Below are 55358 nucleotides of genomic sequence, written 5' to 3'. Positions count from 1 at the left end.
GGATGCCGTTGTCCGGGCCTTCGCCGAGCATACGAAGCGGTTGAACTGGGCCAAGCTGCATCTTGAGAACATATTTGCATCGCCGCCGCGGCTGAATACGTTCCTCGAGCAATTTTCCGCGCCGGAATTCGTGACCGGCAAGGTGAGGCGTCCCGACGACGGCGATGGCATCGACCACGACATCTATGTCTATGTGAACCTGCCGGGCGACTGGGAGGACTTTCTCAATGACCGGCTTGGCGCGGCGACCCGCAAGACCGCGCGGCGCACGCTAAGGGCAATCGACGACGCATCCGAGTATCGCGTCACCAACGTGACCGCCGCAACGCTGGAGCGCGATCTGCAGACGCTACTCCGGTTCTGGGAAAGTCAGTGGGGCGCGAAACTGGCGGCGCGATATCACCCAGGCCTGCCGCAGGCGATGATCAACAACTTCCGTAACATGCTGCGCTGTGCCTTCGAGGACGACGCCCTCTATCTCCCGGTCCTGTGGCGGGACGACAACCCGATCGGCGTGCAGGCCACCTTGATCGACCGGAAGAACCGGGCACTAATCGGGATGCTCAACGGGCGCGATCTCGCGGTCAAGAAGCCCGCGCCCGGCTTCGCGCTTCATCTCTACAGCATACGCTGGGCCATTCAGAACGGCTTTGCCGTCTATGATCTGCAGACCGGGGATTTCTCTTACAAATATGATTTCGGCGGGCTCGAGCGCCGGGTCGAATGCCTTCTCGTCAGCACGGCCAGCCGCCGCAATCTGCGCGACCGCCTGGAGAGCCGGAGCCTGCCGGTCGTGCTCGCGCGCGCCAAAGCGCTTCATCAGGCTGGCGATCTTGAGGCGGCTCTGCGTGGTTGCCGGCAGATCCTGGCTGCCGATCCGGCCCATGCCGAGGCGCTATCGCTGCTTCGACAACTGGATGCCGCGCGACAGTCCCTTCTGCCGCAAAAGCTCAGCGTTGCCGTCCGTTTGCACCAGGCCGGAAACCTGGCCGAGGCGGAAAAGATCTACCGCGAGATCCTGGACGTCGAACCCGGGCGCTTTGACGTGCGCTACCTTCTCGGCGTGATTTGCCTGCAGCAGCACCGTTATGGCGACGCGGAGCGGCAGGTGAGCCAGGCGATCGAGATCAATCCGAACATCGCAGCCGCGCACTACAATCGCGGCCTGGCGCTGATGAAGCTCGACCGAACAAAGGACGCGCTCACAAGCCTTGACGAATGCATCGCGCTGGAGCCGGGCCACAGCCAGGCCCTGGCGCTTCGCACCGAGGCGCTGAAAGCCATCGGACGGATCCCTGCCCCGGTTGCTTGAAGCGCGCAGCGCTGAAACGGAATTCTGGCGACCTGCTTCAAAGTCTTCGTTTTGATGCATGACCGTCCTCGAACTGCGCACATTTCCGGGCGACATGCATTAGCAGGGAGCAACCAATCCGGACGAGATCCGCGGCCTATCTCGGGAACGAATTGTCGATAACGATCGACCAGATATCCTTGTTTATTTCTCTGATGTCCTCGATGGAACCGTGGATTCTTCTCATCTCCTCGTCATCGAGCGCTTCGATCTTTCCGTATTTGACCTCGTCCTTGCCGTCCACGATTCGCATCAGCTGCGTGCTTCCGTGGGTTCCGGCCTCGTCGAACGAATAGATGCAGTGGCTGTATTTGTTTCGCAGCTTCGCCTGGCGCGTGAGCTTGCCGGTGACTGTCAGCACCGCCCGACGGCAGGCGGCCGGCGTCTTCGGGATTTTCGCCAGCCGCTCTACCAGCTCGATGCGCGCGCGGGTCGTGTTCAGCGTCAGGAAAATGATGATCGCCGTTTCCTTGTCGACCTTCGCCAGGCCGGCAATCAGATAGATCAGCAGACTCTCGGTGTTGGTCCATGTGTAATTCAGCTGGCCAACGAGGAGCAGTATCTCCTGAAACCGAGGCATCATCGGCTCACGGCGAAGATTGGACGGACTGTAGCGAACCGGATCGTTCCAAGCCGCCGTGAAAGCTATCCTTGCGCGCATGAAACACGGCGGCCGCCTCGGTCCGGTTGTGAGCCCCAAGCTTGGTTATGATGTTGTGCAGATGGATCTTGACCGTGTGCTCCGACAGGCGAAGGGTCGCGGCTATGATCTTGTTCTGCAATCCGCGAGCGACCATTTCCAGGATCTGGAACTCACGGTCGGTCAGTTCGCCCATCTCCTCGAAACCGGACCGGTCCGGCCTTGGTTGTTCGGCAGGCGTCGAATGATCCGACGCCTTTTGCGAGAGGCTGCGTGCGTATGACTGGAACATCGCCAAGGGGAAATATTCGCCGCCGCGAAGCATAAGACGGATGACCGAAAGCCAGACATCAAGCTTCAAATCCATGGGCAGGACGCTGCGCACGATCTTGAGATCGAGAACGTCGTGCATTGAGACGGAAGCTCGGCTGTCGTGCTGCACCAGGACGATCGGCGCTGCCGGATGATGCCGCATCAGTTCGGCGGCATAGCCGTCGATCTTATGCAGGAGCTCGGTGTCGATAAGGACCAGGCAGACGGGATGCTCGAACGGCGCGCAGGCCGCTTCGATGCCTGTAGCCTGCTCGACGACTATCGAGGGAAATTCCCTCTCGATGGCGTATACTAGACATTCTGGAAAGCTGTCAGTAGAGGAAACAGTCAGGATAATTCTACGCGCCGCCCAACTCTCTCCGGCACCGCTACCTACGGTGCTGTGCACGTTAACTCTGGACATGGTTGCCACCCCACCCTAGACGAATACTGTCGGTTTAGTTCTTTCCCTTCTTCAAATTTTCGGGGGCCGCCACCCCCGTAAACAGCTAGCCTTAACGACTTATACACCAAATTAGACCGGACTGATATAGTTCGGATGAGCTATAGCTAATTTTCTCCGTCGTCGCTGCCGACTGGAGACGTTCGACAGAGTCGCCGCCACCTGATCTGGGCAGGAATCTCGGCATTTGCGCGGCCGGAGCACGTCCGGGCAGCGGTCCGGCCGAACGGGCTAGCCCGAACTGTCAGCTTACAATCACCGCCCTCTGGTTCCAGACTTTCCCGGGTTCCATGTGGGATTGGGGCATATCCAGGACTCTCCCGTTTGAACGACCGGATCCTTGGTGATCCGGCGCTCCCCCGGGTTTTGCCTTGGGACGGCCGCCTCTCCCGAAGTCAAAGGGAGGTACTCAAGCAAGTCATGACGAAATTCGGATTGCGGACCTCAGTCCCCTCGGTCCGGCAGTCCATTCACCGCATTAAACGCAACGTCCGCGTACAGCCCATAGCCGCGTAAGAGAAGAATGCGGTTCGGCAGTCGCGGCCTTCAAACAGAGGACACGACCATGTCTCTCGACCTCGACAAGAACAACATCAACGCATTCGGTTTGCAGATCGTCGACAGCGAATTCGATATCGGTGACGGCGGTGGCGAAAACGAAAACAAGAACTACAATACCAACGACGCCAAGAACGAGAACGAAAACGAGAACAAGGCCTCGAACGAGAACGAAAACAAGAGCGACAACGACAACTCGAACGAGAACAAGTCCTCGAACGAGAACGAAAACGAGAACAAGGCCTCGAACGAGAACAAGAACGAAAACTCGAACGAGTCCAAGAACGAAAACTCGAACGAGAACAAGAACGTCAACGAGACCAAGGTCGACGTCGACGTCGACGTTGGCGTCAAGCTCGAAGGTGAACTCGGCAATTCCGACGATGATTTCGCCGATATCTATGCCAACGACGACATGAAGATCGACACCATGATCAACAATAAGGACGGCAACGTCACTTATGATCCTGGCGACGACGTAACCTTCAAGGACATCCTGAACAATTCGATGACCGGCGCCGGCACCAACACCGCGTCGATCATCAACCAGACCCTGAACATGTATGACAACGACAAGCTCGACAACGCGACCGTCAAGAACGACGCCGATTTCAAGCTTGATCTGAACGCCAAGGGCGGCCACTCCGAAGCCGGTGACGGCATCTCGGCAGGTGGTGGGACCGCGGACGGCGGCAGTGACGCCAAGGCCAATGGCGGCGAAGGCGGCAATGGCGGCGACGCCAAGTCCGACGACGTCGAAGCCGGCGACGGCAAGGGCGGCCTGGCTCTCAGCGCGGCTATCGGCGGCGACTCCAAGAGCGACAACAAGGCCGACGCGGGCGACGCCAAGGCCGGCGACGGCGATAGCGGCGACGCCAAGGGCGGCGAAGTCGACACAGGCGACGCCAAGGGCGGCTACGGCGACGGCGGCAACGCCAACGGTGGCGATGGCCTCGGCCTCGGTTTCGGCCTCGGACTGGGCCTCGGTGTCGGCGCTGCGGAAGCCGGCGATGCCAAGTCTGACGACGGCGGCGACGCCAAGTCGGATGCTGGCGACGCCAAGGCGGATGCTGGCGATGCCAAGGCCGATGGCGGCAATGGCGGCAATGGCGGTGATGGCGGCGACGTGACCGGCGGCGATGCCAAGTCGGACGGCGGCGATGGCCTCGATGTCGACGGAAAGCTGTCGCTGCTGAACTACGGTGAAGGCGGCGACGCCAAGAGCCTCGCCGGCGACGCCACCGGTGGTGGTGGCGGCGGCGGTGGCGGCGGTGGCGGCGGCGGCGCCGACGCTGATGGCGGCAATGCCAATTCGGATGGCGGCAACGCCAATTCGAACGGCGGCGACTCCGAATCGTACGGCGGTGACGCCCTCGGCGCAGGCTGGGGCGCTGGTACGGGCTCGGGCTCGGGCTCCGGCACCGGCGGTGCCGGCGGCACGGGCGGTGCTGGCACGGGCGGTGACGGATCCAGCGGTGACGGAACCGGCGGCGCGGCCACCAGTGGCGACGCTTACGGCGGCGACAGCCTCGGCGGCTTCGCAGCGGCCTTTGGTGGTGACGGTGGCCATGCGCTGAGCGGCGCCTGGGCTGACGGTACCGGCGGCGACGCCACCGGTGGATACACGGCTTCCGGCTACGGTGGTGCCGGCGGCGCTGGCGGCCAAGCCTTCAACGGTGACGGCGGCACCGGCGGCGACGCTGGGATGTGGGGCTCGCAAAATGGCGATGACGGCTACGTGACCGGCACGAGCCACTCTTCGGCCGACGGCCTGATCGACGTCAGCGCCTTCAATCAGCAGATCGTGATGGGCGCCAACCTTCAGGAAAACCTGGTCGACCAGACCGTGGTTGGCGGCGACTACCACAACACGCTGACTGGCGAGGACGCCGGCGACCATACCGGTACCTGATCGATGTCACACGACTGATTTCGTCACGAAATCAGACAGCTTGGGACTGCGCGGAGTTTCCGCGCAGTCCTTCCATCCGGGAGACATGCCGCCCCGACCGAGCGCGAATGATCTCAAGATACGGAGGCTACCGTGTACACGATGCAGCTGGACAAGATGACCGAGGTCATCTCGCATTTCATCGGCATGTTCGAGATCTCGGTCGAGGAAGCACGGCAGCTAAAGACCTACGACGAGTTCAAGATTGCTGCGGCCACCAAGGAAGAAACTCCCGACCTTCCAAACACGAATGTCAACGTCAAGGCGCCTTATACCCTCGACGACTTCGATCCACACGTTCCGTATATGGGGGTCAAGCCGGACCTGGTGCTGAACACGGTCAGTTCGAGCTTCTGGTACACGCCGCCCGAAATCGTTCAGCACGGCCATCTGAGCCCCGGCCATCATCACTTCCATCTGCCGCATCTGCCGGCTTTCGGTGGCGGCATGGTCCTGCCAAACATCGAACCTCCAGGCGCGATTGCAGCCTACATCAACCAGGAAATCCGCCTGTCCGACAACGACTATGTCGGCGCCGGCGGACATGGGCTGATCTTCACGCCCGCGGCGGTCGACGACAGCAGCCATCTGGCCTCGCTGATGAACGCGGCGGCGGACGTGTCGCCGATCGACGATGTGACGTTGCTGGGCACTCCCGACGACATGGCGGCCGCGGTGGTGACCATGGGCGAACGCATCGCGGCCTACACCGAGGACCCGAGCGGCGAAGCGAACGTCTTCGTCCTGCACCCAGACGCGACTTCAGGCCCGATCTTGGGAACCTATGTCAACGGCCAGCTGGTCGACGATGCCGACGCGCCGAAGGCGGAGGACCACATCAATCTCCTCAAGGAACAGCACCAGGATGACGAGGTTGCCAGCGCTGGACCCGACAAGGACGACTACAACACGCCGCCGGATTCCTCCGATTTCATGTCGGGCTGGGGCAACGGCCTGCTCAGCCCATGCGTTGAAGTGGACACCGGCACCAACACGCTGATCAATTCGGCCGTGCTGACCAACAACTGGACGACGACATCGGTCGTCGCCACTGTCGGCAACAGCTATGAAATCAATGCCATCATCCAGATCAACGCACGCTGCGACACGGATATCGTAAGCTCCTCCCTGAATGGGTGGAAGCTGGGCAACGCCCCCGACGAGGCCTTCAACATCGCCGCGTTCAAGCACATCGACCCGTCGGCCGGCAGCGTGGCGCCAACCGCAGCTGACGGTTTCCCCGCCGCCTGGGTGGTGACGCAGGTCACCGGCGACCTCATCATCACGAACTGGATCCAGCAGTACTGCTTCATGACCGACAACGACACCACGGTTATGTCCTCGTCGGGTGTCAGGACCAGCGTGAGCACCGGCGACAACACGGCGATCAACGACGTGTCGCTGAACGAGCTCGGTCACTACTACGACCTTATCATCATCGGCGGAAACATCTACGACGCCAACATCATCCAGCAGATGAATTTCCTGATCGACAACGATCTCATCGGCGCGGTCGATGGTTTCCAGACATCCGGAGAAGGCTCCTACTCGACCGCCGGCAACCTGCTCTGGAACGATGCGACGATCATCAATGTCGGCGGCCAGAACCACTATGAGGCCTTGCCGACGTCCTATCTTCAAGCGGCCCAGGACTTCGCGGCCGGCAAGGACGCCGGCCCTGGCGACATACTGAACGACCCAGCCTTCGCCGGTATCGGCGCCTTGCGGGTTCTCTACATCTCCGGCGACCTGCTCAACGTGCAGTATGTGTCGCAAACGAACGTGCTGGGCGACAGCGATCAGGTTGCCTTGGCGATGAACCAGTTCGTCGCCCATCCCGAGGCGGAATGGACCGTCACCACCGGCGGTAATCAGGTGGCGAACTTCGCGGGAATCATCGACGTCGACGGAACCGACAAGACCTATGTCGGCGGCGAGCACTATTCGCAGGAGATCCTGATCCAGGCCGACATCATCTCGAGCGATCCTGAACTCGGCGGACAGAATCCGGACGCGCTGGTCAACGAAGCGATCGCGTTCCTGGCCGACGATGCGGGCGCCGATGACACGCAGATGGACCATTTGATAGTCCCGACGCCGGATCATGTTCAGGCGGACGGCGTGCAAACAATATTGGGCTGATCCGGGAACCGGGGGATACAATGACCGATGATCGCGACCTGCCTTGGGACACGTTCGCCGAAGACCTAGAGGCGGCGATGCAGGAGGACGACCAGGGATCGTCGAGTTCCGCGGTGCCTCGCAAGACGCTTTCGAACGCCCTGCGGCAGCATGAGCAGGCGATCGACCGGACCATCAAGACAATCGACAATGCCGTCGGCCAGTTTTACGATGCAGTCCCCCATCGCGAGGTAAAGGCCGGTCAGGACCGACCTTTGCCGCAGGTCGACGGCCGGAGCGCAGTAACCAGTCAGCCGAAACCAGAGCAGGCCACAGCGCCCCTGCCTGCGCACCAGCCAGCGAGAACCCCTGCATCGACCAGCCCGGCTGGGACCAGCCCGGCTGGGCAGGCGGACGGGGGCGGCGTGGTCAGGCAAATCGTCACGCCTCCCACAACGACGAATCCACAGGTCAGCGAAGCGAAGGCGGCCGCGGCCTGCCCCATCAAAATCGCACCCGCCTTGCAGGAGGGGCGAACCGAGGAAAGAGCAAATCCAGTTCTGCAAGCGACAGGCGGGCCACCGAACCTGCCCAACGAGATGCGCGCCAATACAGGGCATCCTCCGGCTTCTTCCCCAGCGCCCAAACCCGTAGCCGCCGTTGACATACCGAACTTCATGGCGCAGCGCCAACTGTGCAAGCCGGAGCCGGCTCCGCAGCCAAGCCAAAGTTCCATCCCCGGCACCACACGGGCGCGTTCGACTGTCGTACCTGAGCCGCTGCCGCCAACGCCAACATTCCAGACGCGACCGGCCGAGTGGCAGGGGCCAGCTTTGACGGCCAAGAAACCTGCTGCTCCGCCTTCAGCCGCCGCTGCAAAAGGTGAGCCGGTGGCCACCGAGCCTCCCGCGACGACAGCGCCGACGATCGACAAACTGAATGTCCCGGCGGACGCGGCGTCGCCGGGGCCACAGCCTGTGCCCCAACGGCCAGCCGAACCCACGCTCAAGCCAATGCCAGCGGCCGAAAGGCAGAATATCCAGGCCAATGCGGCGCCGCCGAGGCCACAGCCAGCGGCCCAACGGCCGGCCGAACCCACGCTCAAGCCAATGCCAGCGGCCGAAAGGCAGAATATCCAGGCCAATGCGGCGCCGCCGAGGCCACAGCCAGCGGCCCAACGGCCAGCCGAACCGCAGGCCAAGGTCGCGCCCGACGAACCAGCCAAGCCGTCGGTAACCGAGATGAAAGACGCGGCAAAGTCGCCCGGCATGATCACCATCGAAGGCGACACTGGTCCCATCAAGACGCAGCAAGGCGGATCTCCCCCAGGAGGTGTGGACGACAAGGGCCGGCGCGGCGGTGGTGGCGGCGGAGGCGGCGCTTTCCACAAGCGCCTCGGCCCGGTCGATTTCGGCGCTTCGCTCAGGGCCGGATTGAGCGCGGTCAGGAAAAACCTGCTGATAGTCATGCTGTTCACGGTCGCCTGCAACATACTGGTCCTGGCGATCCCGATCTATCTGTTCCAGATCTCGGATCGCGTTCTCACCAGCCGTTCCCCCGACACGCTGGTGATGCTGACGGTGGTGATCGTCGGCGCGGTGATGCTGCAGGCGATGTTCGATGCGCTTCGCCGCTTCATCCTGATGCGCACGGCCGTCGAGATGGCGGCCCAATTGGGTGCGCCGATCCTCAGCGCGGCGGCCAGAGCCTCGCTTCACAGCAACGGCAAGGAGTACCAGGTCCTGGGCGACCTGCAGCAACTGAGGACCTTCCTGACCTCCGGCACGCTGCTGTCGTTCCTCGATGCGCCGATGGCTCCATTGATGGTGCTGGTGGTGTTTCTGATCCACCCGCATCAGGGCTTCATCGTCATGACCTCGGCGGTGCTGCTGTTGATCATCACGCTTCTCAACCAGCGCGCGACGGCCGCGACCTTCGGCGAGGCGAACGCGCACCAGAGCAAGGCCAACATCCATCTCGATTCGATGTCGCGCAACTCGCAGATCATCAACGCGCTCGCCATGATCCCCGAGGCCGTGAAGATCTGGGGCAAGGACACCGCAAACTCGCTCAGGGCGCAGGTGATCGCACAAGACCGCAACATCGTCTTTGCCTCCATGTCGAAGGCCGTTCGGCTGCTGACCCAGGTGACGATGCTTGGCTGGGGCGCTCATTTGGCGATCGAAGGGCATCTCACCGGCGGCATGGTCATCGCCGCATCGATCATCGCCGGCCGGGCGCTCGGCCCGATCGAAGGCGCCATCGAGGGCTGGAACCACGTCGTGCATGCCCGCGCCGCCTATGGCCGGATCGCATCGCTGCTGCAATCGTCGCCGCTCAATTTCGAGCGGTTGAACCTGCCGCGTCCCGAGGGCCGTCTCGACGTCGAACGGCTCCTGTTCGTGCCCCAGGGAACGAAGCGGGTTGTGCTGAACGGCATTTCGTTCGCGCTCTCGCCGGGCGATTCGCTGGCCATCATCGGCAATTCGGGCGCCGGCAAGACGACCTTGGGCAAGATGCTGGTCGGGTCGATCCTGCCGACGTCAGGCAACGTACGGCTGGATCTGATGGATCTTCGCAACTGGGATCCACGCCAGTTCGGCGAGAATATCGGCTATCTGCCCCAGGATGTTCAGCTGTTCCCGGCGTCGATCAAGGCCAACATCGCCCGTATGCGTGACGATGCGACCGACGCCGAGATCTACCAAGCGGCGGCGCTGGCCGACGTTCATGAGATGATCTCGACCTTGCCCCACGGCTACGAGACCTTCGTCGCCGCCGACGGAGCGCCGCTTTCCGGCGGGCAGAAGCAGCGCGTCGCGCTTGCGCGCGCGTTCTTCGGCAATCCCCGCCTGGTGGTGCTCGATGAGCCGAATTCGAATCTGGATTCGGCCGGAGACGCGGCACTGGAACGAGCCCTCCAGCACGCCAAGGAAAACAAGATCACGGTGATCACCATCACCCAGCGGCCATCGCTGCTGAAGAGCGTCGACAAGATACTGCTGCTCGTCAACGGCACCGTCGCCCTGTTCGGCATGCGACAGGAAGTGCTGCAGGCCCTTGCAAACCGGGGCTTGAGCATCGAAGGCGGCTCGTTCGGCCATCAGATCCAGTAGCGGGGCCGCAAAGATGACGACCGACATCGCAAAAGTTCACGACATAGAGTGGTATTCCGAGGTGCCGCGCTCGATCTGGAAGCAGACCGCATTTGGCGCGCTGTTGATCACGGTGGCCTTCGGCGGCTTCGGCACCTGGGCTTTCACGGCGCCGCTCGCGTCCGCCATCATCGCCCAGGGCAGCTTTGTCGCAACCGGGCAAAACAAGATCGTCCAGCATCTCGAAGGCGGCATCATCAAGGAAATCCTGGTCAATGAAGGCGACCATGTCAGCCTCGACCAGCCGTTGATAAAGCTCGACGAGACCGCCGCGCAGACCAACGAACGGCAATTGTTCCTGCGCAAGGCGCGGCTCGAAGCGATCGCGGCCCGCCTCAATGCCGAGGTGCAGGGCAGCGGCAAGATCCGATTTCCCGCGATCATCCTCGACAACCGGTTCGATCCGGAGGTCTCCCCGATCATGGAAAGCCAGCAGGCCAACTTCGAGGCCGCGGAACGAAAGCGCGACAGCGACATAGCGCTGTTCGACCAGAACAAGAAGGCCATGGAATTCCGCAACGAAGGCATCGAGGAGCAGATCTCGTCGGTGCGCCGGCAACTGCAATTCCTGAAGGAGGAATATCAGGGCAAGCAAAGGCTCCTCGAGCAGGGCCTGATCCGCGGCACCGAGGTAAAGGCGATCCAGCGCGCGATGGCCGACGCCGATGGCCAGATCGGCAAGATGGTGGCGGAAGTCGCCGAGAACCGCGAACAGATCGTCAGGTTCGAGCAGCAGATCACGCAGACCAAGGATACCTATCGCCAGGCGGCGCTCCAGGAACTGCAAAGCCTGGAGGCCGAACTGGACGCCGTGCGAGAAAAGTCGCGCGAGGCGGAGAACGTGCTTCGCCGCGTAACCATCAAGGCTCCCGAGCCCGGCACGATCATACGCATGTACTATCACACCGCCGGCGGCGTCATCGAGAGCGGCAAGGCGATCCTCGAGATCCTGCCCACGGATGTGCCTCTCGTCATCGAGGCCCAGGTGCCCCGCACCGACATCGACAACATCAAGGTCGGGCAGCAAGCCTCGATCCGGCTGATCGCGCTCAATCGCCGCACGACGCCGGTTCTGGAGGGCGAAGTCTACTATGTCTCGGCAGATGCGTTGCCGGAGATGAGCGGCCCCACGCCCAAGGAAGTCTATCTGGCGCGCGTGCGCGTGCCGGCAAGCGAACTGGCAAAGGTGCATGGTTTTACGCCGACCCCGGGGATGCCCGCCGAGATCCTCGTCGCGACGGAGTCGCGCACATTCTTCAGCTACCTGACGAAGCCGATCGCCGACAGCATGGCGAGAGCCTTCATGGAACAGTGAGACCTACGAACAGGCAATGATTTCGGGGGAACCATGCAGATCGACGTCATCACGAAACGGGAGGAGCTGAACCGGCTCAAGGAGAACTGGGATGATCTCTACCAAAAGGATCCCGAAGCGCAGTTCTTCCTCTCCTGGACGTTCCTGTCGTCCTATATGCGACGCTATGAAGACGCCTGGTCGGTCCTGGCGGCGCGCTCGGGGCCGCCAGGATCTTCCTATGTCGCCCTATTGCCTCTGCGACTGCGCACCAGGCTGAACAAGAAGACCGGTATCTGCCACAACGAGATCAACATGGCCGGCAACTACGCGGCCGACTATGCCGGTATCCTGTGCGCACCGGGCTTTGCCGAGCGCGCGATCCCGGCTCTTGCCAGGCATCTTCTGAAGATGAACTGGGCCAAGCTGCATCTCGAAAATCTGCGCATGTCGGAGAAGCGACGGCGCCTGCTCATCGACAACCTTGCCGACAAGCGGTTGACGGCCCACAAGATGCCGCGCGTCAACAAAACCGACAATGTCGACAATTGCATCTGCCCGGCCGCCGCACTGCCAGGCGATTGGGACAGCTATCTCGAACAAAAGACCAGCTCGAACACGCGCCAGAAGATCAGACGCTTTCTGCGCAAGCTCGATGGATCCGGCGAGTTCCGCATCACCCATGCCGACGCCTCCACGATAGATCGCGACATCGGCATCATCCTCGAAATGTGGCGGATCAAATGGGCGCCGCGGAAGGGCAACCTCCTGCCTGGCCTAGTCAGGTCCAACCGGATCCTGTTCAAGGACGCCTTCGAAAGCGGAACGCTGTTCCTGCCGATCCTTTGGCAGGGCGACAAGCCGCTCGGGGGCCTGGCATTCCTGGTCGACCGGGTCAAGAAAACGATGCTGTTCCATCTCGCGGGACGCGACGAGACCGCGAACGACATCCCGTCTGGACTCGTGCTGCACGGCTATTGCATTCGTCATGCGATCGAACAGGGCTTCCGCAGCTACGACTTCCTGCGCGGCAACGAGCCTTACAAGTACTCCTACGGCGTGGAGGAGACCACCATCCATTGCGTCCTGATCAAGACCAGGACCGGTCGCAATCTCGGCGACCGGATCGACGAGAGGTCCGTCGGGAGCGTGCTGGAGCAGGCGACCAAATTCCACGAAGCAGGCAACCTTGCCAACGCCGAAAATGGCTATCGCCAGATCTTGGAGGTCAACCCTCGCCATCCGCGCACGCTTTACGGATTGGGCCAGCTGCTGGCCGCCAAAGGCGACCACTGGTCGGCGGCCGATACTTTCGGATCGCTCGTGGAGATCGCACCGAAATCGGTCAAGGCTTGGTCAAGGCTTGCCGTCGAACTTCAGCTGCTCAGCCGGCACGCGGACGCCGCCGACGCCTTCCGCAAACTGCTTGAGCTCAATCCAGACCTGTCGGGGGCGCGATATGGTCTTGGCCGCAGCCTCGCGCAGCTTAGCCAGTTGGATGAGGCCACCAGGGTGCTGAGCGCCGTCGAGGACAAAGCCGACCCAATGCTTCGCGCTAAAATCCGTCTACAGCTGCGAAAGCTGAAGGAGGACGTAAGTCCGTGCTACATAAAACTGGAGCCGGCAAACGCAGGCGTGTCGGGGCTGGAGCGGATGGACGCCTAGCCATAGCGACGCAACTCGGAGATTCGCTTCTGGTGGGTGCACATGCTGCTATCGGATTTGAAACAAAGGGTTGGATCTGATCGGTGTTGGGGGCGAACGGCGCGAGTCTATCCAGCTCCGCCGTTTCGATGAACGACGTCGCTGGCCCTCGGAACGAGCAGCAGGAAGGGGCGGAAGGGATTTCGCGCCACACATGAAGCTGCGTTTGCTGTTCTTGCGCCTTCGGATTGTATCTTCGCGCGCACGCGCAACGGAAAAATCGACCCTAGCGTCCCTTGCGTCCTAACTTGCTGTTTGTCTGTGGCTTTCAGTCAGCATCCTCCGGCCTCTACCGTCCCTTGCGCATCGAAGCTCAACGGCGGGCGCGGTCGATAGAGATGTTGCTAGGCGCGCATCCGTACGCCACCGCGTATCTCCCGCAGCGACATCGAGACTTACTACATTTTTGACCTTCGACTCGAAAGCAGGAGGGGGAACGACTGGGCAACACTGTGGGACTTTCCGTGGGACTTTGCGTGCCGAACTCTGCCAATGTACGCCGTTCGTTCCGCTCTTCCATTTTGGGGCTTGCTCAAAATGGTTCGGAACCCTATGGGGATGCCGTTCGGAGTGTAGCGCAGCCTGGTAGCGCACCTGATTTGGGATCAGGGGGTCGCGTGTTCGAATCACGCCACTCCGACCATTAAAATCAAATACTTAGCGACTGCAGAAAATGTAGCCACGCATTTTGTAACCACCATGCAGCCACCACATATAAAGTCGCCGCTGCTGAATGGTGAGGATCTTCGCTGTTCGTCGGGCTTGCCCCAGGTCAAAAAGCCATGCGCGTTTTGCGGATTACCTTGACCAGGTCGATATCACCGTCCTGCAGAGCGCGGGATATGGCTTTCGCGTTCACCTCTTTCGAGCCGTTCACCTCGATAATGTAGTAGCGCTCAACCGCCACTCGCAGATCTTCTTTCGTACGAGCAGAAATTTTGACGTCGTATATCATGGCTCCATCCTTTTCCTGCGAGCAGCGGAAGCTGTTGGGTCGGGCCCGCCGAATCACAGGATAGGACGCGCCTGCCGAAAAAAAGTCTTCGCGCACGAAAAAGCCCGCATCCCTTTCGGAAAGCGGGCCTCGCGCGGCAACCGGTCGGTTACGGTGGTCAGTTTCTTGCTTCTTCGATGATTGCCCGAATGAAATCATCGGCATTGGCAAAATGCCGGTGAAAGCCGACCTGCTTCAGAAGTTCGGACTCAACTTCCACCACGCGGTGGGCGACATCGCTATCCCCGAGCGATTCATATTCAGCCACCAATTCGGGGTCGACGTCGCCAGCGTTGAACTGAGCCGCCAGGCTGTCCAATTGAGCAGCCGCCTCCAGGTTTCTTGCTGCGTCGTCGGGATACTCAGATGCCTTCTGCCGGCGCCAGTCAGCAGACCCTTCGAACGATTCAGCCCAAACCGACAGATCAACTGCGTGAAAACTAGTCATATTCTCACTCCTCAATGCGCAAAGCGCGAGTTGATGCCAGCCACACCATTGCAGCAGACATAATCAGTCGTCCCCGCCTTCGCGGGGCATACGTTTTAAGCTGAAGTCTCGCTCAAATGGGCTGGCCCGAAGGCTGCGCGTGCGAGACATGGCCAAGCCAGGCACCGATCCAAAGACCAGCGCAGGACTTTATTAGGACCGCTCTACCAAATTAATGTCAAGCCCGTCTGGCCGATCGCCAGCGAGCCCGCAAATGTACAACTCGTCAGCATCCAGTTCCGCCGGCTCCAAATCCTCCTCGGCAACTATCGCGAATGAGCCGTTGTCGTCATAGACATTCTCGACCTGCCAAAATCCTGCCGCATACGCCGGAGCCAGGACAAATGCTTTCCATCCGTCGCCGTACTGGACGGTCTGGCCAGGGGTGAGTGATGTGCGTTGGGCTGCGTTAAACATGTTGGCGACTCCTCGTTGCGCTTCGATGTTGAACGTCATATAACGATGTTCAACAACCGTCAACAACAATGTTTAACATCGTTCAACAGGAGAGCAAGAATGGTCCGCGCAACGAGCATCGGGATCCGGTTATCTGAAGAGGTCAAGGCGGCGCTCGACAAGGCAGCCAGGGCGGACCGCCGCACTATCTCTGCGTACGTCGAGCTTCTCATCGTTGCTGACCTTGAGGCTAAGGGTCTCTTGCCCAAGGCTGATTAAAATGAAGGCGCGCCCTTATTATCAAGTTCAGGGCGCGCCTGACTGCTGAAGCGTCAGCAGTCGGTCCTCTCGAAAACCAGTCAGCCCGATCCCGGCCGACTGCTGAACAGCCTAGTGGTTCTGCCCGGATCCAGCAACCTTTTTCGGTAGCTAATTCGCCTCACAAAATTGGTAAATTGGTAAGAGATTCAATGGCTTGACCGCGCATCGTATCTTGACCGCTTATCGTATAACGTGCCATTCCCTTCCGTTATGGGTGGGTTAGAAGACAAAATTTTCACAGTGGACGAAGCTGCCGAATACCTGCGCTGGACAAGGCGCGGGCTAATCAAGGTCGCAAAACGACATGGCCTGTGCATGGTTCGCGGACGGGAAGTGACGTTCACCAAGAGCCACATATTGGGCATCATCGAGGCACTGCAGCCCGCGCCGAACAAGCCGCGTGCTTTGACAGTGCGCGGACACATCGATCGTGCGCCATCCGGTTCGGCTTCCCCTAAGATTCGCAAGCTGTTCCTCCAGCGGTCCAACAAGCCATGGGCAAAACGGCTCCTTAAAGAGGAGTTTGGCGAATGACCGGCCGGCCCGACTGCCCCGATTGCCAGGGCGGCGGTATCGTCTTCCTTTGCCCTGATTGGCGGCGTTCTGGCGGCGAGTGCTGCCCAGATGGCGCGGTCCGGATCGGCTGTCCTGGCGAAACCAAGAAATGTGACGAGTGCGACGACAAGGCACTTGCAGAACCTCAGCCCAAATAGGAATATAATCCGCAGATGGGGCGATCACCACGTTGGAGGCGATCGCATGGTACGACGCAACAAACCAAAGGCTTTAACCCAGCCCGATGTGGCTGCATTCTTAGCCGCCGCAGAGGCGCTCCATAATAGCATCGTCGGACCGCGGATTTCGCCTCAGTGCGATCACTACAGATCGATGCAGGACTTACACGAAGTGCTGCTTAAGACCGTAAAGGACATCACCGGCAAAGATGCCGCGTTCATTCGGTGGTTTGGGGCGGGATCGAAGTGAGGCGTGCCGCAGCCTTACCGGCAGGAAGAGATCTCGAGACGACGCTGGCGCAAGCGCACCATGTCGCGTAGGAGGCTGCGGCACGCCCAGCGAGTGGCTTGGCATCCCGGTGGGTTACTTCGTCGTGGGAGGGGATATCATGCTTAAGGGCGAATTCCATGCGATCGTCCATTGCCCGAGTTGCCGCTCGCGCACCGATGTCTGGCTCTACGACGTCCCGGAGCAAGACGAGGTGTCCGGTGAGACAACAACGCAGGACATAATCGAGGAGTGCGAGTTCTGCGGCTGCGAAATGGATTTAGTGATTGCAGCTTACGGAGGGGGATGGACAGCGTTCCTAGCGGAGGATCCCGATGCAGCGTTCGAAATTGAACGTCTAGACTCTGGCTACGATGGTTGGCTCGAAGAATTGCAGCCCGAGCCACATCCGAGCGCCATCTTCTATCAGGCGATGCACGACTGGACGGGGCTCTTGTACTCAATGGGCGACAGGAGATCAGGAGCAGCGGCTGTTAACAGGATGCTGCTTATTCAGCTCTTTTCCATTGTGGAAGCATATTTGTCAGATGCCATCATCAAGCTCGCTTTCGACGATCCTAATGTGACCCAAGCCATTGTGAGATGGCATCCGGATCTGAAAGACGAGCGCGTCTCTCTTCAAAAGGTGGCGTCGGAACCGAATTTGGTTCGTGACATGCTCGTCAGCCAACTTCGCGTGAAAACTCAATTCCACAGGTTTGAGTTTCTTCACGGTATGCTTCGCGCGGCTATTGGGCACCACCTGTTGCCTGGCGACAAAGCCGAGCGGGATCTGATACTACAATCGGTGCACTATCGACATTACTGCGTGCACAGAAACGGTCGTGACACGGATGGCAATATCTTGACTGTCCTGACGCTCGCATATCTGGATGAGTTGGCGGCCCGCTTCAGAGCTCTTGTGGGCCACCTCGCGACAGCAATCAGCGACAGGAGGTAGCTGCCACCGGCCAACCGTAAACACCCGCCTTCTCCATCAGCTATGCAAGACTTCATAGCCCCGGCTATATATTCCGCTCCATGAACTCGTCAGAACGGGCAGAGAACGAGGGCGAAGGTTCAGGTAGCCCACTGGCTTCATTCGATAAGGAAAAGCCCGCCGCCTCGGGGGAGAACGACGGGCTTTTTGCTTAAGGGAGCGGCAGGGGGACAGGCCGCTCGGAGCATATAACTCGCGTCTGACTATTTAGTTCCTGCTGAATTTCGCGTTGTGCCGCAGTGCCGGTCATAGCGCCGATGACCGCCATCCGGTCTTATCGCATGATTTCTCCTTTTGCCAACGAGGCGCAGAGCGCGGCAGCGCGAAGCCGTTTCTCTGTATCGGTGAGAGGCAACGTTGGGGCGATTGACACTGGCGGATCTGGCGGCGGCGCTGGGACGCTTAGAACGACTTCATTGGGATGCCGCGCTTGGCTTGGGCCTCGACCATTTCGTCTCTTGCGCTGGCGCTCTGACAAACTATGCCTCCATAGTCACAGCAACTTCCATTCTGCTTCTGTTGCGGATAACGATTGATTCTCAAACGGATTTAACGGATCAACGCTAAACGCGTGGTGCCTATCCAACAGTTCGGGAAGTTGTAACCGCCAAACTGCGTAAAAGCTACTAGGAGCTCATAAATGACAGAAGAAACAGATGCCCAAAACGTCGATCTAGTCGGCCTGACCGCCGACATCGTTTCGGCCTATGTGGGCAACAATCCCCTCCCCGTCTCCGGATTGCCTGAACTTATCGCATCCATCCATACATCGCTGTCCGGCGTTGGCCAGGCAACCGCAGTCGCGCAACCGAAGCAGGAACCGGCCGTCAATCCGAGGCGTTCGGTGTTTCCCGACTACATCATCTGCCTCGAGGACGGCAAAAAGTTCAAATCCATGAAGCGGCATCTCGACCTGCACTATGGCCTGACGCCCGACGAGTATCGCGAGAAGTGGGGCTTGAAGCCGGATTACCCAATGGTCGCGCCGAACTATGCCGCTCAGCGGTCGACGCTTGCGAAGGCTGCAGGGCTTGGGCGTAACGCTCCTAAGAAGTCACCAGCGAAGTCAAAACGGTAACCCATCTGCCCGGAGCTTGTGCAAAAGGGTTGCAACTCCTTCACTATAAGCCGCTGCGGGCCTTGCATCCGGGCCGCAACAATGATTTGGTCGCGCGAGATTACTTGGGAGGGCAATATGAAAGCAGCAATTCTGGCCGCTTTGACGTCGGTGGCGATTTTTCTGTCGATCAATGCTTACGCGCACAGCGGCGGCACAGATTCGAACGGGTGCCACACGAACCATCAGACCGGTGAATACCATTGCCACTAGGCTAGCAGCCAACCTTAGTCGCTGGTCGGTTGCGAGGCACGCAAGCAACCTAGGTACTTGCGAATGAAAACTCGCGCGTTGCTGCCTGTGGCCGTTGCGATTGCGACAGTAGCCGTGTTTATCACACCTTCCTTTGCTCAGCAAACCTTCGGAGGGAATGACTGCACTGTCGATTGTTCTGGTCACAAGGCCGGCTACGATTGGGCCGAGAAAAACCAAATTTCAGACGGAAGCGATTGCAGTTCCAACAGTCGGTCCTTCAACGAGGGCTGCCAAACGTACCTCGATGATGCGAACCGCGGTTCTGACGAGGACGATGATGGCAACGAAATCGAGGACTAGGCCGGCGCGAGTGCCCGTTAATCCGTCACTCATCCCGCCAGTTCACCCACCTCTCCCCAACGGATCTGCACCAGGCGCCGAAACCGAGCACTGTGTGGAAGGCAACGGATGATCCGACCGCCAACGAGGTGAACTAGGCCCGCCAAGATGCAGCGGCGGGCCTAGCTATCCGGTTCGCTTCTCAAGTCGGTGACACCATCGCCGCAAACCGAACTATATCCCCGGCATCTAAGCAGCTCATTGGCAGATGCGCATCAACAAAAATTCATAGGCATTGGCCGTCACCCGCGTAAGCAACCTGTGTAATCGCGCAGGTTGCGGCACCGGCTTTGATCGGGCAACCTCAGGGTGCACGCAACTGAGGATCAGGTTTAGCTATGGCCGGGATAAAGAAGATCATGAATCCGAGCGACATTCCTGACTTTGTCGACGCGGTGATCGAAGCCGGTTGCGATATCTGCGCTATCGATGATTTTGGTTACGTCATGGTGGACATTCGTCCGAGGCGGCGGAGAGAGGTCGACCGGGTATGCGAAGAATTCGGCGAGAGGCGACATCTGAAGTTCGCGATCATTGCCTACCTTCGCTCAATCGGCCGTTTTGTCGATCTCGATTCGACGGCCGAACACTGGTCGGAGAATTTCCACTAGGCCGCCAAGCCGCCCTCGCGGTTCTGCATCGCCCGGAGAAACACCTCGAAAGGCTGCCGACTTCCTGGCTGATTTCGTCGGGATCGATGCCCTCGGCCTCCGCGGCGTTCATCGCTTCGTCGACTAGGTAGACGATGGCCATAGGATCATCACTAATTGCGTTTGGCAGATGCTGTGCCATCCACCGGTCTAGGAAATTGATCCCACGCGTGCTCATGGCGAGAGAATCCGGGGGGGGCGGCTTTAGGTTCCTTCATCTCGGAAAGCCTGCACGGTCGCATGGCGCAACTTGTGCTCACCGCGGAGAAACTTGACCCGCGCCTTGATCCCGGGCTTGACCCACTCCACCTTGGCGCCGTCGAAAGCCACCGGCACTGGGCGCTGCGGCTTGACCGCCCTGCTCCGCTCTACACGGCGCCACAGACGCTCCTGCGCTTGCCGCGTGAGCGATATCGCAGCCGCACCGGCATACTTGCCCTCGCGAGCCATTAGCGCCGCCGTAGGCTTGCCCGGCTCGCGTTTGATGCCGAGGATCTCGAAGTCTCCAACCTCCCAGCATTTTGTCTTCACCCACGCGTCGGACTTGCCGCCGCGGTACGGGCTGCTGGCGCGCTTGGACACCATGCCCTCGAGCCCCATCTTGTCGATCGCCTGGTAGAACTCGGCGCCACCACCAACGACATGCTCGCTGTATTGAATGAGGCCGTCCGCCGGCTTCACCAGATCCCAGAGTATTGCCTTTCGATCCATCGCTGGCCGTGCGCGCAAGTCCTCACCGTCCAGGTGCAGGATATCGAAAGCCACGAACGCGAGCAGTTCGGCGTTCCACGTCAGTCGTGAGTGCAGCGCGTGGAAGTTCGGCCGGCCATCAGGTTCGGGCGCAATCATCTCGCCATCGAGGATAAATGACTTAGCAGGAAGCTTCTCCGCCGCCGCGACAACCGGCCAGTAGCGCTTTGACCAATCTATGCCCGTTCGGGTGAATGCACGGGCGCCAGCCCAATCGAGGATCACCTGCGTGCGGAAGCCGTCATATTTGATCTCGTGCAGCCACTCGTCGCTGACGGGAGGCGTCTCGACCTGGACCGGCTCGAGCTGACGAATGAACTTCAGCCGCTCAGTGGTGTTAGGCATGCACACACTCCAAAACCGGGATTCAAGCTGCCACGAGGATATCGGTTCCGGAGCATTTTAGCGAAATTGCATGGAAGAGAGGTCATGACGAAGCTTTCCGACCTCGGGCCGCCCATAACCGGTAAACGCCACGGCGGACAACCTCCGTCGCCCAGAGACCATTTCTACAAATGCAGGAGGTGCGGCCAGCTGGTCGATCGCCAGGATCTCCGGCAGGTCATCTGGCATGAGCAGCCGGAGCACGAGCCGCTTGAAATGGATGCTTGAAACAAAAAAAGACCCGCTGCCGAAGCAGCGGGCCGTGGTGAACGGGGTTAGTCGTTCACCTGTCTAGGCAACGCTCGGAACATGGTCGACAGCGCCTGACTGAGACCTTAACCGGACCGATAGAAGTTTTAACGATTGCCGCTGTGCCTGTGGAAATTCAGCCCAACAAAAAACCCGCCAACCTTTCGGATGGCGGGTCGTGTTGTGTGCGGTGCGTTCGGTGAACGGGCGCTCGAAGGCGCGGTCAACTCGTCAGGAATACACTTCGTGGTCTTTGTCCAACCAAACCAGGTAAAATGCGTCTAGGCACCGAAACCCATGAACACGCATCTCCCGGGCCACTCTTAACTCGAAAAATGTAATGTCTTCACTGATCTTGTCGATCTCTGGATGACTCGGGAGCGAATTCCGGTTCTTGTGTGGAGTGTACCCAAAACCAGTCTTATGACCAAGAGAGCCGCCGCTCATCTGAATGTTGTGCCACTTACTTTTGCGAAGCTTTCCGACAAAAGCGCTGAGGGCCTTCAACTCCTCAGGTCTCCACGCGGATAGGCACTGATGCTCGTAATGAAAATACTTGAGGTTGACGTGCGGAACTTCATGCTCCGGCTGGCGACCGAAATTCACTACAATCTTTTCAAGCGGAGAAAGCGTAACCGCGCTCTCCCTCTGAGATTGAGCAATTCGTTTAAGATTCTTCTTTGCCGCCATCAGATGCCGCAGCATACAATTCCGCATAGAAGGAACGCATCGTTTCCTTCTTTATTACATTATTTGATCGCGCCTCTGGCGGCAAGTTACCACGGGCTTCTTTCCAAGGAAGTTCGGCATGTGTCATCTGTTCAAGCTGCTTGGCGGAGAAGCCGCCATAAGAAGCCAAAATCTCCCCCAACAACTCCGCGATCTCAGGCTCAAATTCAGGTAAATGTTTCGGAGCCGGCAATGCATTCCAAGAGGAGCCTTCGTTAGCCCTATAGACGCTCTCCGCCACCGGGCCGTGAGCCCAAGCCTTTAATTCCTCATCGAAGAGCGGGCGTCCCTGTAGCGCGAGCGCCCAAGCCTGCGCATAGTACACGAGCTTCTGAAGCTTCAGATGGGTAATCGAGTCTCCTGATTCCCGGTCAATCGAACCAAGAAACCAGTCGGCTACTTCCAAGGCAGTCGTCATGTGATGCTCCTTCTCCCGGCGCGATCCGAGAGAAGCCTCCGATGAGCTTGAGTCGGGTTATACGTCGGAACGATATGCGCGCACAATACGGCGCCATTGTGCGGCGCACAATTTCATACATTGGCCATCGTGACATACTTCGTTAACGAAATCGTTTCACAGGCGTTCCGCCACCCTCCCTACCCAGCCCGCCTCACCGGACGCTCGAATGCGCGGTCGAGCCGTTCGTGCAATCCGTCGATGCGGCTGCCGACGCTTTCAATGGCGCGAAGCAGTTGCGCCGTCTGCTCCTGCATGCCGGCCTTGGTGGCGAACGTCTCGGCGGCGTGCAACTTGTGCGCGGCCAGGTCGCGCTGCGCCTTGTCGCCCTTCTCGCCCGCTTCCTTGATCAATCCCCACATTCTCCAGAATGCGCCAAAGATGAAACCAATCACGGTAATGCCAAAGGCGACCGCTGCCATGATTTGCTCAGCGGTCACTGGCCCACCTTCCCGCCGACGATCGCGGCGTCGCGCTCCTGGTAGAAGTCGCGCAAGGCCTTCTTGCTGCGACCGCACTCAATGAGCGCCTTGCGGTCCGAAATCCAGAGCCGCTCCCCCGTGATCTGCGTCAACACGCCATCCTGCGCCAGGCGCACCGGGCGAGCGCATGCCGCTACGAGTGCCCTATCTGGCTGTGCCAGCGCAGGAGGCGGCACAGTCACCTTAATGGACTGAGTCGATGCGCAGCCGGCTGCTGTCAGACAAAGCAGGCCGATCGCGATCAGGGTCAGCGTCCGCTTCATCTGATAGTCCCTTAATACGCTGTTCTAGTGCGGCGTTGTCGGCCGCGAGTTGCTCGAGGTGCTTGGCCTCTATGGCTTTCGCCTGCGCGTTGGCCTGCGCCTGGCGGGAAATCTCCGCGGCGGTCGCCTTGGCAATCTCCGCTTCCCGGTGCTCGTACTTGGCGGACCACGCGCCGGCCGCAGAGGCGTAGCCGGCATGGTAGGTGTAGCCAAAAGCGCCGACGATCACCGCGGCGACTAGTCCGTAGACGATAAGGCGCGCGTATCCGCCGGTGAGTTTATCCAAGAGGGCGATCACGGTTGCGAATCCCCAATGCTTGTGCTGAGTTGCGCTGACGCAACTTGGGGGTGCAAATGTTCGACAAGGCCGAAATCGAGATTCCTTGCCCGAAATGCCGTCACAAGACGAGCAAGACTATCGCTTGGATAAAGGCCCACAGCGATTTCGTTTGTGCCGGGTGCGGAGTGACAATCGCACTTGAGAAGAAAAAGCTCCTCGCCGGCCTCAATGAAGTCGACAAGAGCCTCGCCAAATTCAGGAAAACGCTTAGCGGCCTCGGCAAGCGACGATAGGAAGTCACTTGCTTGCTTCGCGTCAAAACTGAGTGTCAACTGGTTCACAGCAGCCACCCAACGATGACGCCAGCCGCGAAGCCGTAGGCATACGGCAGCGCGCGCGCCCAAGCCTCACGAAGATTGGCGGCCATCAACTCTTTCAGGTTTTCCATTATTTCGGATCCTGCATTTGGATTGGTGGGGGTTCTGGCAAGCCGCCGCCCGGATTAGCGGCAAGCGACGTGAGAAGCGCGCGCAAGTCCATGTGGCCGACGCCCATGTACCCACCTGCGACGGCGGCTATGAACGAGAAGCCGGCAACGGCAACGGTCGGCTGGCCGGCATAGATCGCATAGAACAGCGCGCACCAGGCGAGAGCTGCGCACACAACAACGAGCCGCTTGCTGAAGGTGCGGCCCTTAGGAACCAACGCCATAGCCAATCGCCTTCAGGTCGGCGTCATATTGCACGGCATAGCCGGCGATCAGCGCGGCTCTATCCATGCCGTTGATGATGCGGCGCGCGCCTTGGAAATTCGACGCCTGCAGCGTGATGTAGTCGGCTAGCTTCTTGCCTGTAAACCAGCCTTGCTCCATGCCGCGGACGATGATGTTGCCAGCGTGTTCGGGATCAAGCAGCAGCCGAGGATTGGCAACGAAGTCGACGCCGAGCTTCTTGCTGGCGAATTCGTAGTTACGCTTCCACGTCAGCTGCACGAAACCCATGCCGACATACGGGTAATAGGCTTTGCTGCGCAGATAGGTTTCGCCGCCCATCTCGCGCACCGGCCGCATGGTATGGCCGGATTCGTGCCATGCCGTCGCCAGCACATAAGCCGCCTGATTGCGCAGCAATCCTTCGGCGGTGCACTTCGCCAGGATGAGGCGAGTGCAGCCAAAATCGAGGTTCATTTTGGGGATGTCCTTTTGGGATGCGTAGGCGCGGCACCGGAACCGCAGGTCTCTATTTGTTTGTGCGAGGTAGTTGTGCTAAGGGCGGACGATGTCTCACGAAGCTAACGGCCGCATTTTTGGTCTCGATGTAGTGCGTGCTGCGGCTATTTTGCTTGTGCTTATCGGACATTATAGCGTTGGCGGTGCAATCATATGGGGCTTCACGCCGCCGCCATTTGGCGTTTTAAACCCCGGTTTCTATGGCGTGGAGATCTTCTTTGCCCTATCGGGTTACCTGATCGGGAACATCCTGCTGGAAATAGCCGAACGCCCCTTCGCCCTTGATCTGCTTCGGCGCTTTTGGGCGAGGCGCTGGCTTCGCACCATTCCTTGCTATCTGGTAGCCCTCTGCATCAGCGTTGCAATTGCTCGCATAGATGGCGGCAGCAATTTCAAACTTCTGCAGTTTTTGACGCTGACGCAAAATTTCGCGACGCAATTCAAGCTCGAGTTCTTCTCGGTCTCCTGGTCTCTGACTGTCGAGGAATGGTTTTACCTTCTTTTTCCAATCGCCCTGTTTGGGGCTCTAGCTGTTTTACCTCGCAAGGGAGCCTTGGTGGCAATCATCGCATTCCTGATTGTTCCAGCGTCGCTTCGCTATCTCGGCTGGCATTGGTTCGCTCTGGATTGGAGCGCCGGACTGCGCAAGATGGTTCCGCTGCAACTGGATGCAATTGCCTACGGCACATTAGCCGCCTACCTGACGAGGGGAATCTCGTTGTCGGTCCGGGCCAATGCTATTTGCAGTCTTGCGGGCGCGATTATTCTGCCCTTGCCGGCGTGGTTCCCCTTGGTCGCCGAACACCTTGCGTCCTCCGATATTTGGATTTCGAACGGGGCATTCGTAACCTCGGCACTCGGGAGCGCCCTTCTGGTCGTTGGATCTACTCGGCTAAAGAGCGGACACTACGCCTTCAAGGCTCCCGTAATGTATCTCAGTCGGCACGCCTACACCTTATATCTGCTGCATGTGCAGGTATTTGGCCTTACCGCTCACGCAATGCTGTTAGCCGGAGCGTATGCACTGACACCGGTTATCGGCCCTGTCGTTGGGTTCGCCGCGGCGGTTGCGTTGACCCGCTTCGTCGAAATCCCAATCATGAATGCGCGACCGAAGCAGTTTCTCGATCAATCAAACGACCGGGTGGCGGCTCGATTGATCCAAGTCCCGCAAGCTTAGCTACCGGCCACTACAATCCAGTTGGTGCCGTCAGACTGCAGATCGGCCCACTTACCAGCGGTTGCGGCGAGTATGGCTGTGCCGGCAGCGCCGCCCGCGAGCGGGATAACATTCGATGAAGCCGAGACCACCGTGAACGCTGCGATGTTCTTGATGCGCACCACGCGCCCGATGAAGGCCGAAGGCGAAGGCAGGGTTACAGTGATGGAGCCAGTCCCGTTGCAGATGATAGAGTTTTCGGCTGCGCCGAGTGTAAAGCTCGCTGTCTTTGTTGATGGGGCACCTAAGCCCAGCGAGCCCCCCAAAATATCAATCAGACCATTGTTGCGAACTGTTACGATGGTCGAAAGGGTTGTCGTTCCATTCGGGGTCGTTCGGATGGAAAATTCAGCGCCGTGAGCGGCGTCGGTCCAGTTCTCAGTAGCAACCGCCAGGAACCCGGCGCTGGCGGTTGCGGAATAACCAGTTGCTCCGTAGCCAAAACCGCCGACATTAATAAGTGGATCGCCGTTCTGAGTTGCTGTCGGAGCGGCCGCCGTTCCTCGCGCAGTCCGAAGAGACAACGCTGAGCCACCTGCGCCAAAGGAATCGACGAGGACTCTGTTAGCCGATCCATCGGCGCCGGAGACACGAAGCGTCGTGCCCGCAATCGCGGCCGGGAGTGCCGCTGAGTTTCTGGACACAGAAAGCGCTCCTGTGCCCGAGGTCTCCACCCGATAGTCGCCATTGACACCGACGCCGGCATAGAGGCGCCAGCTACGTTGCCCGGCCGCGGACCAGTAATCGATGGCATGACCCGGCACCAGGTTAATGGCGTGGACGACGTTGCCGTCCGTGCCGTCCGTGCCCTTGATTGCATCATTGCCAATGATGAGAGCTTTTAAGAAGGTCGAGCCGTTCTTGCGAAGGTTCCATCCGGCCGATATTGCGAACTGCCCGATTGGAGAAAGTTCTGCTCCAGCGGCCATCTGCTCGCCAACCGTCTGGCCGATATTCTGTGTCCAAGGGTCGATATCGACTTCGGATGCAAAGTTGACGGCATCGATTTCATGGCCATAAGCGCCCCCGACAGCCCCTGCCATACGATAGGCTTCGGTGTATCGGGCATAGGCACTGAGGCTTTTCGTGGTGTTATTGTTGATGCCGATGGCGATATCGCCGATGGCGTTGTACCCGTCGACAGTCGCATCCTTCGATTGCGCGGCTGATATCCACGCATGATTAGCCTCAGGATCACCGCCGTTCAAAACGGCAGCCTGCGTGCGCTGAATGAATCCCCTGCTTCGGCCTACCGCCAACTGAAAGTCAGTCAGCCAATCACCGGCATCGGCAACCTGTTCGCCGCTGTTTGCAACGGCCGGCCCGATGAACACGCGATCGGCAAGGCGTTGAATGCGTGCACCGTCGCCAGCGTAGAAGTGGCCCGACTCCGACTGGTTTATGTCGCTTGCCCACTCCGCATCCCCGTCTGTTCCGCTTGCCTTAAGCAGAAACTGGCCGCTCGCGCCGCCAGCAGGCAAACCGTAGCCGCCACTTCCGATGCCGGGTACGCCCTGAGTACCCCTTGTCGCAAACGGACCTTGCCAAGCCGAACCAGACCAGCGGTAGAAGGCCAGATCCACCCCCGGCTCAGCATGCAGAAACAGAAAGCCCTTGTCGCCAACGGCAAGCGTAAGCGCGTCGCGCTCGGCAATGGTGCCGCTAGCGTTTGGCGTAATGCCGACTAGGCTTAGCGTCACAAGCACACGGCTCAGTTTGTCGTTAAGGTCGACAATATCCGCCGCTTCTGAGTTCTCGCGCGCGATCGCGTAAACGGCGCCCGCAGCGGTCGCACCGGGCCAATCGTAGGCCAGCGTAAGCGACGTATCGCTATCGACGCTAGCGATAGGCACAGACAAGCCTGCACTCGAGAACATGCCGCCAGCGATAAGCGCAACAGCCCACGCGGTGCCGCTACCCGTAACCACGGCGTCGCCATTCGCCACGGAAACCGTGCCGGTTGTGTAGATGGTCATGTAATTTCCTTGGAAGGTGCGCTATGCGCGTGGTCGCGGTTAACGTTGCTGGCCGCTAACGGCGCCGCTACAGCAGTTCGTTAGCGAACACGTAGAACGAGATCGTTCTGGCGATATTCCTGCGATTGGATATCGTTAGGGACGTTAGCGCATTGTTTACTTTGGCGTAGTAGTCAAAGAAACTAGCCATTGAGCCGTCGCTGCTCTTCAGAATGATGACAGGCGGATTGGTGAACCCGAAGCTAGACATATCGAATGTCTGACTGCCGTTGCCCGTAAACGTTGCGGTCGAGGCAAGCGCAGGACGCAAGGTAAAACTTGTCTCGGTAAGGATGAAGTCTTCAGGGTCCGTACTGGAGATATCCTTGCCTGGTTTTGTGAGACGAAAGACAGGGCTACCGGCACTGTAGCCGAGAAAGATGCGGTCAACCATTCGCGGTCCCTGTGCCCTTACCAAGCTCTGTTTTTGAAGACGATCCAAGCTGTCCGCTCGGTCGGATAAAAGCCAAGCCGAGTAGCCATAAAAAAGTGGTCGTTAAAAACCTGCGGCCCGCCAATCGCGATTGCCTGCAGGTCGCCGCCTGCGTAGTCGTTAGAGTATCTCGGCGGATAGGTTATGCCCTTGTCCGTCGATACTGAGTTGGACACAAACACGAATGGGATATAGCCGAGGTCGATAAATGAAACCGTCCTGGCTGAGTACTGCCATGTGCCGTTTCCTTGATTAATGCCACTTTCCGTCCATACACCGAAGTCGTGAATTTGAAGGTGATCGTAATCGGAATTAAGCGTCATCTTTCCTGTTTCGCCCGAGGCATCCACCCCTGGCGGCGCAGTCCAAAGACCGACCCGGCTGCCTTTCATTCCCATGTGAACTGACATGTCACACCGCAAAAACCATGTAGTAAAAGCCGCGATACAATTGCTGGTTTGAACCTGGTGTCTTTTGATAAGGGGAAGGCCCTCCCGTGTGGGTCCAAGAGCCCCCGGAACCAACACTGGGCCAGTACGGGATTATAATTTGACTTGTTGTTACAGTCACGTACTGGAACATCAATGTGCCGGGGTCACCCTGGTTTGCGAATCGCTGCCAATACGGCGTCATCTGCGCGTAACCCTGTAGGGTACCGCCGAAATCCTTAGAGTCTGGCGGCGCCCCCTCCCAAAGCGTAACGGTTGGCGTATACGTTAGCTCTGGAAAATCGATAGTCAGAGTCGCACCAGTCCCATAGAGTGCGGTGTTAATCGCAAACTCCTTGAACCCCGCAACAACAAGACCGCCGCCAAACGCCCAATCACTATCAAAAACTTTGTCGGGGTCTGGCGGCGACAATGATGCATCTATGCCCGGCTTGGTGATCAAAAGCCTATCGCTATTTAGCAGTATTCTTGTGGTCATTCGCTAAACTTCAATTGCTTTGTGCTGAGGTCGAAAACCACCTTGCCGTCCACCGACTGCAGCGTTCCAGCAGTAACAGTGCCGATGTTGGCGACAAGCAGCTTAAGTGCGCCCGACTCAAACGTCAGAGGCGTGCCATTGTTTGTGCCGTCCGTGACCACAAACTTGCTCGCGTTGATGATGAAGTTGGAGAACGGCGCCGCCGGGTTACCGCCGGTAAAGCCCGCCTCAACCACCCATCCCGCCGACACCCACGCGTCAGACACCGATGCCCGAACCTCCGCCACCATGCGAGACACCACGTCCCCCGTGCCGGCCTCGGCGCGTAGCTGAAACAGGCCATCAGCGGACACGTTGTCGACCGACGCTTCGACCGCCGTGACCGAACTGGCGATGGCCGTCAATTCACCGTCGATTTCGGTTATGGTGGCCTCAAGCTCAGTGAATGCCGCCGCATTGGCTCGAGCATTGCGAACCGCAACGGCATTGTCCTGCGCCTGCCTACTGGCTGCATCGACAGCTGAGGCCGCCACCTGCGCAACCTTGTCGCGGATATCCTGCAGGCCCGCCGAAAGGCTGGCCAGGAAGTCCCTGACGTCCTGCTGCGTCTGCGCCAGGCCCACTGATACGTCGAACACATCCTCCGGCGTCGATACACTTGACCACGCCGTAAAGAACGTCGCTCGCGGTGGCGTCGTTATGATTCTGTGGCGGTACTCATATGTCTTGCTGGGCAGAACGCCTTCCGAGACAGTAAGCACCTGCACGGGAGTTTCGGCGCGCTTCACGAGGCTGTCGCGATAAGCACTATGGATGCCCGACTGCGTGCCGCTCGTGGCAATCGCAGCGCCACCAGGCGTCAACGAAACGGTGAACGTGCCGCTGGTTAGGACCGTCTTCACGTAGAGCGGACTGTCGGCGGTAAGCCCGGTCGGCAGGCTTCCGGTAGTCGCAAGATAGAGTAGATCGTTGGCAACCATACCGTGGCTCGGCCATGTGATGACCGCCGGATTCGCGATGCTGACTGTGACGCCCGCCGCTTCCGGTCTGTATTCGACGTCGACAGCCGTGACGGTCACATCATCGAATGCATCCCAAAAGAAGCGGACGCCGGTCTTGCGATCGGTCGAGCCATCCACCTTCAACTGTATGCCGACGGCGCCAAAGTTCGCCGCGGACACCGCATAGTCAGGATCGCCGGGCGAGCTCGCATCGATAGGAACGGTCACATAGTCCGTGCCGTCGAATATGCCTTCGCCAACTTCCTGCAGCGTCAGATAGATGTTCCGCGTAGCCTTCTCGCCAAATGGCCCAAGGCGCTTCTCGGTTATCTGGAATGTGCGCGTGCCGAAGGCGGCCGAATCCCACTCAATCCAGCGACCGACCTGCGCATCCGCAAGGAACCGCGGATGAATGCAGATTTCGCCGTTGGCCTGGTAGCGGCTGGCCTTGAACTGGATATCGGCAAGCCGGTCCGCAACCTCGGAGCGGTTGACCGCGTCATACGGTATCGAGACCGCAAGTCGTTCGCCGTCCTCGGCCAGCGCAACAGAATCGATGCGCACCGCAAACGGCGTCTGCTCATAAAAATTGTCTGGCTCGAAATAGGTGCCGGACAGCGTGTTGATGAGCTCCGACTTTGAGCGCTTGACCGAGAACCGGAAAGGCTCGTCGACCATGATGTCATCGTCGGTGAACGTCAGGACAGTCGACTGCGCGGCACCAACGATCGGATACTCGCCGGTAGCGTCCTCAACCCACGTCGAAGCACACGACTCGAGCAATGGCTGCATGTTCTGGTCGTGCGTTACGCCTGATCCTGCCGCCGGAATAAGGCCGGCCGTGTAGCGCTTGCCGGTGCCAACGATTTCGTCGCAAATGTTGGCTGCAACAGTCCACTGCGCAATCGGCAGACGTGACGCCGAAACGCCCTTGCCCACCATCATCTCAGTGCCGTTGAAGACGCCGCGCTCGAGCGCGTAGGCCATCAGCACAGGATTTTCAGTGAACTCCCATGTCGTCTGGTCATTCCAACGATGTGAGCCGCTGCCGCCGACAGTGCTATCTTTGCGCCAGTCATAGAGTGGCGCGCCCTCAATCTCAAAGAAGGCCGGCCACGGCTGCTGAAGATGCTCGCGATTGAGCTCCTGCGTTACGATGGCGTACGCAATGCCCGCGCCACGGTGATTTGTCGTCCAGCGGCCGGCGGGATTTGACTGAGCAATCAGACCGGCGTCGGCCGTTTGCGTCATCGTGCCCTTGTAGAGCTTGACCCAAATCTTCGAGTCGATGTCCTGAATCTGGAAGCCTTTTGTGGCGTCCTCTGTGCCGCCAAGCGTCTTCCATTCGCCCTTGTAGCGAACGCGCGCTATGCCGCTAATCAGGAAGTTGGAGAGGATATAGACGTCTTGGATCTTGCGATTGCCGGATCCGTAGGCGTTCCGGTAGACGAGGTGGCCAGCCGTGCCGACCTTACCCATGATGACAGAGCGCGCCAGGTCCTCGCCATAAGCGGTATCAAGTTGCGACGTCTGCGCCTGCTGTTTCGGCTGCGTAAGCTGGCCGATGAGGTACTTAGCGGCGAGGCCAAGACCGAAGCGCGCGAGACCGGCAAGAATGGTCGAGCCGCCGAGCCAGGACGCAACGCCACTCAGCCCGACCGCCCCAAGGACGGTCGAGAAAATCGGGACTAGAAATCCCATTCGCTACCCCACTTTGAAGGCTGACTTGATCTCGGTTTGGGGCAGGAACGACAGGCCGCGTTCGTCCTTCACGGCAAAGCCGCGATCGCAGATAAAGCCGCAGGAAAGAACGCCATCGCGCCGCACAACACCTGCGTCGCCGCGCTGCGCCATAAGAGGCGAGATGGGCGGGAACAGGCTTGCAAGCGCCGCCTCGACATCCGCCAAGCCGCGCCTGCGCAGGATCTTGGTTGCGCCTGCCGCCGTGCTGTATTTGCCGCCTCGGATATCCTCTGCCGGGTCGAAGCCGGTTACAGCAACGACGGCATCCATGACGGTAAGCAGGCAGTCAGAGACGCCCCATTCGCCTGGCGTGCTTCTATGTTGATTGACCACGCGCGCAAGGCGCCGGTCCCAATCGGACAACCGGGTTAGGGTAAGCATATCGATGTCCTGCTGGCGTGAGCCTAATCGAAGCTGATGTCGAAGCTCTCGTGCTTCACCTTGCTGGCGTACTGGAAGAACATGTCGCCAGCCGACACCAGCTGCTGATCCTCGTGGCTTGCCGTGCGGTAGCCATCTCGGTGGTTTGCGATGGCGCCGGAGCGGACGTTGGCAATCAGCTTAGTTTCGCCGCCATCGCGCGAGTGATCGACGGTGTCGATATACCCATAAGCACCCGGCTCGGCATGCAGGAACGACCGGTCATCGGGATCGAAGTAAAAGTCGTAGACCGTAACCGGCGCATCCTTGTAGCCCTCGCTTTCGATAAGCAGGAGCTTGTCAGGCGTTAGGCCGGAATCGCGTTGCGCGACAAGCTCAGCCGTAAACGTCGACGCTGCAGTGCCGAGGCCATAAACCGGTTCCGAAATGGTGATCAGGGAGTTAGGCCAATAGGTTAGCCCGTCGACAACGATGTCGCCCTTACCGTTCCAAAAACCGTAAGTGCCGGTCGTGCAAGCGATCTTGATGCCGGAGCGGATAATCGCCCGCCCCTCGTCAAGTACTTGCTGAAGGCGCGTTGGGAAGCTCACTTAGGAATCTCCACCAAGGTGAAACTGGCCGACGGAAATATCTCGTCATCGATAGAGAACGAGCCTGGTAGCACGCGCATGTTGGCGATCGGATTCTTGAACCGGATGACTGCAGTCGCGGCGATGTAGACTGGCACGGTCGGTTCAACCGTAATCGTGATGCTATTCGATGCCGCAACGCCGCCACCCTGCACGCGGAATAGCGCGTTGTATTCGCCAGATGTCGCCGAAATCAGATCGCCAGGACCAAGCGTCAAGCCGTTGTCAACGCTGTTGATGACCAGCGAATTGCCGGTGATCGAAACAAGATTGCCGTTGTTGGATAGCGCCGTGTTGGACGCGTCGCCCCAATAGGCTTGCGGCACGCACATATGCTTGGGCGTGTAGAGCACGGTTTGCAGCCCGCCGCGGCTCTGATCCTTGAACGCCTCGACCAAAAGGCGCTGTTCAGGCCGCAGCGGAACTGTGCGCATGGCGATTTGCCAATAGGCATCCGCGTATTCGACAAACGACATTGCGCGCGTACCGGAGCGGGAGACGGACACCGATTCCACAAGCTGCGGATACGCCGCCTGAAAGGGGACGGATGGGAGGTCAATTGTGGCCATAGGCTCTCCGTCAAGGGAGCGGGGCAGCTTAGCCTGGCAAAAACCGGCAAGCGGCACACTAAAGTAAATGATTGGTTAACACTATATTTAGTGTTTGCGGCTAACATCCGTTTTATGTATTAAACGGACACGGTAGGTTGGCAGAGTGGTTTATTGCACCGGACTGAAAATCTGGCGAGGAGTCGCTTCCTCCAAGGGTTCAAATCCCTTACCTACCGCCACCATCCAATTGCGGCCAATCTGGCCAAAGAGGAGATGGAACTTCGGACGGGGAGCGATCGTAGCTAGCTACGCCCCGTCCGATCCACGCACAAAAGAAAAAGGCCACGCGTTGCGCAGCCTTTTCCTTGATAGTTTTACCTACCGCCACCCGGCTTTCGCCGAGAATTCCCTTCGGGGAGCCCGCTTTCGCGGGTCGCTTGCTCCTCTCAGGCCCTCATTCATATAGCGCACGCACGCACATACGGCAACCGTTACGCTACGATCTCCACGTAAACACTATGTAAACACGGTATCCCACATCACAGCATCCCCCTGACCTTCGCGTCGCGGATCGACTTCACGACCTTCGGCGTGAATTCCTTCTCAAACTTCTTGAGCGCAGCAGTTACCTGCTCGCCGGCATCGTTGCCGCCGCCCTGCACCGAAATACTAGGCGCGAACGTCACGCCAATGTCGCCACCGCGTGCGGCTGGCGCCTGAATTGCGGGCATCTGTGGTGCGGCAATCGCTCGGCCACGGCGCATGGCCTGGACCGCGGCAACGCCGCCATTTCGCGCGACGTCGTCCTGGCTGAAAACCACCTCGCCCTTGTGGACGAGACCGGCGACCTTTTTCTTGCCGCCGGGGCCGGTGTAGCCGCCCGTGTCGTAGAGGCCCATATCGCTGTTGAGGACGCCGCCTCCAGGGAAGACGTTGCTGGAACTGCCGCCGCCGAAAATGGCGCTGAAGATGCTCCCGATGCCGCCGCCACCGCCCGCGGAGTTGGCCTGCATGATGGCGTCGAGAAGATCGTTTTCGATCTTGTCGATAACCTTATCGAGCGCGTTTTCGGCGATCTTGGCGAAATCCTGCCAATCAAGCTTGCCGTCGTCCAGCGCTGAGCGGAGATCGTCAAACGCACCCTTCAGCACATCGCGCTGAAGATCCTGCATTTCCTGCGCCTTGCGCAGCGCATCGGCCTGCCGTGCATAAGCATCCGAAACCGCATCGATCTGCGCGATTTGGGCTGGCGTGAGTTGGGCATTTTGCCAGTCAGTGTCGCCCTTCTTGCGGGCTTCCTCGCGAACCTGCTTCAGTGCCTGCTGCTCGAGGTCGAGTGCCGTGCTACGCTTGGTCTGCGCCTCGTAGGAGAGCCCAAGCGCGTTATATTCCTCGGTCAGAGCGGCTGTGCGGTCCCGGATGGACTGCAAATCCTCCCCAAAGCGATCCTCGGCAGTCTTCGGTTGTGCACGTGCCGCACGACGAGCCGCGGCATCCGCCTTGCGCTTTGCCGCTTCGGCCGCCTTGTCATATTCATGCCCAAGGTCTTCGCGGTTAGGTGCCGAATCCGGCACCGGGGCGCTATCCGGCAGAAGCCCGACCGGTAGCTTTTGCCGGCCGTTCGTAGGGGTGCCTTGGTTGGCGTAATATCTTGATCCTAGAGCGTCAAGCGCAGCATTGGTTCTGGACGCAGCATCCAGAATGTCTTTGAAGCCTGCGAGAATACCCGCGAAATTCGGATTGGCCTGCTCGAGCGCCGCCAACGATTGGAGGATGCCGTCAATCGGCTCCCTGCCCTCACGAGCCTTGTCAAAAAGATCTTGCAGTGCGGCTTGCAGCGGCTTCGAATCCACCTCAGCCAGCTGCAAACTGAACTGATTTACCGTGTCTGTGACGTCGCTAACGGAGCGAGCCAAATCCGGCAGCTTAGCCGCGGTATCCGCGGCCGACTGCGAAAAATCCAGTATCTCGTGGCGCTTGCTGTCCAGCCCCGGATTGGCATCGGCGATAGCATTAATCTGATCGCGGAACGCCTTAATATCCGGCGTGCCGTTTTTCAGTTCGTCTATCAGCTCTTTGATGGGGGCGGCGAAGGCCGAAAATCGACCTTTATCATCGAAGAACGCCAGGTTGGCGTCCATTTTGCCGAGAGCGTCGAGCGCCTGCTTGCGGAGAAGATCGGTGGCGTCCTGCGCGTTCTGCTTGTTGAGCGCATTGACAGTGCGGGCCGTGTCCGCAGCATAGTTCTGCCGCTTCCCGTTGACTTCATCATACGCATCGCCGAGGCGCTTGATGTTGGCCTCGTGCGTCTTGATGATCTCGTCGAGAGACTTGAAACTGCCGATGCCGCTCGCTTCGTATGCGAGCAGAGCCACACCTGCTGCACCGACCGCCGCCGTGATGAGCGGGAACTTGGTCGCCAGACCGATCGCGCCCTCGCCGATCGCCTTGATAGACGCCATTGCGCCGCCAGGGCCGCTCTGCAGTGCATCAAAAATCTGACCCGCCTGCGATGCAAAAATCTGCATCGGGTTAGCACCAAGAGCAAACATGGTGGCAAGGTCGTTACCCTGCCGCGTCAGGTTGAGGACTTGAGAGGAGGTAAGCTTTGACGTGTCGGCTACTTCGGCAAGCGCGCCTTTCCACTCCTTCACCCTTGAGGACACGGGAATGCCGATCATAGCGTTGATGCGCTTTTGGATCGGAGACATCGATTGGTCGATGCCCTTTCCAAGGCCATCGAACTGTTTCTGGATTCCTGAAGTAGTTTGACCGACGTCCTGGCCAAGTTGCTTCAGCTGCCTCTTGATGGTAGTAAGATCGGTACTTACACTTATAAGAAGGTCATCGGTTTTATCAGACATATTTGAACCTTCTTGCGGGGGGAGAGGCAATGAAATGGCTTATAAGTGCGGCGTGCGCCATGATGGTCGCGGCCGGCGGTGTCGCGTTCGCATACAACACCGGATACTTCGATGACGATCTGACCAAATCGTGCGAAGAAGCTCTGAGGCAAAGGCTTAAGGCCCCTTCTCAGTACAAGCGCATTCGAATGGCCCGCGACAGCAAAGACATGACGCGCGACGAATTCATCACGCATCTGAACACTAGCGGGGACACTGAAAGCGTTCGCCGGTTTTATCTCAAAAGCTTCGACGCGAAGGAAATCGAGCCAAAAAATCTTAGCCTTGCGATCGAATATGACGCTCCAAATTCGTTCGGAACGATGCTTAGGGGCTATGCGGACTGCACCTACGGCAGCACCTACGGGAGGGATCCGGTTAGCTATCTTTTCGTAAAGATTGATGGAAAGACGAGCACCGAGTGGCTGCAGAGCTCATCTCAGTGATCTAGCCATATTTCGCCAACAGCGCAGCCATATCCTCGTCGCTTGGTCCCGAATCTTTCTTCTCGCCGCCGCTGAGCGCGTTAAAGCCCTCGATCGCCATCATGTATTCGGTGAGCGTCGACCGCCAAAACACCTCTGGCGTCCAATGAAGGGCGCCGAATGCGCCCTTCATCCAATCTCGCCAGGGGAACGGCTTTTCTACCCCGCTGCCGGCGCGGCTTGCTCGTTTTTTTGCTCACCGTCGAAGTGGTGCGCGAGCGCCAGCGCGAACGCATCCGAACATGCCTTGAAGTGCTTGAGCCTAAGCGCATCAAGCGCCGCAGCCTTATCGCCGCGAACGGTAAGCAGTTCGATGGCAGCCATGGTGGCCGCCGCCTCAACGCCGGAAAGCCGCTGAAACAAGTCGCCAAGCGACTTGCATTCCAGCCGCGTGGAGACCGCGGCCAGCCCGGCCATAGTGGCGGCAATTACGAGGTCAACGTCACCCACCCTAAGGGCGACCTCTCCTCTTGCGCCGTTAACCTCTAATGCCATGCCCTACTTACTCCGCAACATACGTCAGTGCGCCGCCAGCCATGAAGGTAGCATCGAAGCCCATCGTGCCTTCCTGCTCGCCGTTTAGGGTGAAGTCGGTCACGTACCAAGGGCCGGTGTAGGAGCCGAGACCAGGCACAATAACCTTGGCATTGAAGGTCACGGCGTTGTTGACGTAGCCCATAAAGGTGGACTGGGCGGCGCCAGCTACAAACTTGCCGGAGCCGGAGAAAGTGCGGTTCTTGATACCGGGGACACCAGTCTTCTGCGGCGTGTCGCCAGGATTATTGCAATCCGGAATCGTGGTGTCGACATCGTTCGCCGACATGTTGAAATTGCGCGTCTGCAGGCCGCACAGATTGTTGAAAGTCTCAGGGCTTCCGCCATCGCCGATTTGAATCAGCAGTAGCCTGCCGGTCTGTTGTCCGTCAGCCATTGTAGGCTCCATAAATTAGGTTGCTAAAGCGCGGCCGAGGATTCGATTACCGCTTCGAAGTCGATGACCGCATGGCCGGTTACGCCATCCGCATCGTAGAACACGCGCTCGCCGCGGTGTTCCAGCGTCACCAGCCGCTTGCTGGGCAACGCTAGTGGGTAGTCATGCAGGGCGTTGGCGATCTCGTAGGCGATCGCCCTGGCGTCCTGCAGAGCGCCTCCGGTGTTCGGAAGCGGATTGCTTTCGTCCGTCCAGACGTGGATTGTCAGGTCAACAATCGTGCCGCTGACGCATTGCATGTCGACGCGCCGCGTCGAGACGTCATCCACGGTCACGTATGGTGGCGAATACGACGCTGGCGGACGATAGAAGATGTTGCTGGCAGGAACCATGCTCGTCAGCGCCGTGTAGGATCGTAAGCGTGCGGTCGCAACGCCGACGAGCTCATGTGCCGGTGCGGCCATGCGCCCTCCATGCTACTTCTTGTTGGATGCTTTCACGGCCTTGCTGATCGCACGGCTGATCTTGGCCTTGGCTACCTTGCGGAGCGCCTTCCACGTGTAGAATACATGTGGATGCGCTCGCGAGCCGGGATGTGCCACAGACGGCACAGAAACCAATCCGCCATCGGAGCCGGCAAACACGACGTTTCCGCCATTCTTGCCCTTGATGACGTGCGGTGCCGTACCGAACTCGAGAAAGCGCCAGATGAAGTCGGCATAAACCGCTGTTGCGTCTGGATCCTTGGACTGCTTGCCGCCCACCGGCAGAATGCCGGGATTATCGGCCTGCCTGCCGCCTCGAATGCTGGCCTTGTAGTCGCCAGAATCTACAGGCGCACGGCTGGCAATTCTGCTAGCCAACTCTTGCGCCACCTCTAACTTGGCTTCTGCGGCGGCTGTCGCTGCCTCAGGCACCAGTTCATCAAGTCTCCGCTGGAGCGCCTCGCGGCCGATGATCTTCGTCTTGATCGCCATGACCGCTAGCTACTCTCGCCTTCTACGACCAGCATCTCAACCATTGCGCCACGCTCGTCAGGATTGACGATCGTCTTGATATTGAAGAACCGGAGCGGCTTACCGCCGACAAGGCCCTTGCGCGCGTCATAGACGCGCCAGGCTGGCGTCACTGCGCGCGTGTCGGCGCAACTGCGAACCGTCAGGTTATACGGCTGCAAAGCAGCAAGGCGAGCCGCCGTCTCCGTCTCGACATCGGCGCCGAACTTCGGATGCAGCCGTGCGGAGATGGAGAACACGTCGGCAAAATCGCCTGTGACGTCATTGCCGTACTCGTCCTGCACTACCGATCTTCGCTGGAAAACAACCCGGCAGTTAAGGGCGCCGGCCCCGCTTCGCTTGGCCATTCAACCGCCTCATCGTTCTTGTTCAACTTGCGCAGCCGCACAGCCGCGCCGGCGGTGGTGGCCAATTCAGCCGCCTTACGCGTCACGTTGAAGTCGCCAACCGGGTAAGCGATCGTGAAGCCCGGCTGGCGATAATCCCACGGATGGCTAAAGCGCACCCACGCCATTACAGAGCCGCGTCTGGCGCCTGGATGTCGACGTTGATTACGGTCGCGCTTGAGGCCAGGCCGATAAGCGCCGGATGGTCGCCAGTGGTCAGGTCGGCAACTGGAACAATCGAGCCGGGCGCGCCACCAAGATAGTAGGCAACGCCCGCCGTAACCGCGGCGCCGATGGTGATCGGGCCGCTGGTATGCACGGCGAGAGGCTGGCCAGATGCCGCCGCATGCAGCGCAATGCCCTTCGGCTTACGCACGATCGCCGAGGCGTCGTTGGTGTCGGCAAGCTTGTACGTGTTGTCCGCCGCCTTGTAGACAACCTGGCCGGCAGTGATGGCTGCGCCGGCAGTGCCGTTGTCGCGCGTGGAATTGGCTCCAGCGGCCACGTTGGCAGCCGTGATTACAAGTGCCGTCAATGCGGCCTCCTTATTTGATTAGATTAGCTTGCTAGCGCAGCATTGATTGCCGCAGCGCTTATCGGTGCCGCATACTGCTCATAGGCCGAAGCCGACAGGTGCGTGCCGTCAGGGTAGATCGATGTGTCTGCGGTCGTGGCCACCAAGCCTAGAACCGCATCAGCCGCGAAGTCAGCGACCGTGTAACCGTTGACGCTGGCGTTGTTGCGGATTTGGGTGTTGAGGTCCTGCCTGTCCAAATCCTTGGACGAACCAGCGGCGCCAAAGCCCGTACGCGGAAGGCATGTACCAACCACACAGCGCACACTTGAGCCCTGCGCCTTTCGATTGGCGACCCAAGTCTGGATTTGGCCCATGACGGTCGATGCAACACCGGTACCGGCAATGATATCATTAGTCCCGGCCCACAGGTGGAACACATTCTTGCCAGTTATCGATCCGCTGTAGAGCGTCCCCTCCCTAGTTGCCTGATTGGTGGCAATCGTCGCCATCGTCTGGCCGGCAACGCCGAGGTTCCAAATCTGCTTATTCGATGCAGATACGGCAGCAGACGCGAGACGCGGCAGGGTCTTGTTGTCGTCGGTGTAGACGCCTTCGGTTATGCTGTCCCCAACGAAGATAAGATTGTTATCGAATGATGTCGGCACGCCAAAGGCGGTGATCGCCGCCGTGCGAGCATCGGTTATCTGCGTATCGGTCAACTGCGATGGGTAGACGGCGAAGAGGCAATAGTCCTGACGCGCAGCTTTGTTCCATGCGCTCGCGACAGAGCTGAACCCGAGATAACCACCCGCTATCGCCAAAGTAGTTGGCGCGGTAATCGTACTCTTGGTGCCAGTCGTCCTATAGATGCCGGAACCGGTTGCCCCTGTCCCCATTCCATAGAACTCAAGCACGTCCTTGGCTGCAGGTGTCTTGTCGTTGACTGCGCCAGGATACCAGCGGATCGACATCGCGTTGCTTTGTGAGAGCAGCAGCGCGTCAGACTGAGCGTTGTTCGGAAACTCGTATGGCGTCATGCCTTGCAATGACACCGAGGATGCAAACACCATTAGCTTGGTGTTGCCCAAACGATTGAACGCCACGCCGGCAGGAATGTCGAAGTACCGCGGCAGTGCGTTTGCCAGCGTGTTGTCGGCCCGCCGCGTTCCAGCAATGATCGCATCACGGCCAGCCAGCAGCTTGGGCATTTTCGCTTGCGTGGTTTGCGTCGCGTGGTTGCCGTTGCCGCTCTGGTCGTACCAAGTCTTGACCAGAATGGCGTCTGACGGCGATGCCTTGAAGGCCATCGCAGAAGCAATGTCGATCTTGCGGCTGATCGTGCGGTAGCCGATGTCCATTTCGGCGCTGTCTGAGGTGCGCACGATGCGGCAGCAGGCAAGCGCCGAACCATAAATGGCGTTTGTCGAGTAGATCGCCCCGCCTGCGCCTGTGGCCGGCAGGACGAGATCGACCCCTGCCGCCTCAGATGGCAGCATGCCACCATGCCTCGCCAGCGCTGGCCGCGCTAACGGCTCAAATATCGGATCGAACAGCCTAGCCACTGAACACTCCGCACGTAGCACCAGCAACACGAGAGAAGCGGTAAGTGCCAGGTGCGGAAATCATCAGGGATGGGACATCGGACGTGAGCCGACCGCCCGTTTGGTTGTAGGCTCCGGCGTCATCCTTGAGGGAGATTAGCACAAGTGCGCTCTGATTAGTCACACCCTTTAGGCTGACCGTAATGGGCGTGCCAGCCGCAACTGTAACATCGGCCGAGTCGGCCGCCGTGGACGCGGTAGCCAGAATTTGCGTTGCTGCCATTGTCCTATCCAGCGGCTCGCGCCGCAATTTGTTTTAGTAATAGCGGTGATTGCTCAGCAGCGAGTCGAACGTCGTCCATTTGGAGTCGTCCTGGCTCTCCCTGCTCTCGTAGAGGTCCGCTACGCGAACCAGAATTGCGTGCTTGATCGCCGGCTGAACGTCGGCTGTGCCCACCGCAACGGTGAGCGTGATAAGCGATCCCGGGTGAATGGCTGGCCAATTCTGGCCGTACTTCAGCACGATCGCATCGTTGCGAAGTTCGTAAACCGTGCCGGCCAGCGTCTGCGGGTTGCCCGTGCTGTCGACGTAGGCGATCGACGTTACAGACTGCGCAGGACCAACCGGCAGATGCCGAAAATCGCACCAGTCGTCCGCCTTAGCCGCGACCGTTTGGGGCGCCAGGTAGACGTTGCAGTACTTCTCGGCGTGACTACGCGCGACCGATATCAAGTCCGTCAGGTATTCGTCGTCGTCTTCGAAATCGATGCGGACTTGCCGCTTAGCCTCAACAAGCGATACCGGCTCATTAGCCGCCGGCGTCGTCACCGTTGCTGGATACCACATCAGCCTTGCCCCTCTTGGTCGTAGCTGGAGCCTTGGGCTCGGCGTCAATGGCGAACTCGGCAGCCTTCAGACGTTCCGCTTCAGCGTCATCAAAATCGTACTCGTCGCCAGGCGCCAAGCTGAACAGCGGCCCCGAAAGGCCTGTGAGCATCTTCAAAAGCATTTCACCTCCAAAGCGGAGGCGGGCTAACCCGAAGGCAAGCCCGCTATTCCAAATTAGGCCAACTTGAGATGCTTGACCGCCGCGGCGTCGAGCAGTTCGCCGTCGAAACGGATCAGGCCAGCGATGCCCAGATCCGGCCAGAAGCGCTCACGCAGAACGCCGATCACCGGGGCGCCAACCTTGCGGACCCAATACTTGCCCAGATCGCCAAAGATCACGGCCTTGTTGCCGGTCGCGATGTTGGCCACAGCCTGATTGACGTTGTATTTATGATCGAGGAGCAGGGCCGGCTGAGCCTTGGTGACGTCGCCCATCTGCCAGAGGTAGTTGCCCTGGCCGTCCTTGAGCTTCCTGATCGCCTTAAGCGTCTGGTCGTTGAACATCCAACCAACCTTCGGCGACTGACGGTAAGCCGGGTCAACCGAGTGCTGCAGGTCGATCAGTTCGTCCGAGGCGATCGCGGTTGCCGATGCGGCGGTAACGCCGAGCGTCGAGGCGGTGACGATACCGTTCGGCGCGGACGTGCCGGTGCCGGTCGTGAGCTGTGCGTTGGCCAGGCGGCCAAGGCGCTCGCCGAGAAGGTCGGAAAGCAGAGCCTCAACGTTAAAGATCGAATCCTGCGCAAGCTGCCAGGAGAACTTCACGAACTTCGTGTTGAAGTCGTAGGCCTCGAGTTGCTTCTGGCCAAACACAGCGTCAGCAGAGCCGTCATCGGTAAGCGCCGTGCCTTCCGTACCCTGAACACCAGTGTTGCCGGTGTCGTCCGTGGTCGGGATCGGCAACGCATTGCCGGCAGAGGTGTTCAGTTCGCTGACGATGTTGCCATCGTACATCGGACCCCACGCCTTCATGGCGCGCACGAGCAAGCTCTGCAGTTCGACCGGTACTGTATAGCCGCCCGCCGCGTTCGAGCCGCCGGTCTGGATACGCTTTTCAATCTCGACGGTACCCTGGCGCAAAATGGACCGCTCTTCGGCGTCCAGCGTGTCCAGAGCGCCGCCGCTGGCGAGGAACTTGTAAAAGACAGAGCGGTATTCCGGCTTGTCGCCTTCGGACCGGCCGCGCTGCTCGGTGTCGGCGCCGGTCGGGCGCTGCCGACGACGCTCCTCTTCGGCCGCCGCATTGATGCGGGCCTCGGCTGCAGCCATGCGCTGCTCGCGCTCGATGTCCTTCTCGAGCTTGTCGAATTCGGCCATGATGTCGTCGTGGCGCTTTTCAAGTTCGGCAGCGCGAGCATGGTCCGTATTCTTGCGGATCTCTTCCAGTGCTTCGCGCGCCTGCGCAACAAGCTTGCCGCGCTTTTCCTGCATTTCCCTGAGGGTCATATCGTACCTTTAGGCAATAGAAACCCGCCTCCGCGCGCGGCGGAGCCAAACGGGCTAGTCTTGGGTTGAATGGCGGACTAGCCGCCCTCCGGGCTAAGCCGGGTGACTACGAAGCGTCCGCCGATCGCCCTTCAGGCGACTGAATGCCTCGAAACTTCTGCTCCATGGAGGCGCGCCTTTCGGAAACTCGCCTAGCCGCAGCGGCAGCGTCCGCAGCCCGCCTTTCGGCGTCCTTCTTCACTTGCTCGACCTCACCGCGCGCAGCCTCAAGCGAACGCGTGGCCAGTGTGGTGTCGGGGTAGGCCGGCAGCGCCGTGGCGGTCACCTCGTAAAGCTCGGCCTCAAGGATGGTTCGCTTCGGCAAATCGCCAGTGTCGTCCCATTCCTGCTTTGTGGCACGGAACGCGAACGACATGCCACTGACATCGCCACGCTTGACCAACGTCCACAGGTCATTGCCGTCCGTGGTGTCCGGAACGTCGATCTCGACCTTCAGTCCGCGCTGGTCCTCGGCGAGGCGCAGCGTGCCGGATTTGGTGCGACCAATGACACGGCCGATGTCATGATCGCAGAGCGCCAGGATGTCACCGCGAAGTGCCGCGGTGAATGCGCCAGGCGCTATGCGCTCGATGAAATAATCGCCGATAGTGGTATCGCTGTTCCAGATGGCAGCATAGCCAACAAGGGTGCGCTTGCCCTCCGCCTCGCGGAACTCGACGCCGTGCAGGCCACTGCGCTTTTCTAGGTCTTTCATGCGGCCTGGGCCTCATTAGGTTTATTGTTGTCGTTGGCCGGCGGCGTTCTGCCGGGCTTGGCAACGTTGCTGCCAAGGGGAACCGTGGCGCCTTGGATGTACAGCTTGTCGCCGTTTTCCATGGCGGGCCGGTTGTCCAGCGCGCGGCCCTCGTTCGGCGTAAGCAGGCCGTTCTGCACCGCCTGGCCGAGGCCATTCATGCGCGTAAGGAAGTCACCGCGCAGGATGCCATCGAGGTTATGCTCGATATACTTCCCGCCACCGCCGGCGCGACCGAATAGCTTGAGGTTCAATTCGTCCTCAAAAGCCTCGGCCCACTGGCCAACCAGGTGCTGCACCAGCATCAGGTTTTGCTGTTCGGTGTTGCTGAACGTGGCGCCGATAAGGTCTTGCAAGAACACCTTCGGTAACTGATAGATGCGGGCGATCTCTTCCACCTGGAAGCGCCGCGCCTCAATCATCTGCCCCTTGGCAGGATCGATGCCGACCGGCTTCAATTCGTAGCCTGGCGGAATCGGAAAAACTGCCTCGTTGGCATTCTTGGCCGCGTCGACCGACCGCTTGATATCGGCCTGAGCGCGGGCCATCGCATCCTTGCCTGCAGGCAGCGGCCCCTGCAGCGCGAGCGGCGGCACGCCGCCGCCGGCGAAGAAATTGCTGCCGTAGTCGTTCATGGCCAGGGCGAGTTGAATCGCCTTCGATGCCATGGTGATCGGGCCGTAGTGGCGAAGCCCGTCGTGCCAAAGCATAAATGGGACGTCAATCACGTCCTCGGCCGGGTACTGTTTGACAGGATGCGTGGCGTCGCCGTATTGGTAGCGAACCTTCCCACCAACACGTTGGATCGTGGTCTTGATCGGATCCATCGGCCACAGCGAGTCGACCCCACCAGGCGTGCGCTCAATCCACGCCAAACCTCGGCCGCCGGTAAACACCTGCTGCCAGAACCATTGGCGGAACTTGAATGAGCCCTGCTCAGGATTGGGAGCGTCGTGGACAATCGCCTCAAGGCGGCCAGTAAGTTGTTTTGGGCCGTCTTTTGTCTGCTTGTACGCGTGCAGCGGAAGCGCAGCCAACGTGCGAGACAGAAATGCCACCGCAGCCCACACCGCCGGCACCGCCAAGGCGCTGTCGATTGTTACGGCCGGCAGATTCGCCGACTGGATACCGAAGTACGCGAGGAAATTCTCCGCGCTTACCGGAATGTTCTGGTTTTCGATCGTACCCGCCCGGATTTCTCCGGATTGCGTCGGTTCGGCCCGCTTTTTACGGGGAAATGGCCATTTCATGCGGCTTCCATCAAAGAAAATGCGGGATCATCCCAAGGGGACGTCGGCTGAGACACATTCGGCCCGGCGGCGTCTGTCGCGGCACCGATCGCCATGCAAAGAGCGACAGCGACGTCAATTCGCACCGTTGATTTTTGCTTCACAAACCATCGGTTGTCCTGAGGATCGCGATCGAACGTCGCGCCCATTAGGGCTGTCATCAGCACAGGGCTTCGCCTCAAGCGGATGCGCCCGTCGATGATCATTTCCTCGAGAGCAGAAACAGAGCCCGGCATCCACAGCCCTTGCGGGGCTGGCTCGCCGGCCGCTTTAGCGGCCTCGATCTTCGCCTCGCTTGGCCTCGCGCGAACTTTGCCGCCCTGCGGGTGGGGTACGTGCTCAACTTCAACGCCCAGCGCCTCGACTTCCTCGCGGAATTTGTTGTACGCGTATTTGTCGTACGCGATCGCCTGAATGTCGAAGATCTGATTTAACTGCTGCACGCGTGCTGCGACGTAGTCGTAGCGAATGCGCGGTCCTGGTGGCGCGTTTAGCCATCCTCCTGCAACCCACTGCTCATACGGCGCCTTGTCAGCCAGCGCCCTCGCCTTCAGCGTGTCGCCCGGAGTCCAGGCCTCTACCCAGGCATCGAACGTCGGCAGGCTTACCGACGATCCGTCGTCGCGATGCATCTCCTTGAAGCCAGTCGGGACAACACACGCCAATGCGGTGATGTCCTTGCTGCCAGAAAGGTCGGCCCCCAAGAAGACAGGCGCTTCAGCGTGCTCTTCTGGATCGAAGTCGTCCATGACGCTCTCGACCGTCGCCCGCGGCATCCACGCCTTGTCCGCGTCTGTCCATTTGCAGAAATGTAGGCGCAAGATGCCGTTCAGCTTGCCCGGTATCTGCTTCGCCTGCGCAACGACGCTGGCCAGGTAGTCATCCGTCAATATCGTGCCAAGCAGTGGGTTCGCTTTCACCCAGCACGTCGGATCCTCCAGCGGGTCATCGTCTTTATCGAGAGCGCACACGTACGCGAAAGTCGTATCGTCAATCACCTCGCCGACATAGGTAAAGTCGTCGTCGGGCTCGCGCGTCCCGGCCGCAACGCGCACCGCATGCTCGTGCTCTTCCCAACACACTGTGTTCCGGTCGCTGCCAGAATTGGTGATCATGAGAAGCAGCGGCTGGCGCCGGAATTTGAATCCGCGCTCGAGCATCTCCATGGTCGTGCGGTCGGGGTGTTCGTGCACCTCATCGCAGAGCGCGAAATGCGGGCGTGGACCAGAACCAGACTTGCCGCTATCTTTCGAAATGGGCCGGAAGAAAGACCCGGAGCGATGGTGCGCGATATTGAATTCTCGCCCAAGGCCGCCGCTGAATGTCAAGCGCTGTTCCAGCGCTGGAGCGGCGCGAACCATCTTCACAGCATCCTGAAACAGGATGCCAGCTTGCTCCTTCTTCGCCGCAGCCGCATAAATCTGCGCACCGGCCTCATCATCAGCCATCAGGCCGTAAAGCCCCACACCGCCAGCAAACGGCGACTTGCCGTTGCCCTTCCCTTCCTCAAGGTAGGCGCGCCGGAAGCGACGTGTGCCGTCCGGTCGCTTCCAACCAAAGAGCGAGCCAAGCTTGAACGCCTGCGATGGGTGCAGATTGAACGGTCTGCCCTCGAACTGGCCCTCCGAAAGTTTCAGTCGCTCCTCGAAAAACCGAAACACTCGCAGCGCGGCAACGTCATCGAACCACAAACCGCGTTCTGCACCGCTGGCCAAGTCGTCGAGGTGTCGCCGGCAGGCATTCCGCACATGCGGGCCAGCAATGACTTCGCCCGAAAGGACCGCCTCTGCGTAGTCGTTGACACGCCGAAGAGCCGGTCCGACGTCAGTCGAGCAGATCGTCCTTATCCTCGTCATCAGGCACCGTGATCTTGGTCGCGTCGGCTGGTGTTGCGCCCATCTGGCCAAGCATTTGGCGGAGCAGGTTCATGGCTTGGACGCCAACCTCTTGACCCGCCATCACGCGTCCTTGGATGTTGGCGGCCATACCAACCAGCATGCGGTGCGACTGGTTGAGCCATGGCAGCTCCTTCTGAAAGAGCTGCCATGCCGACTTTGCTTTGCTGGTGTCGGTATCAACGATCCACTTCGGAGGGGCACCAAGCGGCCCACCGGCCTTTGGCTCCGCGCGATCCTTGAAGCGCCCAGCATTTATCTTTTCACGCCCCTCGGCCTTGGCTTTGGCGAGGGGATTTCTCGGCCGTGCCATAGGGCGAAATCCTGAGCGGGGGTCATATTTCGAATTGCAGACGTGTGCGCTGTGGGGGATGCGCCGGTAGCAGGGTCCGACGGCCGGAAGGGCATCGACACCCCTCCCCAACCCTCCATTATACCATCCGGCTGGGTGGCCGTCAACTACAATTCGCGAAATATTCTTGCGTTTTGCAATATCGGTCGATTTATTTGACCAGATGTACTTAGGCCTGCGAAGTATCGACAAGCATCGTGCAAGTCACAGAGGCCAGCCGTCTGGCCCGAACCGGATCACCGTCAACCCAAGGTCCTCGCGCTGGCCGCGCCTTGAATGGCACGGCTTGCAGGTTGAAACGAATGGACCGGCAAAGAACTTAACGACATCGCCCTTGTGACCGCCATCAGCGTGGTGCACCTCGGTAGCGGGCTCGACTATCTCCTGCTCAAGGCACCACTCGCACAGCGGCTGCTGTGCGAGCTTGAATTCACGAAGGCGTTTCCATCTGGCCGTGGAATAGAGCTTGCGGTATTCCGCAGCCTCAGGCGAGCGCCTGTCCGGCTTGGTGGCGCCGTGCGTCATAGGCATTGAGGTGATACCAGATCCATGCTCGCATTACCCATTCGTCGAACCACTGCCGAACCTTGTCGAGCAAGCGGGTGATGCTATTCATCAGGGTCAACCCAGTGGACGAGCGCTTCCTCCGGTAAGTCCTGCACCGACAGGCTAGAGCCATCGAACCAGGCAACCTCAACCGCACCGCAGTCGCATGCATTGAGCACGGTAAGCGGCGGACCACCACTGATGAGTGTGACGATGTCGCCTACTTCGAAGGCATCGGTCTCAGGAGTGGGCGTGCCGTTGAACCAAGGGCTGAATGCGTTCATGGTCATTCTCCTCCGTTGACCTCTGTAGCATCGCTAAGACCGACTTCCAGAACGGTCAGGCAGCGCGTATCCCAGACGTACCGAGTGTTGGACTTGCCCGGTTCGACGTGAACCGTGTCAGCCTCAACCCACTCACCGCCGGTCAAGTCGTAGTTGATTACGCGAGCTCGATAGCTGGCGTCTTCTGGCACTGTAACCACAACTGCAGTTGTCATGTATTCTCCTCTCCTAGAATTGGTCAGGGTGCGGAGTTCCGCCCTCCGGCATCCGGCTTCCAAGGCCGGTACTCTTCTGCACGAGCTTCACCCTGTAAGGGTGGGTCGCGGTCGATCCTTGGACATCGTTGCTTCCTCTGTGAGTTGGCGAAGGTGGCTGGATTCGAACCAACGATCGCGGTTTTGGAGACCGCTGCTTTTGCCCTGGCTAAGCTACACCGACGTGGCTGGAGAGGCAGGATTCGAACCTGCGGTAGCGCGGTTAACAGCCGCGTGCCTTACCTGCTTGGCGACACTCCAAAAATGGAGTGGATAGGGAATATCGAAATCCCGCACATAGGGTGGAAGCCTACTGCTCTGCCTCTGAGCTATATCCGCGTTGTTTGGTTGCGCTGGTCAGATTTGAACCGACGTTCTCTTGGTTATGAGCCAAGCGAGATAGGCCGCTTCTCTACATCGCTAAATGATGATGGGTAAGTACGGAGGACGAATCCTTAATCCGCTCTTTCACCCATCCGCTACTCGGCGATCAACCCGAGTGCCCGGTTTATACCCGGATGATGAATTTGGTGCCTCGCTCAACCACTGCCAGGCGCTAGGCGACCAGCAATAGGAGCGAGGCAGAAACGCCACAACGCTGCGGGAGGAGGACGCGCTAGGTGGCGATGAGCGACAACAAAGTAGGCGCGGATGGCGCACCAAACCGCTATATGGCTGTTGTCGTATAGTTACGCCCGGTTCAGCGGTGGCGCCGCGATGCACAAGTCATCTGTTCCGCCACATAACCGAGCGTCCGCATTGCGGAAGGTGTGGGGATGTCAAAAACATCCCTTCATCCTTCCACACCATGGCAGTCGCGAATTGCGGCACTAGGCAGCAGATTTTTTGAGTGCGGCAAGCAAATTATCATTCGCTGCCTGCAGTTTACGGCGCCCTTGCCTTTCGCGCGTGCGCCTATGGCCACCATCGCCAAGCTCGGCCAGGCTGCCGGCCTCGAGCGCCTTGTCCAGCACAGTGGTCTCGGCCTCGGTCAGGTATGTCAGCGTTGCCTCCCAGACCTCGCGGTTGACGATGTGGCTGGACACATCCTCCCAAGCAATCGATCCGCTTTCGCCTTTCTTGCCCTTCTGCATGCCAAGGAAGCTTTCGGCTACTCGCTGGCTGCCGCATGGCAAGCCCTTCCGGTACCGCTTCACAGGCGGCAGCACTGGCGTGTTAGCGTAGGCCTCCGCAAGCATTGTGCGGGATTCCGCGGCCGAATACGAGCGCCCGTAGCGGCGCCCGGTTCCCTTCACGTACCGTGGCTCAATGGCGCCCAGCATTTGGGCAAAATACAGGTTCGATTGCTCAATGTAGGCTTTGCTGACGCCATTACCGCCGAGCATGCGCTCTTGCTGTTCCTCCGTGCGCAGCATGGCGCCAACGGGCATTTCTAAATCTTTGATGACCAACTTGCCGTCCAGCCCTTTTGCAAAACCTTTCTCGGTTTGCGTACCGTCGCTGAAGCGCAGCCTTCCGATGCGGACTACGACCCGATGCCGCTTTCCGTTATCGTCTGTAGCGAAACCGTACTCCACATCCCGAGCGACAGGATACAGTTCAAGGTCATGTTCGCCTTTTGCTTTGCTCACGTCAGCGACTGGAACTGGACGACAGTCGACTTCCGCGGACTCGCGCAAAATCTTTGAGATCGTTGGCCTGATCGCCAATCGCCTCTCCACGTGCGTGTTTGCGATTTCCTCTGGATTGGCGTTGTCGTTGGCGGGAACGATCGTCCAGTTCGTGCGGGCAGTCTCAACTGGTGCATCGATGTCGGCACGGTTGCGATAAGCCAGCATCGCAGAAAGCTGATCGGCCAAAGATCCTTTTTTCAATGTGTGCTCCCACAATCAAAAAGTTCGAGTGCCGCTCGGCCTTTGACATTGGCAGCCAAGCTGAACGTTCCATCACCGGCTGGCCGCCACGACAACATTTTCCGCTGTTCGAGGCTGCGCCGAGTGCGGTCAGCGAAAGCGGCCGACCAGTGATGTACAAAGCCTCGCCGGAGAAAGTCGGCCTGGTTTTCCGTGATCCGTAGTTGCGGGTGGCTCCATGTCTGGATCATGTCACCGCCCGACCTGGCGTTGGCTTTCTGTTCTTGCGCACCGTTTGGTCTGCATTTCTGTGTCCCCGAAATGGTGCGGTTCGTGCTGGGATTGGTGCGGCAAGGAATGCGCGCACTACATAAAAAGCGCCAGGCCGTGGTCGGTAAAGGGAACCTCGAAAAAAAATAGGCGCCGGCTCGCGGCGGCCGTGCTCGCGCTTGCGACGTTCTTGATGAGGTCCGAAATGCTAACCTCCTGAATGGGTCCTTCCTTTCCTTCGATGTTCCGCAGGGTCTCACTTTCTTCGTGAGCCACGTGCCGCCCACCTCTTCCTGAGTGACCTGTTCACTACCTACCTCCCCCTCCACCACACCACACCCTTCCCTATAAAGAGGGGAAGGGGTGGTGTGGGAGGTGGATAAATACTTGCGGTGGGGTGATTTTTATCCACCCACGCCCACGTGATGTGGTGAGGTGGTGGCTGCCGGGCGAATATACTTGATTTTTCGCTCGACGTGTTTGGGGTCCGGTCTGGTCTCGATGGATATAATTCCACTGCCCAGCCATGCGTCGAGGACCGCCTTCATCCGTTTCTTTTCTGCCGACATGACCTTTTCCCTGACGACATCGACGCCCATCGCCTCGGCCAGCACGTAGCCCGCCCATTCATCCGACTGTGCGCTTTCGCGATGATCCTGGTTGCCCAGCGTGACCAGGACGCGGTCCTTAATTTCCGCAGACACGGTCTCTGCGACTTCCTCGTCAGACGGCCAGTCCCACTTTGTAACGACGCCGGCATGGTCCTGCGGGCTAGTCAGCCCGACGCCGTTGCCGAGCGCCACGGATTCCAGCTTGCGCCAGTCTGCCCGGTGGTCCTGCTTGGTGAGATTGGCTTTGCCTTGAGTGATGTAGAAATAGCTGAAGCGGTCGTTTCGATCGATACCGGCCTTCGTGGCCTGCTCTGCCGTCATTCGGTTCAACACGCGCACCGATCGCGCTGCGCCGATCAGGGACACCGCACCTCGAGCGTCCTCTACCGTTGCCTCACGGTCCGACAATTTCTTCAGATGATGCACGATGTCGATGGCGCAGTTAGTCTCGTCGGCTATGTGTCCCCATAGCTTGGCCACCTTATCGATGGCCCCGTTGTCATTCTCATTGACGCTGTGAGTGGACACAAACGGGTCAACGATCATGACGTCAATCTTGTGCCGCTGTATCTGCTCAACGACAGCCTCGACGATGGGCACCTGTATCTTGACGCCTTTCTTATCGTCCACCGCGACTACAAGTTCCTGCTCGCGTCCCGTGTCCACGAACAGATAGCCGTTCATGTCGTCCGGACTGAGGTTGTAGTGCTTGGCTGCAGCCTGGATTCGGCGTTCGAGCTCGTCGCGTGGGTCCTCCGCATTGAACAGCCACACGCGCAGGCGATCGTCTGGCTTGGTGCCTGTCAGCATCTTGCTTGACGTCATGGATAGCGCCTCAACAATGCTATTGCTGGTTTTGCCAAGTCCGCCAGGCGCCACCGTCACGGACACGTACTTGCGCACGTAGTGCTTGCCGAATGCGAACTCGCGCCGCGGCAACGTGCGTGGATCTTTCCACATGTACGGCGTGATGGTGATGGGCGGTGCGTCTTCATCCTTATGGCGCGCCTCTGAAACGGCATCAGCAATCTTGTCTTGGACTTCCGTATCAGTGGTCGGCTCGACAATGGCGTCTATCTTGGTTGACTTGCTTCCCTTAGCCAGACCATTGGCGATCATCCGCTTGACGTCGACCAGCCGCGTATTGTCCTGCGCAAAACCCGGCTCCGGTATGTGCCGCGGTTGCCGTTCGCCAGCGTCCAGCCCGCGCCGAATCTTGGCAAGCGTCTCGCGCTCGCCGTCCTTCTGGGCAACGCCGCACGCCATGGCGGCATCATATAGCCGTCCTTCAGCCTCCGAGCGCGATACAGCGCCGGCGCCGACCAGTTGGCCCACGCTGAAGGCACTGGCGTTGAGCGCATAGCCTCGGCCACCTGGTGGCGTGGTGGCGAGGCCGCGTAGCTCGTCCTCAAGCGCACGCTCGACGTATGGCGTGTTGCCGCTCGACTGATAGTGATATTCAACCGGGTGATGGTGCTCGCGCTTCGGCGGTAGGACGAGCGAAAGGAGCCACTGCGGTGCGTCAACAATGTGCTCCGGTCCGTAGCCGTCGACCCATTCGTAGCCCCGACCATCACCGGCCACGCTGCCCGGTGCAATGACGTATCCGCCGGTTCCTCTGACGTCCACGCAGAGACCGAGGCCGCCACGGTTCCGAATGCCGTCAACGTATTTGAAGAATAGATGCGTACCGCCGCCCATGGTGGTCGCGCGAGCCGTGTCAGGTAAGGGCCCATGCCGAGCCTCCATCTCGTCCAACCACTCATGACCGTCACCAACGCCTGCTTTTTTGTCGAGATCCAGCACCCACACGCCAGTTGGCTTGCCGGTCGGTAGGCCGATCATTGCGTCCGGTGTGCGCCGCCACCATTCCCGTACGATGCGCTCGTTCTTGGTTGCGCCGCGTAGACCATTCGAAGTCAGCGGCGTCTTGGGTGCGAGGTAATCTCCGGTGTGATCATCCCACTCCTCCTTGCCGCGGCATGGGAAAACGGGAAAGCCTTTTGCTATGTAGAAAAGGGCACGGTCTAGCGTTGCGAGATTATCGCAGGCTGTCATTTTGCTACTCGCTTTTGTGCGGAATTACAGGGCTGCTGCTGGGCTTGTCTTAACGGAGCCACTTCTGTGAGGATAAGTTAGGCGGCGCGCGATGCCGTAGCGTTATCGTTAGCCACGCGATGATCGGCCGCCCACTTGTCTAAGTCATCAGTCGAGTAAACGACTGCATTTCCGAAGCGTATGAACGCAGGGCCGCCGCCGTAGCATCGCGCCTTGTCTAGAAACGATTTTGACAGCCCCAGATAGTCAGCTGCCTGTTTTACTCTAATCAGTGCCATATTCCCTCCTTTTGCTTGCCGGTGCACTGGGATATATGGGATTTCCGTATTTTTCTGTAGTTGCTTTAAATCAGCGCTCACGCATTTCATTAACGAGGGAGCGCGCCACATCCATCGCAGCCTCGTACTTCGCGATCGCAGCCTTGACCTTGCTCTCGTCACCCAATCGATACTTCACACTGAGGGCAGCCAGGCGGGCCTCATAACTCATGCCTGCAGACCGCAATTCGTCATTCTCTGCCCCGATTTCCGCCCAGCGATGCTTTGCTCCGAAGGGCTGGCGACCGCGGGGCGCGCTGCGCAAAAAGCTGGCAAGTTCCATCGTATCCGCGCCGGCCGAACCGCTTGCAATGACTGATTCCAACAGCTGTAGCGCCTCCAAGCGCAGACCCGCGTGGAGGAGGTCGCGAATCTGGTGCGCCTTCGCGTCAAACTTTTTGGGAAGGGGTGCCATTTCAGCTGGTCCCAAGTGCCGCCGAGATTTTCTCGCCAATCATATCCGCCGCACGCTTGGCGGCATCGTTGGCGACGTGCGCATATCGTTCTGTTGTCTTCTGGTTCTTGTGTCCAAGAAGGTTTCCGATAACCGGCAAGCCCAAACCACTCCCCGCGCCTACGCTGCCAAAAGTGTGCCTCAAGTCGTGAATGCGAATCCCGCTAAGCCCCGCACGCTTAAGGATAGCAGCCCAAGGCTTTTTCAAGTCGTGGCGCGGTGCCTCGTCATCCGTGCCGGCGACACGGCCAGCGATGACAATCTCTCCGATGCGGGGCAGTGAGCGAAGCAACTCCTGCGCCGCAGTCGGCAACATGACCGGCTTTTTCCCCGTCTTCGAATCCGGAAGGAAAAGCATCCCGCGATCAAGGTCGACCTCATTCCATCGGAGGTTCAAGATTTCTCGAAGCCGGCAACCCGTGAGCATCAACAGCCTGATTGCGCCTACAGCGTGTGGACCGTAAACAATGCGCCTG

At 59.4% G+C, this 55358-nt stretch carries 61 protein-coding genes, 5 tRNA genes and 1 pseudogene (2 of these 67 cut by a window edge); 19 read left to right on the top strand and 48 right to left on the bottom strand.

Going from position 1 to position 55358, the window contains the following annotated elements; translation table 11 throughout:
• Positions 1-1312, top strand: the 3' portion of a protein-coding gene (locus tag CK224_RS29415) for a GNAT family N-acetyltransferase (RefSeq protein ID WP_095784225.1). The gene continues 311 nt to the left of window position 1, outside the view; only the last 1312 of its 1623 coding nucleotides appear in the window; its start codon lies beyond the left edge, outside the window; it ends in the stop codon at positions 1310-1312.
• 136 nt (positions 1313-1448) lie between these two features.
• Here the strand turns inward: CK224_RS29415 and CK224_RS29410 are convergent, their stop codons facing one another.
• Both CK224_RS29410 and CK224_RS29405 read right to left on the bottom strand, forming a co-directional pair.
• A complete protein-coding gene (locus CK224_RS29410) occupies positions 1449-1931 on the bottom strand; it encodes a hypothetical protein (protein ID WP_067001392.1) in 483 nt (160 codons plus the stop codon).
• Positions 1932-1938: 7 nt separating this feature from the next.
• Positions 1939-2727 carry a response regulator transcription factor gene (locus CK224_RS29405; protein WP_245426314.1) on the bottom strand — a complete coding sequence of 263 codons (789 nt, stop codon included), beginning with the start codon at positions 2725-2727 and terminating at the stop codon, positions 1939-1941.
• Positions 2728-3331: 604 nt separating this feature from the next.
• Between CK224_RS29405 and CK224_RS29400 the strand changes: the two genes are divergently transcribed.
• The 6 genes from CK224_RS29400 (at position 3332) to CK224_RS29375 (ending at position 14192) form a co-directional block, all read left to right on the top strand.
• Positions 3332-5236: a hypothetical protein gene (locus tag CK224_RS29400; protein ID WP_095784224.1), complete on the top strand. Its 1905-nt coding sequence runs from the start codon at positions 3332-3334 to the stop codon at positions 5234-5236.
• A gap of 132 nt (positions 5237-5368) precedes the next feature.
• Positions 5369-7417, top strand: coding sequence for a type I secretion protein (locus tag CK224_RS29395; protein ID WP_141245900.1), 2049 nt, complete (start codon positions 5369-5371; stop codon positions 7415-7417).
• Positions 7418-8409: 992 nt separating this feature from the next.
• On the top strand, positions 8410-10512 hold the full coding sequence (locus CK224_RS29390) for a type I secretion system permease/ATPase (RefSeq protein WP_245426313.1): 2103 nt from the start codon (positions 8410-8412) through the stop codon (positions 10510-10512).
• Positions 10513-10525: 13 nt separating this feature from the next.
• Positions 10526-11866: an HlyD family type I secretion periplasmic adaptor subunit gene (locus tag CK224_RS29385; RefSeq protein ID WP_095784222.1), complete on the top strand. Its 1341-nt coding sequence runs from the start codon at positions 10526-10528 to the stop codon at positions 11864-11866.
• Positions 11867-11899: 33 nt separating this feature from the next.
• On the top strand, positions 11900-13510 hold the full coding sequence (locus tag CK224_RS29380; RefSeq protein ID WP_095784221.1) for a GNAT family N-acetyltransferase: 1611 nt from the start codon (positions 11900-11902) through the stop codon (positions 13508-13510).
• Positions 13511-14115: 605 nt separating this feature from the next.
• Positions 14116-14192, top strand: a tRNA-Pro gene (locus CK224_RS29375).
• Positions 14193-14321: 129 nt separating this feature from the next.
• On the opposite strand, the gene CK224_RS31065 is transcribed toward CK224_RS29375, so the two are convergent.
• The 3 genes from CK224_RS31065 to CK224_RS29360 all read right to left on the bottom strand — a co-directional run bounded on the left by CK224_RS31065 (position 14322) and on the right by CK224_RS29360 (position 15486).
• The gene (locus CK224_RS31065; protein WP_141245899.1) at positions 14322-14708 is read right to left on the bottom strand and encodes a hypothetical protein; all 387 of its coding nucleotides are present in this window, start codon (positions 14706-14708) and stop codon (positions 14322-14324) included.
• Positions 14662-14991, bottom strand: a complete 330-nt coding sequence (locus tag CK224_RS29365; RefSeq protein WP_095784219.1) for a hypothetical protein — start codon at positions 14989-14991, stop codon at positions 14662-14664. The genes CK224_RS31065 and CK224_RS29365 overlap by 47 nt, the downstream gene beginning before the upstream one ends.
• A gap of 192 nt (positions 14992-15183) precedes the next feature.
• Positions 15184-15486, bottom strand: a complete 303-nt coding sequence (locus tag CK224_RS29360; protein WP_095784218.1) for a hypothetical protein — start codon at positions 15484-15486, stop codon at positions 15184-15186.
• Positions 15487-15546: 60 nt separating this feature from the next.
• On the opposite strand from CK224_RS29360, the gene CK224_RS31580 reads away from it, so the two are divergent.
• From CK224_RS31580 to CK224_RS29325, 7 genes are all read left to right on the top strand, one after another.
• Positions 15547-15705: a DUF1778 domain-containing protein gene (locus CK224_RS31580; protein WP_176478053.1), complete on the top strand. Its 159-nt coding sequence runs from the start codon at positions 15547-15549 to the stop codon at positions 15703-15705.
• A gap of 282 nt (positions 15706-15987) precedes the next feature.
• Positions 15988-16281: a hypothetical protein gene (locus CK224_RS29355; RefSeq protein WP_141245898.1), complete on the top strand. Its 294-nt coding sequence runs from the start codon at positions 15988-15990 to the stop codon at positions 16279-16281.
• A 589-nt stretch (positions 16282-16870) separates the two neighbouring features.
• Entirely contained in the window at positions 16871-17710 is an 840-nt protein-coding gene (locus tag CK224_RS29345; protein WP_095784215.1) for a hypothetical protein, read from the top strand.
• 679 nt (positions 17711-18389) lie between these two features.
• Entirely contained in the window at positions 18390-18827 is a 438-nt protein-coding gene (locus CK224_RS29340) for a MucR family transcriptional regulator (protein ID WP_095784214.1), read from the top strand.
• A gap of 81 nt (positions 18828-18908) precedes the next feature.
• Positions 18909-19079, top strand: a complete 171-nt coding sequence (locus CK224_RS32540) for a YHYH domain-containing protein (RefSeq protein WP_348628416.1) — start codon at positions 18909-18911, stop codon at positions 19077-19079.
• A 63-nt stretch (positions 19080-19142) separates the two neighbouring features.
• Complete coding sequence (locus CK224_RS29330; protein ID WP_095784212.1) at positions 19143-19421, top strand: hypothetical protein; 279 nt, start codon at positions 19143-19145, stop codon at positions 19419-19421.
• A gap of 377 nt (positions 19422-19798) precedes the next feature.
• Positions 19799-20071, top strand: coding sequence for a hypothetical protein (locus CK224_RS29325; protein WP_095784211.1), 273 nt, complete (start codon positions 19799-19801; stop codon positions 20069-20071).
• 243 nt (positions 20072-20314) lie between these two features.
• Here CK224_RS29325 and CK224_RS29315 read toward each other — a convergent pair whose 3' ends face one another.
• Complete coding sequence (locus CK224_RS29315; RefSeq protein WP_245426311.1) at positions 20315-21205, bottom strand: RNA ligase family protein; 891 nt, start codon at positions 21203-21205, stop codon at positions 20315-20317.
• Between the two features lie 84 nt (positions 21206-21289).
• Here CK224_RS29315 and CK224_RS29310 point away from each other — a divergent pair, with 84 nt between their 5' ends.
• A complete protein-coding gene (locus CK224_RS29310) occupies positions 21290-21472 on the top strand; it encodes a hypothetical protein (protein ID WP_095784209.1) in 183 nt (60 codons plus the stop codon).
• A gap of 252 nt (positions 21473-21724) precedes the next feature.
• Here CK224_RS29310 and CK224_RS29305 read toward each other — a convergent pair whose 3' ends face one another.
• The 5 genes from CK224_RS29305 to CK224_RS31060 form a co-directional block, all read right to left on the bottom strand.
• On the bottom strand, positions 21725-22183 hold the full coding sequence (locus CK224_RS29305; RefSeq protein ID WP_141245897.1) for a hypothetical protein: 459 nt from the start codon (positions 22181-22183) through the stop codon (positions 21725-21727).
• The gene (locus CK224_RS29300) at positions 22161-22640 is read right to left on the bottom strand and encodes a type II toxin-antitoxin system antitoxin SocA domain-containing protein (RefSeq protein ID WP_095784207.1); all 480 of its coding nucleotides are present in this window, start codon (positions 22638-22640) and stop codon (positions 22161-22163) included. The genes CK224_RS29305 and CK224_RS29300 overlap by 23 nt, the downstream gene beginning before the upstream one ends.
• Positions 22641-22819: 179 nt before the next feature.
• Positions 22820-23101, bottom strand: coding sequence for a hypothetical protein (locus tag CK224_RS29295; RefSeq protein WP_245426309.1), 282 nt, complete (start codon positions 23099-23101; stop codon positions 22820-22822).
• A gap of 14 nt (positions 23102-23115) precedes the next feature.
• Complete coding sequence (locus CK224_RS32165; protein ID WP_245426307.1) at positions 23116-23253, bottom strand: anaerobic dehydrogenase; 138 nt, start codon at positions 23251-23253, stop codon at positions 23116-23118.
• A gap of 91 nt (positions 23254-23344) precedes the next feature.
• On the bottom strand, positions 23345-23722 hold the full coding sequence (locus CK224_RS31060) for a hypothetical protein (protein WP_141245896.1): 378 nt from the start codon (positions 23720-23722) through the stop codon (positions 23345-23347).
• Between the two features lie 56 nt (positions 23723-23778).
• Between CK224_RS31060 and CK224_RS29280 the strand changes: the two genes are divergently transcribed.
• Positions 23779-23997 carry a hypothetical protein gene (locus CK224_RS29280; protein ID WP_095784203.1) on the top strand — a complete coding sequence of 73 codons (219 nt, stop codon included), beginning with the start codon at positions 23779-23781 and terminating at the stop codon, positions 23995-23997.
• Between the two features lie 154 nt (positions 23998-24151).
• On the opposite strand, the gene CK224_RS29275 is transcribed toward CK224_RS29280, so the two are convergent.
• On the bottom strand, positions 24152-24415 hold the full coding sequence (locus CK224_RS29275) for a hypothetical protein (RefSeq protein WP_095784202.1): 264 nt from the start codon (positions 24413-24415) through the stop codon (positions 24152-24154).
• A complete protein-coding gene (locus tag CK224_RS29270; protein ID WP_095784201.1) occupies positions 24399-24890 on the bottom strand; it encodes a hypothetical protein in 492 nt (163 codons plus the stop codon). The genes CK224_RS29275 and CK224_RS29270 overlap by 17 nt, the downstream gene beginning before the upstream one ends.
• 91 nt (positions 24891-24981) lie before the next feature.
• Here CK224_RS29270 and CK224_RS29265 point away from each other — a divergent pair, with 91 nt between their 5' ends.
• The gene (locus tag CK224_RS29265) at positions 24982-26112 is read left to right on the top strand and encodes an acyltransferase (protein WP_095784200.1); all 1131 of its coding nucleotides are present in this window, start codon (positions 24982-24984) and stop codon (positions 26110-26112) included.
• On the opposite strand, the gene CK224_RS29260 is transcribed toward CK224_RS29265, so the two are convergent.
• The 8 genes from CK224_RS29260 to CK224_RS29225 form a co-directional block, all read right to left on the bottom strand.
• Positions 26109-28127: a hypothetical protein gene (locus CK224_RS29260; protein ID WP_095784199.1), complete on the bottom strand. Its 2019-nt coding sequence runs from the start codon at positions 28125-28127 to the stop codon at positions 26109-26111. The genes CK224_RS29265 and CK224_RS29260 overlap by 4 nt on opposite strands.
• A 67-nt stretch (positions 28128-28194) precedes the next feature.
• Positions 28195-28560 carry a hypothetical protein gene (locus CK224_RS29255; RefSeq protein ID WP_095784198.1) on the bottom strand — a complete coding sequence of 122 codons (366 nt, stop codon included), beginning with the start codon at positions 28558-28560 and terminating at the stop codon, positions 28195-28197.
• A 17-nt stretch (positions 28561-28577) separates the two neighbouring features.
• Positions 28578-29009, bottom strand: coding sequence for a hypothetical protein (locus CK224_RS29250; RefSeq protein ID WP_141245895.1), 432 nt, complete (start codon positions 29007-29009; stop codon positions 28578-28580).
• 1 nt (position 29010) lies between these two features.
• Positions 29011-29526 (bottom strand): hypothetical protein, encoded by a 516-nt coding sequence (locus CK224_RS29245; RefSeq protein WP_095784196.1) that lies wholly within the window; start codon positions 29524-29526, stop codon positions 29011-29013.
• Positions 29523-32228 carry a hypothetical protein gene (locus tag CK224_RS29240; RefSeq protein ID WP_095784195.1) on the bottom strand — a complete coding sequence of 902 codons (2706 nt, stop codon included), beginning with the start codon at positions 32226-32228 and terminating at the stop codon, positions 29523-29525. The genes CK224_RS29245 and CK224_RS29240 overlap by 4 nt, the downstream gene beginning before the upstream one ends.
• Before the next feature lie 3 nt (positions 32229-32231).
• Positions 32232-32651 (bottom strand): hypothetical protein, encoded by a 420-nt coding sequence (locus CK224_RS29235; protein WP_128370844.1) that lies wholly within the window; start codon positions 32649-32651, stop codon positions 32232-32234.
• Between the two features lie 23 nt (positions 32652-32674).
• Entirely contained in the window at positions 32675-33241 is a 567-nt protein-coding gene (locus CK224_RS29230) for a DUF2163 domain-containing protein (protein WP_095784193.1), read from the bottom strand.
• Positions 33238-33849 (bottom strand): hypothetical protein, encoded by a 612-nt coding sequence (locus CK224_RS29225; RefSeq protein ID WP_095784192.1) that lies wholly within the window; start codon positions 33847-33849, stop codon positions 33238-33240. The genes CK224_RS29230 and CK224_RS29225 overlap by 4 nt, the downstream gene beginning before the upstream one ends.
• Positions 33850-33980: 131 nt before the next feature.
• Between CK224_RS29225 and CK224_RS29220 the strand changes: the two genes are divergently transcribed.
• Positions 33981-34070 (top strand) — tRNA-Phe (locus CK224_RS29220).
• 300 nt (positions 34071-34370) lie between these two features.
• Here CK224_RS29220 and CK224_RS29215 read toward each other — a convergent pair.
• Positions 34371-36695 carry a phage tail length tape measure family protein gene (locus CK224_RS29215; RefSeq protein WP_095784191.1) on the bottom strand — a complete coding sequence of 775 codons (2325 nt, stop codon included), beginning with the start codon at positions 36693-36695 and terminating at the stop codon, positions 34371-34373.
• A 29-nt stretch (positions 36696-36724) separates the two neighbouring features.
• Here CK224_RS29215 and CK224_RS29210 point away from each other — a divergent pair, with 29 nt between their 5' ends.
• Complete coding sequence (locus CK224_RS29210; protein WP_095784190.1) at positions 36725-37180, top strand: hypothetical protein; 456 nt, start codon at positions 36725-36727, stop codon at positions 37178-37180.
• A 1-nt stretch (position 37181) separates the two neighbouring features.
• Here CK224_RS29210 and CK224_RS29205 read toward each other — a convergent pair.
• The 26 genes and pseudogenes from CK224_RS29205 to CK224_RS29070 all read right to left on the bottom strand — a co-directional run.
• Positions 37182-37358, bottom strand: a pseudogene (locus CK224_RS29205) (phage tail assembly chaperone); the annotation flags it as partial.
• A gap of 20 nt (positions 37359-37378) precedes the next feature.
• Positions 37379-37669: a hypothetical protein gene (locus CK224_RS29200; protein ID WP_245418603.1), complete on the bottom strand. Its 291-nt coding sequence runs from the start codon at positions 37667-37669 to the stop codon at positions 37379-37381.
• 52 nt (positions 37670-37721) lie between these two features.
• Positions 37722-38150 carry a phage tail tube protein gene (locus tag CK224_RS29195; protein WP_095784187.1) on the bottom strand — a complete coding sequence of 143 codons (429 nt, stop codon included), beginning with the start codon at positions 38148-38150 and terminating at the stop codon, positions 37722-37724.
• A 23-nt stretch (positions 38151-38173) separates the two neighbouring features.
• Complete coding sequence (locus CK224_RS29190) at positions 38174-38614, bottom strand: DUF3168 domain-containing protein (RefSeq protein WP_095784186.1); 441 nt, start codon at positions 38612-38614, stop codon at positions 38174-38176.
• A 12-nt stretch (positions 38615-38626) separates the two neighbouring features.
• The gene (locus CK224_RS29185) at positions 38627-39127 is read right to left on the bottom strand and encodes an HK97 gp10 family phage protein (protein ID WP_095784185.1); all 501 of its coding nucleotides are present in this window, start codon (positions 39125-39127) and stop codon (positions 38627-38629) included.
• Positions 39128-39132: 5 nt separating this feature from the next.
• A complete protein-coding gene (locus CK224_RS29180; protein ID WP_176478051.1) occupies positions 39133-39450 on the bottom strand; it encodes a head-tail adaptor protein in 318 nt (105 codons plus the stop codon).
• Positions 39450-39680, bottom strand: a complete 231-nt coding sequence (locus CK224_RS31055) for a hypothetical protein (protein WP_135860535.1) — start codon at positions 39678-39680, stop codon at positions 39450-39452. Before CK224_RS31055 ends, CK224_RS29180 begins: the two co-directional genes overlap by 1 nt.
• The gene (locus CK224_RS29175; RefSeq protein WP_095784183.1) at positions 39680-40087 is read right to left on the bottom strand and encodes a hypothetical protein; all 408 of its coding nucleotides are present in this window, start codon (positions 40085-40087) and stop codon (positions 39680-39682) included. Before CK224_RS29175 ends, CK224_RS31055 begins: the two co-directional genes overlap by 1 nt.
• A 23-nt stretch (positions 40088-40110) precedes the next feature.
• Entirely contained in the window at positions 40111-41631 is a 1521-nt protein-coding gene (locus CK224_RS29170) for an SGNH/GDSL hydrolase family protein (protein WP_141245894.1), read from the bottom strand.
• Between the two features lie 295 nt (positions 41632-41926).
• Positions 41927-42457, bottom strand: coding sequence for a head-tail connector protein (locus CK224_RS29165; protein ID WP_095784181.1), 531 nt, complete (start codon positions 42455-42457; stop codon positions 41927-41929).
• On the bottom strand, positions 42420-42620 hold the full coding sequence (locus CK224_RS29160) for a hypothetical protein (protein WP_095784180.1): 201 nt from the start codon (positions 42618-42620) through the stop codon (positions 42420-42422). The genes CK224_RS29165 and CK224_RS29160 overlap by 38 nt, the downstream gene beginning before the upstream one ends.
• A gap of 53 nt (positions 42621-42673) precedes the next feature.
• Positions 42674-43945 (bottom strand): phage major capsid protein, encoded by a 1272-nt coding sequence (locus CK224_RS29155; protein ID WP_095784179.1) that lies wholly within the window; start codon positions 43943-43945, stop codon positions 42674-42676.
• A gap of 106 nt (positions 43946-44051) precedes the next feature.
• Positions 44052-44699 (bottom strand): HK97 family phage prohead protease, encoded by a 648-nt coding sequence (locus tag CK224_RS29150; protein ID WP_095784178.1) that lies wholly within the window; start codon positions 44697-44699, stop codon positions 44052-44054.
• Positions 44696-45988, bottom strand: coding sequence for a phage portal protein (locus CK224_RS29145; protein WP_095784177.1), 1293 nt, complete (start codon positions 45986-45988; stop codon positions 44696-44698). The genes CK224_RS29150 and CK224_RS29145 overlap by 4 nt, the downstream gene beginning before the upstream one ends.
• Positions 45985-47742 carry a terminase TerL endonuclease subunit gene (locus CK224_RS29140; RefSeq protein WP_245426305.1) on the bottom strand — a complete coding sequence of 586 codons (1758 nt, stop codon included), beginning with the start codon at positions 47740-47742 and terminating at the stop codon, positions 45985-45987. The genes CK224_RS29145 and CK224_RS29140 overlap by 4 nt, the downstream gene beginning before the upstream one ends.
• Before the next feature lie 109 nt (positions 47743-47851).
• Positions 47852-48235, bottom strand: a complete 384-nt coding sequence (locus CK224_RS29135) for a hypothetical protein (protein ID WP_095784175.1) — start codon at positions 48233-48235, stop codon at positions 47852-47854.
• A 523-nt stretch (positions 48236-48758) separates the two neighbouring features.
• Complete coding sequence (locus tag CK224_RS32410; protein ID WP_280952292.1) at positions 48759-48890, bottom strand: hypothetical protein; 132 nt, start codon at positions 48888-48890, stop codon at positions 48759-48761.
• Entirely contained in the window at positions 48883-49104 is a 222-nt protein-coding gene (locus CK224_RS29125) for a DUF2158 domain-containing protein (RefSeq protein ID WP_176478050.1), read from the bottom strand. Before CK224_RS29125 ends, CK224_RS32410 begins: the two co-directional genes overlap by 8 nt.
• Positions 49105-49106: 2 nt before the next feature.
• Positions 49107-49319, bottom strand: a complete 213-nt coding sequence (locus tag CK224_RS29120; protein WP_095784172.1) for a hypothetical protein — start codon at positions 49317-49319, stop codon at positions 49107-49109.
• Positions 49320-49543: 224 nt separating this feature from the next.
• Positions 49544-49619, bottom strand: a tRNA-Asn gene (locus CK224_RS29110).
• 4 nt (positions 49620-49623) lie between these two features.
• Positions 49624-49697 (bottom strand) — tRNA-Gly (locus CK224_RS29105).
• A gap of 6 nt (positions 49698-49703) precedes the next feature.
• Positions 49704-49780 (bottom strand) — tRNA-Ile (locus CK224_RS29100).
• A 408-nt stretch (positions 49781-50188) separates the two neighbouring features.
• Positions 50189-51193, bottom strand: a complete 1005-nt coding sequence (locus tag CK224_RS29095; RefSeq protein WP_141245893.1) for a hypothetical protein — start codon at positions 51191-51193, stop codon at positions 50189-50191.
• 653 nt (positions 51194-51846) lie between these two features.
• Positions 51847-54111, bottom strand: coding sequence for a bifunctional DNA primase/polymerase (locus CK224_RS29080; RefSeq protein WP_095784168.1), 2265 nt, complete (start codon positions 54109-54111; stop codon positions 51847-51849).
• A gap of 348 nt (positions 54112-54459) precedes the next feature.
• Entirely contained in the window at positions 54460-54843 is a 384-nt protein-coding gene (locus CK224_RS29075) for a hypothetical protein (RefSeq protein ID WP_095784167.1), read from the bottom strand.
• Between the two features lies 1 nt (position 54844).
• Positions 54845-55358, bottom strand: the 3' portion of a protein-coding gene (locus CK224_RS29070; protein ID WP_095784166.1) for a site-specific integrase. It continues 734 nt past the right edge of the window; the window shows 514 of its 1248 coding nt (coding positions 735-1248); the start codon falls outside the window, past its right edge; it ends in the stop codon at positions 54845-54847.

Origin of the sequence: Mesorhizobium sp. WSM3862 (assembly GCF_002294985.1) — a bacterium.
GTDB lineage: Bacteria > Pseudomonadota > Alphaproteobacteria > Rhizobiales > Rhizobiaceae > Mesorhizobium.
This window is presented reverse-complemented; position numbering and strand designations above follow the sequence as displayed.

Excerpts from the sequence above, each read along its gene's own strand:
- CK224_RS29410 (WP_067001392.1), bottom strand. The coding sequence starts at position 1,931 with ATGCCTCGGTTTCAGGAGATACTGCTCCTCGTTGGCCAGCTGAATTAC.
- CK224_RS29405 (WP_245426314.1), bottom strand. The coding sequence starts at position 2,727 with ATGTCCAGAGTTAACGTGCACAGCACCGTAGGTAGCGGTGCCGGAGAG.
- CK224_RS29400 (WP_095784224.1), top strand. The coding sequence starts at position 3,332 with ATGTCTCTCGACCTCGACAAGAACAACATCAACGCATTCGGTTTGCAG.
- CK224_RS29390 (WP_245426313.1), top strand. The coding sequence starts at position 8,410 with ATGCCAGCGGCCGAAAGGCAGAATATCCAGGCCAATGCGGCGCCGCCG.
- CK224_RS29385 (WP_095784222.1), top strand. The coding sequence starts at position 10,526 with ATGACGACCGACATCGCAAAAGTTCACGACATAGAGTGGTATTCCGAG.
- CK224_RS29380 (WP_095784221.1), top strand. The coding sequence starts at position 11,900 with ATGCAGATCGACGTCATCACGAAACGGGAGGAGCTGAACCGGCTCAAG.
- CK224_RS31065 (WP_141245899.1), bottom strand. The coding sequence starts at position 14,708 with ATGCCGATGATTTCATTCGGGCAATCATCGAAGAAGCAAGAAACTGAC.
- CK224_RS29365 (WP_095784219.1), bottom strand. The coding sequence starts at position 14,991 with ATGACTAGTTTTCACGCAGTTGATCTGTCGGTTTGGGCTGAATCGTTC.
- CK224_RS29360 (WP_095784218.1), bottom strand. The coding sequence starts at position 15,486 with ATGACGTTCAACATCGAAGCGCAACGAGGAGTCGCCAACATGTTTAAC.
- CK224_RS31580 (WP_176478053.1), top strand. The coding sequence starts at position 15,547 with ATGGTCCGCGCAACGAGCATCGGGATCCGGTTATCTGAAGAGGTCAAG.
- CK224_RS29345 (WP_095784215.1), top strand. The coding sequence starts at position 16,871 with ATGCTTAAGGGCGAATTCCATGCGATCGTCCATTGCCCGAGTTGCCGC.
- CK224_RS29340 (WP_095784214.1), top strand. The coding sequence starts at position 18,390 with ATGACAGAAGAAACAGATGCCCAAAACGTCGATCTAGTCGGCCTGACC.
- CK224_RS32540 (WP_348628416.1), top strand. The coding sequence starts at position 18,909 with ATGATTTGGTCGCGCGAGATTACTTGGGAGGGCAATATGAAAGCAGCA.
- CK224_RS29330 (WP_095784212.1), top strand. The coding sequence starts at position 19,143 with ATGAAAACTCGCGCGTTGCTGCCTGTGGCCGTTGCGATTGCGACAGTA.
- CK224_RS29325 (WP_095784211.1), top strand. The coding sequence starts at position 19,799 with ATGGCCGGGATAAAGAAGATCATGAATCCGAGCGACATTCCTGACTTT.
- CK224_RS29315 (WP_245426311.1), bottom strand. The coding sequence starts at position 21,205 with ATGCCTAACACCACTGAGCGGCTGAAGTTCATTCGTCAGCTCGAGCCG.
- CK224_RS29310 (WP_095784209.1), top strand. The coding sequence starts at position 21,290 with ATGACGAAGCTTTCCGACCTCGGGCCGCCCATAACCGGTAAACGCCAC.
- CK224_RS29305 (WP_141245897.1), bottom strand. The coding sequence starts at position 22,183 with ATGGCGGCAAAGAAGAATCTTAAACGAATTGCTCAATCTCAGAGGGAG.
- CK224_RS29300 (WP_095784207.1), bottom strand. The coding sequence starts at position 22,640 with ATGACGACTGCCTTGGAAGTAGCCGACTGGTTTCTTGGTTCGATTGAC.
- CK224_RS29295 (WP_245426309.1), bottom strand. The coding sequence starts at position 23,101 with ATGGCAGCGGTCGCCTTTGGCATTACCGTGATTGGTTTCATCTTTGGC.
- CK224_RS29280 (WP_095784203.1), top strand. The coding sequence starts at position 23,779 with ATGTTCGACAAGGCCGAAATCGAGATTCCTTGCCCGAAATGCCGTCAC.
- CK224_RS29275 (WP_095784202.1), bottom strand. The coding sequence starts at position 24,415 with ATGGCGTTGGTTCCTAAGGGCCGCACCTTCAGCAAGCGGCTCGTTGTT.
- CK224_RS29270 (WP_095784201.1), bottom strand. The coding sequence starts at position 24,890 with ATGAACCTCGATTTTGGCTGCACTCGCCTCATCCTGGCGAAGTGCACC.
- CK224_RS29265 (WP_095784200.1), top strand. The coding sequence starts at position 24,982 with ATGTCTCACGAAGCTAACGGCCGCATTTTTGGTCTCGATGTAGTGCGT.
- CK224_RS29260 (WP_095784199.1), bottom strand. The coding sequence starts at position 28,127 with ATGACCATCTACACAACCGGCACGGTTTCCGTGGCGAATGGCGACGCC.
- CK224_RS29255 (WP_095784198.1), bottom strand. The coding sequence starts at position 28,560 with ATGGTTGACCGCATCTTTCTCGGCTACAGTGCCGGTAGCCCTGTCTTT.
- CK224_RS29250 (WP_141245895.1), bottom strand. The coding sequence starts at position 29,009 with ATGTCAGTTCACATGGGAATGAAAGGCAGCCGGGTCGGTCTTTGGACT.
- CK224_RS29245 (WP_095784196.1), bottom strand. The coding sequence starts at position 29,526 with ATGACCACAAGAATACTGCTAAATAGCGATAGGCTTTTGATCACCAAG.
- CK224_RS29240 (WP_095784195.1), bottom strand. The coding sequence starts at position 32,228 with ATGGGATTTCTAGTCCCGATTTTCTCGACCGTCCTTGGGGCGGTCGGG.
- CK224_RS29235 (WP_128370844.1), bottom strand. The coding sequence starts at position 32,651 with ATGCTTACCCTAACCCGGTTGTCCGATTGGGACCGGCGCCTTGCGCGC.
- CK224_RS29225 (WP_095784192.1), bottom strand. The coding sequence starts at position 33,849 with ATGGCCACAATTGACCTCCCATCCGTCCCCTTTCAGGCGGCGTATCCG.
- CK224_RS29215 (WP_095784191.1), bottom strand. The coding sequence starts at position 36,695 with ATGTCTGATAAAACCGATGACCTTCTTATAAGTGTAAGTACCGATCTT.
- CK224_RS29210 (WP_095784190.1), top strand. The coding sequence starts at position 36,725 with ATGAAATGGCTTATAAGTGCGGCGTGCGCCATGATGGTCGCGGCCGGC.
- CK224_RS29195 (WP_095784187.1), bottom strand. The coding sequence starts at position 38,150 with ATGGCTGACGGACAACAGACCGGCAGGCTACTGCTGATTCAAATCGGC.
- CK224_RS29190 (WP_095784186.1), bottom strand. The coding sequence starts at position 38,614 with ATGGCCGCACCGGCACATGAGCTCGTCGGCGTTGCGACCGCACGCTTA.
- CK224_RS29185 (WP_095784185.1), bottom strand. The coding sequence starts at position 39,127 with ATGGCGATCAAGACGAAGATCATCGGCCGCGAGGCGCTCCAGCGGAGA.
- CK224_RS31055 (WP_135860535.1), bottom strand. The coding sequence starts at position 39,680 with ATGGCGTGGGTGCGCTTTAGCCATCCGTGGGATTATCGCCAGCCGGGC.
- CK224_RS29165 (WP_095784181.1), bottom strand. The coding sequence starts at position 42,457 with ATGTGGTATCCAGCAACGGTGACGACGCCGGCGGCTAATGAGCCGGTA.
- CK224_RS29160 (WP_095784180.1), bottom strand. The coding sequence starts at position 42,620 with ATGCTTTTGAAGATGCTCACAGGCCTTTCGGGGCCGCTGTTCAGCTTG.
- CK224_RS29155 (WP_095784179.1), bottom strand. The coding sequence starts at position 43,945 with ATGACCCTCAGGGAAATGCAGGAAAAGCGCGGCAAGCTTGTTGCGCAG.
- CK224_RS29150 (WP_095784178.1), bottom strand. The coding sequence starts at position 44,699 with ATGAAAGACCTAGAAAAGCGCAGTGGCCTGCACGGCGTCGAGTTCCGC.
- CK224_RS29145 (WP_095784177.1), bottom strand. The coding sequence starts at position 45,988 with ATGAAATGGCCATTTCCCCGTAAAAAGCGGGCCGAACCGACGCAATCC.
- CK224_RS29135 (WP_095784175.1), bottom strand. The coding sequence starts at position 48,235 with ATGGCACGGCCGAGAAATCCCCTCGCCAAAGCCAAGGCCGAGGGGCGT.
- CK224_RS32410 (WP_280952292.1), bottom strand. The coding sequence starts at position 48,890 with ATGAATAGCATCACCCGCTTGCTCGACAAGGTTCGGCAGTGGTTCGAC.
- CK224_RS29125 (WP_176478050.1), bottom strand. The coding sequence starts at position 49,104 with ATGAACGCATTCAGCCCTTGGTTCAACGGCACGCCCACTCCTGAGACC.
- CK224_RS29120 (WP_095784172.1), bottom strand. The coding sequence starts at position 49,319 with ATGACAACTGCAGTTGTGGTTACAGTGCCAGAAGACGCCAGCTATCGA.
- CK224_RS29080 (WP_095784168.1), bottom strand. The coding sequence starts at position 54,111 with ATGACAGCCTGCGATAATCTCGCAACGCTAGACCGTGCCCTTTTCTAC.
- CK224_RS29075 (WP_095784167.1), bottom strand. The coding sequence starts at position 54,843 with ATGGCACCCCTTCCCAAAAAGTTTGACGCGAAGGCGCACCAGATTCGC.